Source organism: Streptomyces sp. NPDC020996 (genome assembly GCF_040641355.1).
Classification (GTDB): Bacteria; Actinomycetota; Actinomycetes; order Streptomycetales; family Streptomycetaceae; genus Streptomyces.
Genome location: NZ_JBFADM010000041.1, coordinates 1 through 57,325 on the forward strand (window position 1 = coordinate 1; position 57,325 = coordinate 57,325).

49 protein-coding genes and 4 pseudogenes (1 of these 53 cut by a window edge) are annotated in these 57,325 nt (G+C 71.3%); 29 read left to right on the forward strand and 24 right to left on the reverse strand.

What is annotated here, in order from left to right:
* From AB0G63_RS25330 to AB0G63_RS25345, 4 genes and pseudogenes are all read left to right on the forward strand, one after another.
* A pseudogene (locus AB0G63_RS25330) lies at positions 1–324 on the forward strand (glucose-6-phosphate isomerase); the annotation flags it as partial.
* A gap of 12 nt (positions 325–336) precedes the next feature.
* Positions 337–1,215: a phosphogluconate dehydrogenase (NAD(+)-dependent, decarboxylating) gene (gnd, locus tag AB0G63_RS25335; RefSeq protein WP_360754440.1), complete on the forward strand. Its 879-nt coding sequence runs from the start codon at positions 337–339 to the stop codon at positions 1,213–1,215.
* A 6-nt stretch (positions 1,216–1,221) separates the two neighbouring features.
* Positions 1,222–1,815, forward strand: coding sequence for a histidine phosphatase family protein (locus AB0G63_RS25340; RefSeq protein ID WP_360754307.1), 594 nt, complete (start codon positions 1,222–1,224; stop codon positions 1,813–1,815).
* Between the two features lie 60 nt (positions 1,816–1,875).
* Positions 1,876–3,345 (forward strand): membrane-associated oxidoreductase, encoded by a 1,470-nt coding sequence (locus tag AB0G63_RS25345; protein ID WP_360754310.1) that lies wholly within the window; start codon positions 1,876–1,878, stop codon positions 3,343–3,345.
* Between the two features lie 112 nt (positions 3,346–3,457).
* On the opposite strand, the gene AB0G63_RS25350 is transcribed toward AB0G63_RS25345, so the two are convergent.
* Both AB0G63_RS25350 and AB0G63_RS25355 read right to left on the reverse strand, forming a co-directional pair.
* Entirely contained in the window at positions 3,458–3,868 is a 411-nt protein-coding gene (locus AB0G63_RS25350; protein ID WP_360754313.1) for a VOC family protein, read from the reverse strand.
* 209 nt (positions 3,869–4,077) lie between these two features.
* Positions 4,078–4,665, reverse strand: a complete 588-nt coding sequence (locus AB0G63_RS25355) for a helix-turn-helix domain-containing protein (RefSeq protein ID WP_360754316.1) — start codon at positions 4,663–4,665, stop codon at positions 4,078–4,080.
* Between the two features lie 155 nt (positions 4,666–4,820).
* On the opposite strand from AB0G63_RS25355, the gene AB0G63_RS25360 reads away from it, so the two are divergent.
* On the forward strand, positions 4,821–5,708 hold the full coding sequence (locus AB0G63_RS25360; RefSeq protein WP_360754443.1) for an NAD(P)-dependent oxidoreductase: 888 nt from the start codon (positions 4,821–4,823) through the stop codon (positions 5,706–5,708).
* A gap of 3 nt (positions 5,709–5,711) precedes the next feature.
* Here the strand turns inward: AB0G63_RS25360 and AB0G63_RS25365 are convergent, their stop codons facing one another.
* Complete coding sequence (locus AB0G63_RS25365; RefSeq protein WP_360754319.1) at positions 5,712–6,182, reverse strand: PPOX class F420-dependent oxidoreductase; 471 nt, start codon at positions 6,180–6,182, stop codon at positions 5,712–5,714.
* Between the two features lie 166 nt (positions 6,183–6,348).
* Here AB0G63_RS25365 and AB0G63_RS25370 point away from each other — a divergent pair, with 166 nt between their 5' ends.
* A complete protein-coding gene (locus tag AB0G63_RS25370) occupies positions 6,349–7,578 on the forward strand; it encodes a serine hydrolase domain-containing protein (protein WP_360754322.1) in 1,230 nt (409 codons plus the stop codon).
* Here AB0G63_RS25370 and AB0G63_RS25375 read toward each other — a convergent pair.
* The gene (locus AB0G63_RS25375) at positions 7,568–8,638 is read right to left on the reverse strand and encodes a saccharopine dehydrogenase (RefSeq protein WP_360754325.1); all 1,071 of its coding nucleotides are present in this window, start codon (positions 8,636–8,638) and stop codon (positions 7,568–7,570) included. The two genes, AB0G63_RS25370 and AB0G63_RS25375, sit on opposite strands and share 11 nt — an antisense overlap.
* A 122-nt stretch (positions 8,639–8,760) precedes the next feature.
* Positions 8,761–9,420: a GTP cyclohydrolase II gene (ribA, locus tag AB0G63_RS25380; protein ID WP_324787935.1), complete on the reverse strand. Its 660-nt coding sequence runs from the start codon at positions 9,418–9,420 to the stop codon at positions 8,761–8,763.
* A 38-nt stretch (positions 9,421–9,458) separates the two neighbouring features.
* On the opposite strand from ribA, the gene AB0G63_RS25385 reads away from it, so the two are divergent.
* On the forward strand, positions 9,459–10,223 hold the full coding sequence (locus AB0G63_RS25385) for a creatininase family protein (protein WP_360754329.1): 765 nt from the start codon (positions 9,459–9,461) through the stop codon (positions 10,221–10,223).
* Positions 10,224–10,354: 131 nt separating this feature from the next.
* On the opposite strand, the pseudogene AB0G63_RS25390 reads toward AB0G63_RS25385, so the two are convergent.
* The 5 genes and pseudogenes from AB0G63_RS25390 to AB0G63_RS25410 all read right to left on the reverse strand — a co-directional run.
* Positions 10,355–11,485, reverse strand: a pseudogene (locus tag AB0G63_RS25390) (lysylphosphatidylglycerol synthase transmembrane domain-containing protein); the annotation flags it as partial.
* Positions 11,486–11,499: 14 nt separating this feature from the next.
* Complete coding sequence (locus AB0G63_RS25395) at positions 11,500–12,672, reverse strand: trans-aconitate methyltransferase (RefSeq protein WP_360754332.1); 1,173 nt, start codon at positions 12,670–12,672, stop codon at positions 11,500–11,502.
* Positions 12,669–13,865: a glycosyltransferase family 4 protein gene (locus AB0G63_RS25400; protein WP_360754446.1), complete on the reverse strand. Its 1,197-nt coding sequence runs from the start codon at positions 13,863–13,865 to the stop codon at positions 12,669–12,671. The genes AB0G63_RS25395 and AB0G63_RS25400 overlap by 4 nt, the downstream gene beginning before the upstream one ends.
* 32 nt (positions 13,866–13,897) lie before the next feature.
* Positions 13,898–14,296, reverse strand: a complete 399-nt coding sequence (locus AB0G63_RS25405) for a 6-carboxytetrahydropterin synthase (RefSeq protein ID WP_324787939.1) — start codon at positions 14,294–14,296, stop codon at positions 13,898–13,900.
* Positions 14,297–14,520: 224 nt separating this feature from the next.
* Complete coding sequence (locus AB0G63_RS25410) at positions 14,521–15,504, reverse strand: dehydrogenase (RefSeq protein WP_360754336.1); 984 nt, start codon at positions 15,502–15,504, stop codon at positions 14,521–14,523.
* 108 nt (positions 15,505–15,612) lie between these two features.
* Here AB0G63_RS25410 and AB0G63_RS25415 point away from each other — a divergent pair, with 108 nt between their 5' ends.
* The gene (locus tag AB0G63_RS25415) at positions 15,613–16,383 is read left to right on the forward strand and encodes a CDP-alcohol phosphatidyltransferase family protein (protein WP_360754448.1); all 771 of its coding nucleotides are present in this window, start codon (positions 15,613–15,615) and stop codon (positions 16,381–16,383) included.
* Between the two features lie 13 nt (positions 16,384–16,396).
* On the opposite strand, the gene AB0G63_RS25420 is transcribed toward AB0G63_RS25415, so the two are convergent.
* On the reverse strand, positions 16,397–17,014 hold the full coding sequence (locus tag AB0G63_RS25420) for a TOPRIM nucleotidyl transferase/hydrolase domain-containing protein (RefSeq protein WP_360754340.1): 618 nt from the start codon (positions 17,012–17,014) through the stop codon (positions 16,397–16,399).
* A gap of 158 nt (positions 17,015–17,172) precedes the next feature.
* Between AB0G63_RS25420 and AB0G63_RS25425 the strand changes: the two genes are divergently transcribed.
* Positions 17,173–18,144, forward strand: a complete 972-nt coding sequence (locus tag AB0G63_RS25425; protein WP_360754343.1) for an ATP-binding protein — start codon at positions 17,173–17,175, stop codon at positions 18,142–18,144.
* A 53-nt stretch (positions 18,145–18,197) separates the two neighbouring features.
* A complete protein-coding gene (locus AB0G63_RS25430) occupies positions 18,198–18,590 on the forward strand; it encodes an SCO5389 family protein (RefSeq protein WP_360754346.1) in 393 nt (130 codons plus the stop codon).
* 447 nt (positions 18,591–19,037) lie between these two features.
* Here AB0G63_RS25430 and AB0G63_RS25435 read toward each other — a convergent pair whose 3' ends face one another.
* The gene (locus tag AB0G63_RS25435; RefSeq protein ID WP_360754450.1) at positions 19,038–19,388 is read right to left on the reverse strand and encodes a nuclease-related domain-containing protein; all 351 of its coding nucleotides are present in this window, start codon (positions 19,386–19,388) and stop codon (positions 19,038–19,040) included.
* Between the two features lie 428 nt (positions 19,389–19,816).
* On the opposite strand from AB0G63_RS25435, the gene AB0G63_RS25440 reads away from it, so the two are divergent.
* Positions 19,817–19,945, forward strand: a complete 129-nt coding sequence (locus AB0G63_RS25440) for a DUF6408 family protein (RefSeq protein WP_360754349.1) — start codon at positions 19,817–19,819, stop codon at positions 19,943–19,945.
* A gap of 57 nt (positions 19,946–20,002) precedes the next feature.
* Here the strand turns inward: AB0G63_RS25440 and AB0G63_RS25445 are convergent, their stop codons facing one another.
* The 5 genes from AB0G63_RS25445 to AB0G63_RS25465 all read right to left on the reverse strand — a co-directional run bounded on the left by AB0G63_RS25445 (position 20,003) and on the right by AB0G63_RS25465 (position 27,645).
* Entirely contained in the window at positions 20,003–22,117 is a 2,115-nt protein-coding gene (locus tag AB0G63_RS25445) for a DUF2075 domain-containing protein (protein WP_360754453.1), read from the reverse strand.
* A gap of 209 nt (positions 22,118–22,326) precedes the next feature.
* Complete coding sequence (locus AB0G63_RS25450; protein WP_360754352.1) at positions 22,327–24,219, reverse strand: DUF2075 domain-containing protein; 1,893 nt, start codon at positions 24,217–24,219, stop codon at positions 22,327–22,329.
* Between the two features lie 490 nt (positions 24,220–24,709).
* A complete protein-coding gene (locus AB0G63_RS25455) occupies positions 24,710–25,582 on the reverse strand; it encodes a nucleoside hydrolase (RefSeq protein WP_360754355.1) in 873 nt (290 codons plus the stop codon).
* Positions 25,583–25,650: 68 nt separating this feature from the next.
* Positions 25,651–26,292 (reverse strand): hypothetical protein, encoded by a 642-nt coding sequence (locus AB0G63_RS25460; RefSeq protein ID WP_360754357.1) that lies wholly within the window; start codon positions 26,290–26,292, stop codon positions 25,651–25,653.
* Positions 26,293–27,096: 804 nt separating this feature from the next.
* Positions 27,097–27,645: a hypothetical protein gene (locus AB0G63_RS25465; protein ID WP_360754359.1), complete on the reverse strand. Its 549-nt coding sequence runs from the start codon at positions 27,643–27,645 to the stop codon at positions 27,097–27,099.
* Between the two features lie 286 nt (positions 27,646–27,931).
* On the opposite strand from AB0G63_RS25465, the gene AB0G63_RS25470 reads away from it, so the two are divergent.
* The 10 genes and pseudogenes from AB0G63_RS25470 (at position 27,932) to AB0G63_RS25515 (ending at position 39,538) form a co-directional block, all read left to right on the forward strand.
* A complete protein-coding gene (locus AB0G63_RS25470; RefSeq protein ID WP_360754361.1) occupies positions 27,932–30,784 on the forward strand; it encodes an ABC transporter substrate-binding protein in 2,853 nt (950 codons plus the stop codon).
* A gap of 144 nt (positions 30,785–30,928) precedes the next feature.
* Positions 30,929–31,471, forward strand: a complete 543-nt coding sequence (locus AB0G63_RS25475) for a PadR family transcriptional regulator (protein WP_360754364.1) — start codon at positions 30,929–30,931, stop codon at positions 31,469–31,471.
* Positions 31,468–32,361: an ABC transporter ATP-binding protein gene (locus tag AB0G63_RS25480; protein WP_360754367.1), complete on the forward strand. Its 894-nt coding sequence runs from the start codon at positions 31,468–31,470 to the stop codon at positions 32,359–32,361. The genes AB0G63_RS25475 and AB0G63_RS25480 overlap by 4 nt, the downstream gene beginning before the upstream one ends.
* Before the next feature lie 71 nt (positions 32,362–32,432).
* Positions 32,433–33,431, forward strand: a pseudogene (locus AB0G63_RS25485) (ABC transporter permease); the annotation flags it as partial.
* A 382-nt stretch (positions 33,432–33,813) separates the two neighbouring features.
* Complete coding sequence (locus tag AB0G63_RS25490) at positions 33,814–34,131, forward strand: FtsX-like permease family protein (protein ID WP_360754455.1); 318 nt, start codon at positions 33,814–33,816, stop codon at positions 34,129–34,131.
* A 113-nt stretch (positions 34,132–34,244) separates the two neighbouring features.
* A complete protein-coding gene (locus AB0G63_RS25495) occupies positions 34,245–34,847 on the forward strand; it encodes an HD domain-containing protein (protein ID WP_360754458.1) in 603 nt (200 codons plus the stop codon).
* A gap of 122 nt (positions 34,848–34,969) precedes the next feature.
* Positions 34,970–36,871, forward strand: a complete 1,902-nt coding sequence (locus AB0G63_RS25500; protein ID WP_360754368.1) for a competence protein CoiA family protein — start codon at positions 34,970–34,972, stop codon at positions 36,869–36,871.
* A 231-nt stretch (positions 36,872–37,102) separates the two neighbouring features.
* Entirely contained in the window at positions 37,103–38,224 is a 1,122-nt protein-coding gene (locus AB0G63_RS25505; RefSeq protein WP_360754370.1) for a hypothetical protein, read from the forward strand.
* A gap of 36 nt (positions 38,225–38,260) precedes the next feature.
* Entirely contained in the window at positions 38,261–39,229 is a 969-nt protein-coding gene (locus AB0G63_RS25510; protein WP_360754372.1) for an SUKH-3 domain-containing protein, read from the forward strand.
* A 165-nt stretch (positions 39,230–39,394) separates the two neighbouring features.
* A complete protein-coding gene (locus AB0G63_RS25515) occupies positions 39,395–39,538 on the forward strand; it encodes a hypothetical protein (protein WP_360754374.1) in 144 nt (47 codons plus the stop codon).
* 533 nt (positions 39,539–40,071) lie between these two features.
* Here AB0G63_RS25515 and AB0G63_RS25520 read toward each other — a convergent pair.
* Entirely contained in the window at positions 40,072–43,752 is a 3,681-nt protein-coding gene (locus AB0G63_RS25520) for a CHAT domain-containing protein (protein ID WP_360754376.1), read from the reverse strand.
* Positions 43,753–43,923: 171 nt separating this feature from the next.
* Between AB0G63_RS25520 and AB0G63_RS25525 the strand changes: the two genes are divergently transcribed.
* The 4 genes from AB0G63_RS25525 to AB0G63_RS25540 all read left to right on the forward strand — a co-directional run bounded on the left by AB0G63_RS25525 (position 43,924) and on the right by AB0G63_RS25540 (position 47,264).
* The gene (locus AB0G63_RS25525) at positions 43,924–44,319 is read left to right on the forward strand and encodes a hypothetical protein (protein ID WP_360754379.1); all 396 of its coding nucleotides are present in this window, start codon (positions 43,924–43,926) and stop codon (positions 44,317–44,319) included.
* 10 nt (positions 44,320–44,329) lie between these two features.
* Entirely contained in the window at positions 44,330–45,256 is a 927-nt protein-coding gene (locus tag AB0G63_RS25530) for a hypothetical protein (RefSeq protein WP_360754381.1), read from the forward strand.
* A gap of 213 nt (positions 45,257–45,469) precedes the next feature.
* Positions 45,470–46,333, forward strand: coding sequence for a thioredoxin domain-containing protein (locus AB0G63_RS25535; protein ID WP_360754383.1), 864 nt, complete (start codon positions 45,470–45,472; stop codon positions 46,331–46,333).
* A 178-nt stretch (positions 46,334–46,511) separates the two neighbouring features.
* Entirely contained in the window at positions 46,512–47,264 is a 753-nt protein-coding gene (locus AB0G63_RS25540) for a YwiC-like family protein (protein WP_360754385.1), read from the forward strand.
* Between the two features lie 103 nt (positions 47,265–47,367).
* Here AB0G63_RS25540 and AB0G63_RS25545 read toward each other — a convergent pair whose 3' ends face one another.
* From AB0G63_RS25545 to AB0G63_RS25560, 4 genes are all read right to left on the reverse strand, one after another.
* Positions 47,368–48,726 (reverse strand): GH1 family beta-glucosidase, encoded by a 1,359-nt coding sequence (locus tag AB0G63_RS25545; RefSeq protein WP_360754387.1) that lies wholly within the window; start codon positions 48,724–48,726, stop codon positions 47,368–47,370.
* 79 nt (positions 48,727–48,805) lie between these two features.
* Positions 48,806–49,660 carry a carbohydrate ABC transporter permease gene (locus AB0G63_RS25550; RefSeq protein ID WP_360754390.1) on the reverse strand — a complete coding sequence of 285 codons (855 nt, stop codon included), beginning with the start codon at positions 49,658–49,660 and terminating at the stop codon, positions 48,806–48,808.
* Positions 49,653–50,636, reverse strand: coding sequence for a sugar ABC transporter permease (locus tag AB0G63_RS25555; RefSeq protein ID WP_360754392.1), 984 nt, complete (start codon positions 50,634–50,636; stop codon positions 49,653–49,655). Before AB0G63_RS25555 ends, AB0G63_RS25550 begins: the two co-directional genes overlap by 8 nt.
* An 11-nt stretch (positions 50,637–50,647) precedes the next feature.
* Complete coding sequence (locus AB0G63_RS25560; RefSeq protein ID WP_360754395.1) at positions 50,648–51,964, reverse strand: sugar ABC transporter substrate-binding protein; 1,317 nt, start codon at positions 51,962–51,964, stop codon at positions 50,648–50,650.
* 308 nt (positions 51,965–52,272) lie between these two features.
* Here AB0G63_RS25560 and AB0G63_RS25565 point away from each other — a divergent pair, with 308 nt between their 5' ends.
* The 4 genes and pseudogenes from AB0G63_RS25565 (at position 52,273) to AB0G63_RS25580 (ending at position 56,241) form a co-directional block, all read left to right on the forward strand.
* Positions 52,273–54,093 (forward strand): coagulation factor 5/8 type domain-containing protein, encoded by a 1,821-nt coding sequence (locus tag AB0G63_RS25565; RefSeq protein WP_360754398.1) that lies wholly within the window; start codon positions 52,273–52,275, stop codon positions 54,091–54,093.
* 216 nt (positions 54,094–54,309) lie between these two features.
* Positions 54,310–54,648 carry a hypothetical protein gene (locus tag AB0G63_RS25570; RefSeq protein ID WP_360754401.1) on the forward strand — a complete coding sequence of 113 codons (339 nt, stop codon included), beginning with the start codon at positions 54,310–54,312 and terminating at the stop codon, positions 54,646–54,648.
* Positions 54,594–55,073 (forward strand): annotated as a pseudogene (locus tag AB0G63_RS25575) (serine/threonine-protein kinase); the annotation flags it as partial. The gene AB0G63_RS25570 and the pseudogene AB0G63_RS25575, both read left to right, overlap by 55 nt.
* A gap of 676 nt (positions 55,074–55,749) precedes the next feature.
* Positions 55,750–56,241 carry a ricin-type beta-trefoil lectin domain protein gene (locus AB0G63_RS25580; protein WP_360754460.1) on the forward strand — a complete coding sequence of 164 codons (492 nt, stop codon included), beginning with the start codon at positions 55,750–55,752 and terminating at the stop codon, positions 56,239–56,241.
* Positions 56,242–56,283: 42 nt separating this feature from the next.
* Here AB0G63_RS25580 and AB0G63_RS25585 read toward each other — a convergent pair whose 3' ends face one another.
* Both AB0G63_RS25585 and katG read right to left on the reverse strand, forming a co-directional pair.
* On the reverse strand, positions 56,284–56,586 hold the full coding sequence (locus AB0G63_RS25585; protein ID WP_360754403.1) for a hypothetical protein: 303 nt from the start codon (positions 56,584–56,586) through the stop codon (positions 56,284–56,286).
* 108 nt (positions 56,587–56,694) lie between these two features.
* On the reverse strand, positions 56,695–57,325 hold the final stretch of the coding sequence (gene katG / locus AB0G63_RS25590; protein WP_360754406.1) for a catalase/peroxidase HPI. It continues 1,601 nt past the right edge of the window; 631 of the gene's 2,232 nt are visible here — the last part of the coding sequence; the start codon falls outside the window, past its right edge; its stop codon occupies positions 56,695–56,697.

A 57,325-nucleotide genomic window follows, 5' to 3' on the forward strand; every position in this document is an offset into this window, starting at 1 on the left:
CCGGACGAGGTCCGCGCGGAGGGCGTGCCGGAGGACCTGGTCGCGCACAAGACGTTCCGGGGCGACCACCCGACGACCACGATCCTGGCGCGGGAACTGACCCCGTCCGTGCTCGGCCAGCTCATCGCCCTCTACGAGCACAAGGTGTTCGTCCAGGGCGCCGTATGGAACATCGGCTCCTTCGACCAGTGGGGCGTCGAGCTCGGCAAGGTGCTCGCCAAGCGCGTCGAACCCGCCCTGACCGAAGGGTCAGACGTCCCCGGCCTCGACCCCTCCACCAGCGCCCTGGTGGCCGCGTACCGCGAGCTCAAGGAAGTGAACTGAACCATGACTTCGATGCAGTTGGGCCTCATAGGCCTCGGGAAGATGGGCGGCAACATGCGCGAGCGGCTGCGCCGCGCGGGCCACACCGTCATCGGCTACGACCGCAACCCCGACCTGTCCGACGCGGCGAGCCTGACCGACCTCGTCGACAAGCTCGCCGCCCCGCGCACGGTCTGGGTGATGGTCCCGGCCGGCTCCCCCACCCAGTCGGTGATCGACGAGCTGGGCACGCTGCTGTCCCCCGGCGACGTCGTCGTCGACGGCGGCAACTCCCGCTGGACCGACGACGAGAAGCACGCCGCCGAACTCGGCGCCAAGGGCATCGGCTTCGTCGACGCCGGCGTCTCCGGCGGCGTGTGGGGCCTCGAGAACGGCTACGCCCTGATGGTCGGCGGCGACAAGGAGCACGTCGACCGGCTGCGGCCGGTCTTCGACGCCCTCAAGCCGGAGGGCCCGTACGGGTTCGTACACGCGGGCAAGGTCGGCGCCGGGCACTTCTCCAAGATGGTCCACAACGGCATCGAGTACGCCATGATGCAGGCGTACGCGGAGGGCTGGGAGCTGCTGGAGAAGGTCGACTCGGTGGACAACGTCCGCGAGGTGTTCCGCTCCTGGCAGGAGGGCACCGTCATCCGCTCCTGGCTGCTCGACCTCGCGGTCGACGCCCTCGACGACGACGAGCACCTCGACAAGCTCCGCGGCTACGCGCAGGACTCCGGCGAGGGCCGCTGGACCGTCGAGGCGGCGATCGACCACGCCGTGCCGCTCCCGGCGATCACCGCGTCGCTGTTCGCCCGGTTCGCCTCCCGGCAGGACGACTCCCCGCAGATGAAGATGGTCGCGGCGCTGCGCAACCAGTTCGGCGGTCACGCCGTCGAGGCGAAGGGCTGACCGTCAGTGGGGGACCTCCTGCTGGTCCGGCACAGCGAGACGGAGTGGAGCGTGTCGGGCCGGCACACCAGCCGGACCGACCTGCCCCTCACCCCGCGCGGTGAGGAGCAGGCCAAGGCGCTCGCTCCGCTGCTGTCGCACCGGACCTACGCCCTGGCCCTGACCAGTCCGCTGCACCGCGCGACCCGCACCGCGGAACTGGCGGGCCTGACGGGGACGACGACCGACCCCGACCTGCACGAGTGGGACTACGGCGGCTACGAGGGCATCACCACCGTCGAGATCCACCGCACCCGGCCCCACTGGGACCTGTGGCTGCACGGCGTGCCGCCCGCGCCGGACGGCGCTCCGGGCGAGTCGCCGGCCGAGGTGGGCCTGCGGGCGGACCGGGTGCTGGCCCGCGTCGACGCCGCGCTGCAGAACGCCGCCGGCGACGTCGTCCTGGTCGCCCACGGCCACTTCCTGCGCGTGCTGACGGCACGCCGGCTGGGGCTGACCCCGGCGGACGGGCGGCTGTTCCAGCTGGCGACGGGGACCGTGTGCCGACTGTCGACCGAACACGGCCGCCCGGTCATCGCCGAGTGGAACACCCGCCCGTAGGACTCGCATTGAGCCACCGGGCCCGAGGCCCCGGCGACCGGCCAGCTAGAGTCCCGGCTGATGGACACAGACGAGCTGACGCCCGCCGAGCGGCGGGTCTGGCGGGCCTACGCGACCGGCACGACGGTGGACTTCGGCGAGGGGGAGGAGGAGCAGGGGCAGGACCCGGCGCACGGCGACGACTGGGGACCGGAACGGACCATACGGGCCCGGGTGTTGCGGGCCCTGCTCCTCAACGGCCCCCAGGAACCGGGTGAGGTGGCGGCCCTGAAGGTGAAGGGGGCGCGGATCACCGGGGTGCTGAACCTGAGGTACGCGACGGTCGGCAGCGTCGTCCACCTGGGCCGCTGCCGCTTCACCGACGTCCCGGACTTCTCCGGCGCGCAGCTGGTCTACCTCAACCTGCGCGACTCCGTGCTGCCCGGCCTCCTGCTCCCGCGGACCCGGGTCGACGGCAGCGTCCGGCTGACCCGCTGCCGGATCGGCGGCCCCGTGCACCTGGGCGGGTCGCAGATATCCGGGGCGCTGATCCTGGAGCAGGCGGAGCTCACCGCGACCGGGCCCGAGCCGGTGCTCAAGCTCAGCCACGTGAGCATCGAGGACGACCTGTGCGCGCCGGGGCTGCGCACGCAGGGCGAGATACGGCTCGACGGGGCCGCGGTCGCCGGCTCCGTCGACCTCAAGGAGGCGCGGCTGCACCATCCGGACAAGGTCGTCCTCGACGCGCAGACCCTCGTCGTGGAGGGCGACCTGCTGATGCGGCAGGTGTCGGCGTCCGGCTGGATCGGGCTGCGCGGCGCCCGCGTCGCCGGCCGCCTCGACCTGTCGTACGCCCGCCTGTCGAACCCCGGCGACACGGCCCTGCGGGCGAGCAGCTGCACCATCGGGGAACTGTGGCTGCGCGGCGGCCCGGCCCTGGACGGACGGCTCAACCTGCGCCGCGCCCAGGTCGACGTCCTCTTCCTGGAGCCGGACGTGGTGCCCCGGGAGGTCCTGCTCAGCAACCTCGTCTACACCACGCTCGCGCCCCATGTGCCCGCCGAGCGCCGTCTCGCCATGCTGGAACGCGACGCGGAGGGCTATGTCCCGCATTCCTACGAGCAGTTGACCGCCGCGTACCGCCGCGTCGGCGACGACCACGCGGCCCGGCTGGTCCAGCTCGCCAAGCAGCGCCGCCTTCGCTCCACCCGCGCCTGGTACGGGCGGCTGTGGGGCTACGTGCAGGACGCCACCGTCGGTTACGGCTTCCGTCCGCTGCGCGCCTGCGCCTGGCTGCTGTCCCTGCTGGCCGTCGGCTCGGTGGCATACGCCCTGCACCATCCCCGCCCGCTCAAGGCGTCGGAGGCCCCGCACTTCGACCCGGTGTTCTACACCCTCGACCTGCTGCTGCCGGTGATCTCCTTCGGCCAGGAGGGCGCGTTCGCGCCGGACGGCTGGTACCAGAGGCTGTCCTACGCGCTGGTCATCACCGGCTGGATCCTGGCCACGACGGTCGTCACCGGCATCACCCGCACCGTCAGCCGCCAGTGAGCCGGTTCGGCGTGTGCTGGGCCGTGTGCTGAGCGGCCAGGCGGACGGGCGTGTTCCGAAGCGCACGGCCGATCCATACGGTGACGGGCTCGAGCCGGCCGCACCACGGGCGTCACGCGTTCGACCAGCCCCGCTCACACAGCACCAGCCGGTAGCCGTCGGGGTCCTCGACGGTGACGCCCCACCGATTCCAGTACGGATTGGGCGAGAGCACGCGCCTGCCGCCGTGCGCCTCCAGCCGGGCGACCAGGTGGTCCGGCACCGGGCCGTCGACGTAGATCACCAGCAAATCCTCCTCGGTGGGCCGGGGCTGCACCGGCCGGGCGGGGTCGCGGACGAGCTCCAGATGCCGGCCTGCGTCCGGCCAACCGAGCATCAGCAGCTCGTGCTCGCCGGACTCAAGGCCGCCCTCGGTCCGCCACACGACGGAGAGCCCGAGGCCGGCCGCCCAGAACCGCTCGGCGGCGGCCAGATCCCGGGAGGGGCGGGCGATGCGGAGATGGCTGCTGCCGTCGACGGGCATCCAAGTCCCTTTCCCAGCACGGAAGTCGTCGCCCCCGCACTCTAGGCACCCGGCGGCGCACCGGACCATCGGCCGTCCGCCCTCCGTCTCCGGCCCCAGACCGGTCGCGGACGCGGACACGGGTGGGGGCGCGGACACGGGTGGGGGCGCGGACACGGTGGGGGCGCGGCCCCCCGCGCCGACGGACCGACGCGTCGCGTCGCGTCGCGTCAGAAAGCTGCCGCGTCGAGAACCGGGGCCAGCTCGCGGACGACGGTCTCCAGCGCCCGTACGTCCTGTTCGGCGCGGGCGATGAGGATGGCGCCCTCCAGGGCGCTGATCATCAGCGTGGCGAGCGGTTCGGCGCGCCCGGCCGGCACCCCCATGCCGGTCAGCGCCTCGGCGACCGGCACGGTCCAGGCGGCGAAGGCCGCGGCCGCCGCCTGCCGGGTGGACTCGGCCGACTCCGCGCACTCCACCGTCGCCGCCGCGACCGGACAGCCGCCGGCGAAACCGGCCTGCCGGTACTCGTCGGTCCACTGCCCCACCATCGCCGCGAACAGACCGCCCGGCGTGGGCCGTTCCAGGCCGGCCAGGAAGCGGGCGATGCGGTTGGCGGCGTAGCGGCCCGCCCAGGCCACCGCCTCGTTGACGAGCTGTTCCTTGCCGCCCGGGAAGTAGTGCTGGAGCGAGCCGCGGGGCGCCTCGGCGTGCGCGGCGACATCGCGCATGCCGGTCGCGGCGACGCCCTGGCGCCGGATGAGCTGGGCCGCGCTGAAGACCATCCGGTCACGCGGACCCCGTTCGGGCACCGCCATCGCCCACCTCCCGTCCCGTCGGCCTTCCGTGACGCGCTGAACCTCGCCCGGCCGCACTCTATGACGGCCGTCATGACACCGGCTACTATGACCGCCGTCATAGACCTATGACCGTCGTCATGAACGGCGGCCACACGGACAGGAGGCGGTGCACCGTGCACGTCGGCTTCGTCGGGCTCGGCGTCATGGGCCGGCCCATGGCGCTACGGCTGGCCCACGCGGGAACGCCCCTGGTCGTGTGGAACCGCACGCCCGCCCGCGCCGAACCGCTCCGCGCGGCCGGGGCCGAGGTGGCGACCGAGGCCGCCGAGGTGTTCGCGCGGGCGGAGGTGGTGATCCTCATGCTGGCCGACGACCTCGCGATGGACGCCGTCCTGGGCCGCGGCACCCCCGGTTTCACCGCCCGCGTCGCCGGGCGCACGGTCGTTCACATGGGCACGACCTCGCCCGAGTACTCGGCGGCGCTCCAGGCCGACGTCCGCGCCGCGGGCGGGAGCTACGTCGAGGCCCCCGTCTCCGGCTCCCGGGTCCCGGCGGAGAACGGGCAACTGGTGGCGATGCTGGCCGGGGAACCGGAGGACGTGCGGACCGTACGGCCGCTGCTGGCCCCCATGTGCCGCGAGACGTTCGTCTGCGGCCCGGCGCCGAACGCCCTGCTGATGAAGCTGGCGGTCAACCTGTTCCTCATCACCCAGGTCACCGGTCTCGTCGAGGCCTTCCACTTCGCCGACCGGCAGGGCCTGGACCGGCGGTTGTTCCTGCAGGTCCTGGACGCGGGCCCGATGGCCAGCGCCGTGTCCCGGATGAAGGCGCCCAAGCTGCTGGACCGGGACTTCGCCGTGCAGGCGGCGGCGCTGGACGTGCTGAAGAACAACCATCTGATCGCCGAGGCGGCCCGCAAGCAGGGCCTCGCCTCGCCCCTCCTCGACGTCTGCCACGCCCTCTTCCGGGAGACGGTCACACTCGGGCACGGCGGCGAGGACATGGCGGCCGTCCTGCACGCCCTGGAGGCGCGCACCGCGGCCGGCGTCACCGGCGGCTGACGGTCATCCCCGGTTGTCGCCCCGGGCGATCCCGTACGCCCGCTCCACCCGCAGCCGCACCACCAGCCGCCGGTCACGGACCATCGCGGCCCGGAAGTCGTCCCAGTCCGGGTGCTCGCCGAGCACGTCGCGGTAGAGCCGGACCAGTTCCTCGACCGTGTCGTCATGCGGGTCCGCGGCGACGGGCGAGAGGTCGGCCGTCCCCTCGACGACCGTGTACGCCCACCGGTCGGCGGTGGTCACGTGGTACGACGCCCGCGGGTCCCGGCGCAGGTTGCGCGTCTTGGCGCGGTCGTCCGTGACGGAGATCCGGACGATCCGCTCGTCCGGGTCGTAATGGTGGCTGACGTTCGAGAGCTGGGGCCGGCCGTCGCGCTTGAGGGTGACCAGCACCCCGCCGCGGACTTCGGAGAGCAAGCTGAGCAACGCGTCCTCGGTCATACCGGGGACAACCGGCGCTGCTGCCTGCCGCATTCCCGTCGACGCCCGCCGCGGGGGCCAGGCGCCACGGTGGCATATGACCGGCGCCCACGGGACCGTATCCGCGTTCCTACGGGATCATGGGGTCTGGGGCCGGCCGGGACGCCTGCCGGGTGGGGTGTGCCGGACCGCGCCTCGGGAAAGTGATCGGAGGAGAGTGATGGGACAGTTGCGACAAGAGGTCGAACCGGGTGAGGCGGGGCTGGACGGGAAGGCGCTCGACCGGCTCGACCAGCACTTCGCCCACTACGTCGACGAAGGACGCCTGCCCGGCTTCCTGGTGGCCGTGGCCCGCGGCGGCCGGGTCGCCCACCTCACCGCGCACGGCCGGCGCGACATCGCGGCCGGGCTGCCCGTCGAGACCGACACGCTGTGGCGCATCTACTCCATGACCAAGCCGGTCACCGCGGTCGCCGCACTGATCCTCACGGAAGAGGGCCGGCTCTCGCTGGACGACCCGGTAGCCCGGTACCTTCCGGCCTTCGCCGATCCCCGGGTCCACGTGAGCGGTTCGGGCGCCGACGTCCGCACCCGCCCGGCCGCCGGACCGATACGGATCCGGCACCTGCTGACCCACACCGCCGGCCTGACCTTCGGCTTCTACCACGCCCACCCCGTCGACGCCCTCTACCGCGCGGCGGGCCTGGAGTCCTCGGTGGTGCCGGGCACGGATCTCGCCCGGACGGTCGACGTGTACGCGAGCCTGCCGCTGCAGTTCGATCCGGGTACGCAGTGGAACTACTCCGTCGCCAGCAACGTGCTCGGCAGGGTCATCGAGGTGGTGTCCGGTCAGCCGCTCGACGCGTTCTTCGCCGAGCGGCTCTTCGGCCCGCTCGGCATGGCCGACGCCGGATTCCACGTCCCGGAGGAACAGGCTCCCAGACTAGCCGAGTTGTACGGCGACACCGGCGACGGCGGCATCGAGCCGATCCCGGGGCTGCCGCTGCGCGGACGGCCCCGCCTGCTGTCCGGCAGCGGCGGCATGGTGGCCTCCGCCTACGACTGGCACCGCTTCATGGAGTTGCTGCGCCGCCGCGGCGAACTCGACGGCGTCCGCCTGCTCGCGCCCGAGACGGTGGACCTGATGACCAGCAACCACCTGCCCGACGGCGCCGACCTGCGCTCCTTCGGCAGCCGCCCCGCCCACGACGTGCCCGGCAACGACGGGGTGGGCTTCGGACTCGGCGTCTCCGTGGTCGTCGACCCGGCCCGCACCGCGGCGCCCGTCGGCCTGGGCACGTACGGCTGGAGCGGGGTCGCCACGACGACGTTCTGGGTGGACCCCGGCCGCGACCTGACGGTGCAGTTCTACACGCAGCTGCGGCCGAAATCGTCCAACGCGTTCTTCCCCGAACTCAAGCGGCTGGTGCACGAGGCCGTCACCGGCTGAGACCGCCCTCCCCGCTGCCGGTGCCGACGCCGAGTTCACGGCAGGCGAGGCGGAAGCGGTCCAGGCAGCGGCCCCACGGCCCGCCCACGCCGAACTCCAGCAACTGGGGCAGCAGCGCGGCCGAGAAGTCGGTGCTGGACTCGCTCGGCAGCAGGGACGGCAGGTTGTCGATGGCGATGAGGTCGAGCGGCGGCTCCTCGCGCAGCCGGCGCGTGGGATCGTCCCAGTCGGTCGTGCGGTCGTAGACCGGCAGCACGTTCAGCGGCGAGCCGACGTCGCAGGTGACGTCGCAGAGGGTACGCAGGCGGCGAGCGGGGTCGTCGAGGTCCTGCTCGCGCAGGAAGGGCGGGACGGGGCTGGTGGCGAGCACCGCGTTGACCATCACGTCGTGCCCCAGCAGGGCCCGGCGGTCGAGGTCCCGGGTCTCGGCGAGATCCCAGCACGTCGGCTCGACGCCGGCCGTCTGGAAGGCGACGCGTGCGCCGCGGCCGCTGCGGCCGAGGGCGCCGATCACCAGGGCGGTGAACTCCCGGTCCCCGGCAACGGGCCGGAGCGTGGCGTCCAGTTCGTCCTTCGCCGTGGGCGTGAGGGGCGCGGCCAGCCGGCCGCGGTGCTGCAGGACGGCGAGCGCGGCGCCCAGGTAGCCGGCCCAGAAGCCGAAGGCCGCGAGGCGGCGGCCGGTGTCGTCGACCAGGTACTCGAGGTCGTAGAGCGCGCCGCCGCCCGCGGCGAACCGGCGCAGCAGGTCCGCGGCCCCGGGCTGCCGCTTGTAGGCGTGCCCGAAGAAGATGTGCCGGTGCGTCAGCTCGCCCGGCTCGTCGGGGAGTTCCTTCAGCCCCAGCACGACCGCTTCCTTCGGGGCCGACACCCAGGAGCCCGCGGGTGCGACATCGCAGCCGGCCGCCACGTACTCCTCGACCGGGAAGATCCGCTGCGGGGACTCCTCGACGGTCACGCGCACGCCGCTGTCGACCAGCCGCCGGGCGTCGGACGGCACGACGGGCGTGCGCCGCTCGGTGCTGCGGACCTCGTGGCGCAGCCACAGGTGGAGCTCTGTCATACCGGTTGGGCCTCCGGGCGCGGGGCGCCGGCCGCGACACGGCCGGCGCTCGAGGGGCTGACGTCCACGAAGGGTACGCGGCCCGGAGCGGAGCCGCGGACCACCCCGCCGGTCCCCGGGCCCTACCGGAGGTGCGCCACCGCGTCCAGGTGCGGCAGGTGGTGGTCCAGCCGCTCCCGCTTCGTGCGCAGGTAGGTGATGTTGCTCTCGCACGGCGGGATCAGCAGCGGCACCGTCTCGGTCACCTGGATGCCGTGCCGCGTCAACGCCTCCCGCTTGCGCGGGTTGTTGGACATCAGCCGTACGGAGTTCACGCCGAGGTCGTGCAGGATCCCGGCGGCGACGCCGTAGTCGCGCGCGTCCACCGGCAGCCCGAGCGCCAGGTTGGCCTCGACGGTGTCCAGGCCCTCCGCCTGCAGCGCCATCGCCCGCAGCTTGGCCAGCAGCCCTATGCCGCGCCCCTCATGGCCTCTCAAGTAGACGACCACGCCGCTGCCTTCGGCGGCGACGGCGCGCAGCGCGGACGCCAGCTGGTCACCGCACTCGCAGTGCTGCGAACCGAACGCGTCACCGGTGAGGCACTCGGAGTGCAGGCGCGTGAGGACGTTCTCGGTGCCGATCTCCCCGTGCACGAGAGCCACTTGCTCGTCACCGCGGTCGTGGTCCAGGTAGCCGACCGCACGGAATTCCCCGTACACCGTGGGCAAGGGGGCATTCACGATCCGCTCCACGCCCGTGCGCTGCGCCGGCTTCTTGCCGAGTACCCCGATTTTTTCTGTCATGATCTGATTCCTAAACAGAGACGAAAGGCCGTGAGGGAATGGATGGTTCGGGCGCGCGTACGGCGGCGTACGGTCTGGTGCCGACGGACACTACGGAGGAGGTACGGACCAGAGGCGCGGGCGTCTCAACGCAGGTGGCCGTCCTTCCGGTCGGCAGCTTCGAACAGCACGGTCCGTTCCTTCCGTTGGCGACGGACACGCTCGTCGCCTGTGCCGTGGCCCGGGAGATCGCCGCGGCGTACCCGGTGCACCTCCTTCCTCCGGTGACGATCTCCTGCTCGCACGAGCACGCGGGCTGGCCGGGGACCGTCAGCATCTCCTCCGTGACCCTGCACGCGGTGGTGCGGGACATCGCCGACTCGCTGCGCCGCTCCGGCGTGGACGCCCTGGTGGTGGTCAACGGGCACGGCGGCAACTACGTACTGGGCAACGTCGTCCAGGAGTCCTCCGCCCGCGGCGAGCTGATGGCGCTCTTCCCGGCCATGGAGGACTGGGAGACGGCCCTGCTGCGCGCGGGGGTGGTCACCTCGCCGCTCACCGACATGCACGCGGGGGAAATCGAGACCTCCATTCTTCTGCACGCTCACCCCGAAATGGTCCGACCCGGTTACGGGAGTGCCGACTTCGTCGCGGACGACCGGCGTCATCTGCTCACCCTCGGTATGTCCGGCTATACCGATTCGGGCGTCATCGGACGCCCTTCGCTGGGTTCCGCGGAAAAGGGCAGGGAGTTGCTGGCGAGCCTGGTGGATTCCTTCGGCGCGTATTTCTCACTGCTCACCTCGCGGGACGGGTCCGCATAGTCTTCCCCGTCGGCCGCCGCCGGGGAAGCCGCACGCAGACCCTCGTACCAGCGGACGACGAGGACGACGGCCCCCGGCAGGCTCGCGACGAAGCTCAGCACCCCGTAGACGACGGCGACCGCCAGGCCACTGCTCGCGCCGAGGCCGGCGGCCCCGAACGCCCAGGCGGTGACGCCCTCGCGGGGGCCGAAGCCGCCGACGTTCAGGGGCAGTCCCATGGCGAGCAGCGCGAGCACCGCGAGCGGCAGCAGGACCGCGGCGGACGCCGCGGCCCCGGCGACCCGCGCGGACAGCACGAACATCGCGACGTGACCGGCCAGGACGAGGACGGACGAGACGACGACGCCCGGCCCGTTGCGGCGTGACAGCAGCGCCTCGCGCGCTTCCCGCCCCTCGGCGAGGGTGGCGCGCAGGACGCGTCCCCGGCGGGAGGACGTCCCGTTCATCCGCAGGGCCACGACGACGGCGAGCGCGCCCGCGGCGGCGAGTGCGGCGAGCGGCGCGAAGTGGCGGGCCTCGCCCAGCACCGGGGACGGCATGGTCAGCAGCACGACCGCGCCGACGACGGCCAGCGCCGCCTGTCCGGCGGCGCGTTCCAGGACGACGGTCCGCACGCCGCGGCCGAGGTCTCCCTCGCTCCGCCCGTGCCGCACGGCCCGGTGCACGTCGCCGAGGACGCCGCCGGGCAGCGCCGCGTTCAGGAACAGGGCGCGGTAGTAGTCGGCGACGGCCGCGCCGAACGGCAGCCGGATCCGCAGTCCCCGGGCCACCAGCGCCCAGCGCCAGGCGCTCAGCACGGTGGTGGCCACGCCGATCCCGAGCGCCGCGAGCAGCGTCGTCACGTCGATCCGCCGCAGCCCGTCCAGGAACACGCCGGTGCCCAGCCGCCACATCAGCACGGCGAGGATGGCGACCCCGGCGACGGTCCCGAAGTGCGTCCGCACGGCACGCGACCCCAGCACGGCCCGCCACCGGGCCACGCGGGGACGGGCCACCGCGTCGGCGGTGGGCTCGGCGAGGCCCGCGGACTCGGCGAAGCCCTGGCCACCCCCGCCCCCGAACTCGGCGAGGCCCTGGCCGCCCCCGCCCCGGAACTCGGCGCGGCCCGGGGCCCCCTGGGCCTGGCATCCGGCGAGGTCCAGGGCGGCCTCAGCGGGCGTGGGCCCGGCGGTCCGCTCGACGGCCGGGTCCTCGTCCGCCCCGGCCCTGCCGGGTGCGGCCCCCCGCGCCGTCACCGTCTTGGTCACCGTCACCGTCTCCATGCTCACGCTCACGCTCACGCCCGCGCACCGCCCGCCGTCGGCCGGGACAGGGCCAACAGGTCGCTGTGGTGGACGACGACGTGCAGTTCGCCGGCCTCGCAGGCGGCCAGCCGCTCGCGCAGATACCGTTCTGCACGCGACTTCAGCTCGGGGCGCTGTTCGACGGCCGCGCCGACCCAGCCGCGCAGCCACTGGACCGTCAGCGCGGCCTCGTCGGGGCCGAGCCGCCAAGGGCTCGGGTGGATGCGTACCGTCGCCCCGCGCTCGGAGAACGCCTCGGCCGCCGCCGTGACCGCGTCGGGTCCCAGCAGCCCGCCCCGGCGCTGGTGGGCGTTGAACGCCTCGGTGATCTCCTGGTCCAGCGGGTCGGACGGGGTGAGTTCGACGCGTCCGGCGACAGACAGGGTGAGCAGCGCCGTGCAGCCCGCCCCGGTGCAGGCGGCGGCCAGCGTCTCGACCTCCTCGCGGTTGAGCACGTCCAGCAGCGCGGAGGCCGTCACCAGCGACGCGCCGGCGAGGGCGTCCGGGGTGAGCCGGGCGACGTCGCCGCGCCGCGCCTCGACGGTGACGCGGCTGCCGTCGGCGGCGGAGCGCGGTCCGGTGACGGCCGCGAAGTGCAGGAGGTAGGGGTCGCGGTCGTGCAGGATCCAGTGCTGGGCACCGTCCAGGTGGGGGGCGAGCCAGCGGCCCATCGAGCCGGTGCCGCACCCGACGTCGTGGACGATCAGCCCGGACCGCCCCGGCAGGTTGGCGAGCCGGATGCGCAGCGGGTCGAGCAGGTCGTGGGCGCGGGCGGCCGCGTCGACGGGCTCGCGCAGCTGGAGCCATTCGGGGGCGTAGCGCGGCGGCTCGGGCTCGTCCTGCGGCCCGTCCTCCCGCAGGCGTAGGGTGGCCCGTTCGCCGGGCCGGAGGGTGGGTCCGGTGGGCCCGGCGCCGGGGATCACGGAGCCGTCGCCGGTGACGACGGAATCGCCGTTCGGGATCACGACGGAATCGCCGTTCGGGATCACGGCACCGTCGCCCGGAACGACGGAATCCCCGCCCGGGATCACCGCGCCCTCGTCGGAGATCACGGCGCCCTCCGTCCCGTCGGCGTCCGTGGAACGGGCCGCCGCCCGCGCACCCTCGGCGCCCCTCGGCCCCGGCTGGGCCGGGATCGTCCCGCTCACCTGCGCCGTCCTGTTCATGCCGCCCTCCTGGGTTCGTTCGGCAGCTTGCCCAGCACTCCGGCGAGGCTGCGGGCCGTGGTCGGCCAGCCGTCCAGCGCCGCCCGCCGGCTCCGGGCGGCGGCCTTCAGCCGGCGCCGTACGTCGGCCTCGCCGAACCAGCCGCGCAGTTCGGCGGCGAGGGCGGCCGGGTCCTCCGGCGGGACGAGGATGCCGGGCACCCCGCCGTCGGGGGCGCGGCCGACCGCCTCGGGCAGGCCGCCGACGTCGGTCGCGAGCACCGGGATGCCGCGGGCGAGGGCCTCGGTCACCGCCATGCCGTACGTCTCCGCATAGGAGGTGAGGACCATCAGGTCGGCGGCGGCGTAGCTGGCGTCGAGTGCGGCGCCGGACCGCGGTCCCGCGAGGTGGATGCGGTCCCCGAGGCCGTGCCGGCGGATCAGCGCCCGCAGTCGGGCGACGTACTCCGGGTCCTGGCCGAGTCCGCCGACGCACACGCAGTTCCACGGCAGGTCGGCCGCCGCGGCCAGCGCCTCCACCAGCCGGTGCTGGCCCTTGCGAGGCGTCACCGCGGCGACGCACAGCAACTGGGAGACGCCGTCGGTGCCGGAGGCGAGCGGCGCGATGTCGGCGCCGGGAGCGGCGACGTGCACCCGCTCGGGGGCGAGGCCGTGGTGGGAGACGAGGCGGCGGACCGCCCAGTCGCTGGTGGCGACGACGGCGGGCACCGCCCGCAGGACCGCGCGTTCCCGGGCGTCCAGTTCGGCGGCCGCCGCCGGTTCCAGGCCCGTCTCGTCGCCGAGCGGGAGGTGCACGAGGACCGCGAGCCGCAGCCGTTGCGTCTCGGGGACGACGATCTCGGGGACGCCGCAGGCGACCAGGCCGTCCAGCAGGACGACCGAGCCGTCCGGCAACGCGCGCAGCACGCGGGCGAGTTCGGCGCGGGCGGCGGCGTCCGGCCGGGGCCAGCCGCCGCTCACGGCGTGCTTGTGCACCTGCCAGCCGAAGCCGGGCAGGTCCAGGCTGACGCGCCGGTCGTAGGCGTTGCCGCCGCTCGGCGCGGCCGGGTCGTCGACGCCGCCCGGCATGACGAAGTGCACGGAGCGCAGGGACATGGGGATGATCTCGGCGTTCTTGACGGCGGAGTGCTGCACGGGGACGTAGTCGAGCCGCGCCCGGTCCGCGTGCTGGACGGCCGTGTCCGAGTGGCGCATGGTCGTGTCCGAGTGGCGGATGGTCGTGTCGGTCACAGCGCACGCTCGTAACTCGCCCAGGCGACGTGCGACTCGTGCAGGGTGACGGCGATCCCAGCGATGCCCTTGGCGCCCTCCCCGAGGGCGCCCTTGTGGATGCGCTCGGCGAGCCGGTCGGCGATGACCTTGGCCAGGAACTCCGTCGAGGTGTTGACTCCGGCGAAGTCGGGCTCGTCGTCGAGGTTGCGGTAGTTCAGCTCGCTGACGACCGCACCGAGTTCCTGGGTGGCCAGCCCGATGTCGACGACGATGTTGTCGTCGTCCAGCTGCTCGCGCCGGAAGGTGGCGTCCACGAGGAACGTCGCTCCGTGCAGGCGCTGCGCCGGTCCGAAGACCTCGCCACGGAAGCTGTGGGCGATCATGATGTGATCGCGGACGGTGACACTGAACAACGGACGACCCTCCAGGTGCGGCGCGTCGGGTCCCCAGGCTGATTGCCGCCCGGGGGTACCGAGTACTACGGCTCTCGACTTCCCCGCGTTCAGCCGCCTCTCACCCTTTTCTCAGGTCAGGCGCCCGTACCGTGCCGGATCCACCGGATCCACCGGTCCACGGGATCCACGGGATCCACCGGTCCACCGGTCCACCGGTCCACCGGATCGAACGAACGGGACGGTCAGACGACGTGATCGCCGTAGCGCACGCGGTGGCACAGCGCCGGGATCCGCCCGGAGGCCAGGCCAGGCATCACGTCGGGCAGCTCCTCGAAGTGGCTCTCCCCGGTGACGAGGGCGTCCAGGGCAGAGTCGGCGAGCAGGTCGAGGGCGAGGGCGAGCCGGTCGCCGTAGGAACGGTTCGCGCGGGCCGGGGAGACGGTGCCGACCTGGCTGGAGCGGATGGTCAGGCGCCGGGAGTGGAACGCCTCGCCCAGCGGGAGGCTCACGCGCCGGTCGCCGTACCAGCTCAGCTCGACGACGGTGCCCTCGGCGGCGAGGAGTTCCAGGCTGCGGGCGAGGCCCTGCTCGGTGGCGCTGGCATGCACCACGAGGTCGCAGTCGCCGAGGGCGTCCCCGGGCAGCGCGAAGCCGACGCCGAGGGCGTCGGCGGTCTCGGCGCGGGCCGGGTCGGCGTCGACCAGCTGGACGCGCACGCCCGGGAAGCGGGCGAGCAGGGCGGCGACCGAGCAGCCGACCATGCCGCCGCCGACGACGGCGATCCGGTCGCCGACCAGGGGCGCGGCGTCCCAGAGCGCGTTGACGGCGGTCTCGACGGTGCCGGCGAGCACGGCCCGCCCGGCCGGCACGGTGTCCGGTACGACGGTGACGGCGCCGGCCGGGACGACGTACCGCGTCTGGTGCGGGAAGAGGCAGAAGACGGTACGGCCGGTCAGCTCGGCGGGCCCCTCCTCCACGACGCCGACGCTGAGGTAGCCGTACTTCACGGGGGCGGGGAAGTCGCCCTCCTGGAACGGCGCGCGCATGGCCGCGTGCTGGCTCTCGGGGACGCCGCCGCGGAAGACGAGCGTCTCCGTGCCGCGGCTCACCCCGGAGTAGAGCGCGCGCACCAGCACCTCGCCCTCGCCGGGCTCCGGCAGCTCCACCTCCCGGATCTCGCCTTCACCCGGACGACTGAGCCAGAAGGCGCGTGCGCTGCGTCCCATCGAGCATCCTCCTGAACGATCGGCAAGTTGTTCACGTACCGAGGTGTGCACAGGCCGCGCACAGTACGCGGCGTTGATCGACTCTGTCATATGGCCGGAGGACGTGCGGTGGCCCTGAACAACACTTACGACGCGAGGCCGGTCCAGCAGGAGACCGCTGTGGGAGCGGGCGTGCAGATCCTGTTGCTGGCCCTGCTCGGCACGGCGATCGGCATGGGGCCGGCGGGCTGGCTGACCGGCCTCGCCTTCGCCGTCGCCACCTGGGCGGTGCTCTCCCGGGCGCTGCACCGGACCCGCCCGGCCTCCTTCGGCCCGGCCAACCGGGTCACCCTCGGCCGTTCCATCCTGGTCGGCGGCGTGACGGCGCTGGTCGCGGACTCCTTCGAAAGCTCCCCGCCGGTGACGGTCTTCGTCGGCCTGACGGCCGTCGCGCTGATCCTCGACGGCGTCGACGGCAAGGTCGCCCGCGCCACCGGCACCTCGACCCCGCTCGGCGCCCGGTTCGACATGGAGGTCGACGCGTTCCTGATCCTGGTGCTCAGCGTGTACGTCTCCATGTCCCTGGGCCCCTGGGTCCTGCTGATCGGCGGCATGCGCTACGTCTTCGTCGCCGCGGCCCGCGTCCGGCCGTGGCTCAACGCCCCGCTGCCCCCGAGCACGGCCCGCAAGACGGTCGCCGCGGTCCAGGGCGTGTTTCTCCTCCTGGCCGCCTCGGGCCTGCTGCCGTACCTCGCGTCGTTCGGGGTGGTGGCGACGGCCCTGGGCCTGCTGGTGTGGTCCTTCGGCCGGGACGTGGCTTGGCTGTGGCGGACGTCGCGGACAGCCGCGCCGGAGGGCCCCGCAGTGCACCGCGCGGAACTTGAGCTGGCGTCACGCTGAGGCACGGGGCTCGTCACAGACTTGTGAGGAGCCCGTCCAGCGGGGCCGGGACCCGTCCGGGGTCGAGTGCCTCCACGAGAAGGCGGCCGTAACGGATCTTGCGCCCCTTCCTCGTGCCGAGGAAGCGCCGCAACTGCTGCTGCCGGGGCCGTCCTTGCTGAGCGGGCCGGTGCGGGAAGGTCTGCCAGGCGCGGAGGTCACCCTCGGCCCGGACGACCTCCTCGACCCCGGCCGTGCCCAGCGCGCGGATGAGCTCGTCCTCCAGATCCGTCACGCACACGAAGAAGCCCCGGCGCGGTGCCCCGGCGCGCCGCAGACCGCGGTCGTAGAAGGGCTGCTCGCGCTCGTCGCCCAGTCCCGCGAGGCGCAGACCGAGACCGGGCGGCCCGAGAAGGCCGGCGTAGCGGCCGACGTTCATCGCCCCGCCCATCGGCAGGACGCACACCCCCTCGGCGGCCAGGTCACGGCCGCGGCGAGCGGCCAGCGCCTCGACGGCCGCAAGGTCGCTGAGTCCCTCCAGCAGCACCGCCGTCCGCAGCCCCAACCGCACGGCCAGATCATGCGCCGGCCCGCCGGAACCACCGGCCGCCCAGCCGCAGACGGCGTCCCGGAACGCCCGCATCTCCGCCATGCCACGAGTCTGCCCCTCCGCCGACATCAGGGCACGAAGTTCTTCGACGGCTCGACTCCACGTGATCGGCCTCCTCGCACATCGGGATTTGACAGCGCTGCTCGCCACCCCCTACAACCTAGCGACATGACATTCATTTTCAAAAAGACGGAGCGGTAGTGCGGATCGCGTTCGTCGGCAAGGGCGGCAGCGGCAAGACCACCCTGTCGGCCCTCTTCACACGGCACTTGGCCCGATCCGGCGCACCCGTGCTCGCCGTCGACGGCGACATCAACCAGCACCTCGCCGAGGCGCTGGGCCACGACGGACCACTGGACGCGCCACCCATGGGCGCCCATCTGACCGAGATCAAGGACCTGTTACGCGGCGAGAACCCCCGTATCCCGTCCGCCGAGTCGATGATCAAGACCACCCCACCCGGACGCGGCTCCCGTCTCCTGCGCCTGCTCGGCGACGACGACCTGCACGCACGTCACGTCCGGCGCGCTGGCGGCGTACCGCTGATGGTGACGGGCGAGTTCGACGAGAGCGACCTGGGAGTGGCCTGCTACCACTCCAAGCTCGGCGCGGTGGAGCTCTACCTCGGCCACCTGGCCGACGGCCCCGGCGAGTACGTCGTCGTCGACATGACGGCCGGCGCGGACGCCTTCGCGTCGGGCCTGTTCACCCGCTTCGACCTCACGTTCCTGGTGGCCGAACCGACCCGCAAGGGCGTCTCGGTCTACCGCCAGTACCGGGACCACGCACGGGAGTTCGGGATCCGGATCGCCGTCGTCGGCAACAAGGTGACCGGCGAGGACGACCTCCTCTTCCTCAAGGAGCAGGTCGGCGACGACCTGCTGACATACCTGGTCCACTCCCCCTGGGTACGCGCGGCCGAACAGGGCCGCGGTGAGAGCGACCCGGACCCGCTGAAGGCCCTGGACGCCCTGGAACCGCACAACCGCCACGCCCTGGACGTCCTGCGGGAGACCGTCGACTCCCACGTCCGGGACTGGCCGAGCCTGCACCGTCACGCCGTCGACTTCCACCTGCGCAACGCCCGCGCATGGGCGGACAAGGCGACCGGCCTGGACCTGGCCCGCCAGGTGGACCCGGACTTCGTCCCGGGCCCCGCAGCACTTGCCTGACCGCACCACCGCACGACACCACCGCACCGACGACCAGACAGGACACCCTTCCCATGTCTCTCGACGTCTCCCCGAAGCTCCTCGCCGAAGCCGAGCAGGGCGACATCCGCGAGGAGGACTTCGTGGACACCGTCCGCACCTCCCTCCCGTACGCCTACGACCTCATCGCCTCCCTCGCCACCGAACTCAACGACGGAACGGCCGAGTTCACCGACAACCAGACCCCGCCCCCGTCCGAGCGGGAGCGCGGCCAGCTCCTGCGCGCCCTCGCCAGCGACGCGATCCGGGGCGCCCTGGAACGCCACTTCGGCGTGACCCTCGCCTTCCAGAACTGCCACCGCGTGGCGGCGTTCCGGCCGGGCGCGCAGGACGGAGAGATGTACACCCGCTTCACCTCGGTACGGTCCCAGGTCCTGAACCAGTCGCCGGAGTTCAGGGACTGCTGAGCCCCGGAGCGCGGGGGCCGCGAACGCACTGGATCGCGGCCCCCGACGCTGGACAGGCGCTGTCCGGGCCGGTAGGCGGTGGCGACCTGCACCAGCTCGTCCACGTCCTCCGACAGCCCGTCCACCAGGGAACTGGGGCGCAGGCCCTCCCCCGCCTCCAGGCGGGCCAGCAGTTCGGCCTGGCTGGCGGCCGGGGCCTTGCCGGTGACCAGCAGGTAGGTGAGGACGCCGAGCCCGTAGACGTCGAGGTAGACGGGTCGGGGTTGAGGGCGGTGAGTTCGGGCGCGAGGTAGGCGTCGGCGTCGTCGGCCGGGTGCATTGCGGACAGGGCGGTCGGCGCGAAGCGGGTCATGCCCTGGCCCTGGGAGGAGTCACCGCTGCGCTGGGTGGCGATCTGCCAGTCGGCGGCCCTGCAGAACATCGGCATCCGCAAGCCGCGATCTCGCGCTAGCCGATCGCCGTGATGCGGCGCCGCTCGTCGCGCGGAGGCTGCTTGAGCATCTCGACCAGTTCGTCGCCGGTGTAGACGCCGTTCTGGTCGTGGGCGGGCAGCCGTACCCGGAGGCTGTTGTCCGTGAAGCAGACGGCCTCGGCGACCCAGACCCGCTTGCCGCCGGGCTGCGCGAGCAGGTCGGCCAGCTCCTTGGCCTTGCGGTTGACCAGGTGCAGCGGGTTGCCGTGGGCACGGCGGCGGCCAGCGGGAGTGGTCTGCACCCCGGTGCCGTTCTCGGACGTGACCGAGCCGTGCCAGTCCTTCCGCTCGATCATGCAGAGGCCGCCGGGAGCGACGACCAGCAGGTCGACCTCGCGGACATGGCCGGTGTTCGCGGTGAAGGTGAAGTCTGACGATGCTCATGGCGACTGCCGGACGATTCGAGTGTGCTGCTGTTCGCCACGGACGACGCCCCCCTTGTCGCGCTTGTGGCGCACGTTCCAGCCGTACAACGGCTCCGCGGCCGGGCCCGGTTACGTGCCTGGCCCGGCGGGAGCCCGTACAGGCCGACGTGTGCGAGCGGACGACCGAAAACGAATCGCGGCAACTCGGCCGTGCAGTAACGTGGTTCACCGCTGCGCACCTTCCCGGAGGGTACGTCGGCGGTGTTCATGCGCCGGTCCTCGGCCGTGACCGGCGAGTGGTTTCCGCCGCGTGACGCACGCGGCGTGAGTGCGGATGCCCGGTAGGGCGATCCCTGCCATTCCCAGCTCACGCCAAGGAGTGGATGTCCGTGAACCCCGTTGAGTGCAACCCTGCACGTCGCCACCGGCTTCGCAAGATGCTGGTCGACGTCGCCACGGGTGTCGCCACCCAGCTCGTGGTGGCCGCCCTGACGGCGGCAGCTCGCCTGCTCTTCTGACGCAGGCCAGTGGCGGGCCCGGAGAGCCCGCCACTCCCCGTCGTCCGGCCGTGCGCCTCAGAACAGATACAGATCGGGCGACTGCGGGCCCGAGTTCTGGCGCCTTCTGCGGGAGCGCCGCCCCCGGCGGGGCCGGGGCAGGTGCGGCACGCGCGCCTCCTCCGGCAGGTTCTCCCAGGTGGGACGCAGCCCGTGCACCTGGACTTCCCCGACCAGGTCCTTCAGGTAGCTCCGGGTCTCCTCGTCCGTGGAGTACAGGACCGTCGCGCGGCTCGCCCGCGTCATCAGCACGTGGTAGGCGTGGCGGATCAACCGGGCGAACTCCTCGTCGTCGACGCTGCCGGCTTTCACCTTGGGGTCGAAGGAGCCGGGGACGGCCACCCGCTTGACACCGGTCTCCGGGTCCTTCCGTTCCTTGCCTCGGCGGAACACCCACTGGCCGTCCCGGCGGACCATGTCCTGGCCCATGATCACGCCGCACCAGTCCCATTCGAGTCCCTGGGCCGTGTACACGCAGCCGATCTGGTCAAGTCCCTTCTCGTGTACGCCCCAGATCTTGCACGGTGGCGCTCCGTTCTGGCAGAAGGCGCCACTGTCCGCGTTCCACGGTCTGTGCCAGTTCCCGATGCGTACGTCGGTCTCCAGGCGTCTCTCCTTGCCGAGCGGCTTCGTCCACGGCCAGCAGTAACCTGCGACGATGCGGGCGGAGGCTCCGGCGAGCGCTTCGGTACGGATGATCCGTTCGAGTTCGTCCGGACTGTCGGCCACCTCGACGTGCATCAGTCCGTCCGGCGTCCACGGCCGCGGCTCCTCGTCGGTGAGCCCGAGCAGCGCGCGCACCCAGCGGATGTAGGCGTCGCTGCCGCCGCAGCGGAACTGCTCACGGAGTTCGTACCGCAGGAGGCTGGCGCCGTACCGTCGTGCCGCGTCCTCGACCAGCCCGACGGTGCCGACCTCCTTCGGTCGCACGCACTGGGCCTCGTCGAGGAAGAACACGGTCAGGCGTGAGGCGTCGAGCAGCTCGTCCACCTGGGGCTTGGTGCCCTGCTGCTCGGGCTTCCAGAACCTGTTGGTCGTGCGTTCCCGCAAGCGGTGCGCCTCGTCGCAGATCAGCACGTCCAGGGGTGGGTCCGGCGGGGTGACATAGTTGCTGAAGTAGGTGAAGGTCTCCTTGAACTCCCGATCCCCGTAACCGACATGTTCCTGAATCGCGCCGTTGAAGGCTCTGCTGCCGGTTGCGAAATTGACCGTGTGCCCCTTGGCCTCCAACTCGGCTTTGAGCTGGAGACCGATGGCACTCTTGCCGGTACCGGCGCCTCCTGTGACCAGGAAGACAGCGCGCTGCTCGTCCGGTACGAGGGCAGGGTGTCGTGAATCCGGGAGGATCTTGGAGGCGGTGTCCATGATTTGGTCCGCGACGGTCTTCTGGCGGCCGCGCAGGGTGAAGACCGTGTCCTCTCCTCGGGAGCGGATCATGGCGTCCAGCAGAGGTGTGTTGCGTAAGCCCATGCTCTGCAGCAGTATCTCGGCCGCGGAGGCGCCGCCTTCGTCGGTGAAGTGCTTCCGGAGGTCCGAGATGAGCTGCTCGCGCCGGTCGTTCGTGTAGACGTGAGCGTAGGCGCCGGTCGGCGCCTGCACGTCGATCAGGGGCCGGACAGATTCCTCGTTGGCGTTGTGCAGGTAGGCGAATCCGCCGCATTCGAAGTCCAGTCCGTGCAGCGGTCCCCGGCCGCCCGTGAAAGCCTCGTAGTGCTCGCGTAATTGGAGAGCGGGGTGTTTCTTCCTTCCCATTCCCGGTACGTGCACCATGTCCGCGGTGGCTTGTTCCACCCTGGTCACCATGGACCAGCGCTTCAACTCGACGAGCTGAACGGACAGCGTCTTCTCTTCCGGGTGCCGGCCCACGAGAACGACATCGATGAGCCTGGGGTCACCCGCGCGCTCTGCCTCGTCGAGGGTGGCGGCGCACTCGACGATCATCTCCACGTTGCCCCGACCGGCGGCGACGAGATCCCGGGCGAGGTGCACGAGGCTCTCGGCCCACGCGGAGCGTTCCGTCAGCGAAGCGTCGGCACCTCGGAAGTGCCGCCATCTCGCCGCCAGGTGCGGCACCATGCGGCGTCGCGAGTTCAGGGTCAGCAGATCCTGCGCTGCCAGCCGCAGCAGGAGCATGGACACGAGGTGGGTCCCCCAGGGCACGAGTGACTCGTGCGGGTGGGGGCATGTCCTCGTGGGGAAGCCCGTCGGGCCGCGATCAGTACCGACGATCTTAGGGAGAGGTGCGTCCGACCGGCGACGACGCCGCCGTGGTCGGCCCGAAGCGCCGCCATCTTGGCTGGATCACGTGCCCCCGGCGGGGAAGCGCCCGGCCAGGTCTCCGGTCAGACGGCGGAGGGCTGCCGTTCCTGCCGACGGCCGCCCGCCAGTTCGTGCAGTTTCTCCCTCGTCTCCGGGTCCGTCGAGTACACGATCGTGCCTACCATGCCCCGGGTCAGCAGCACCTTGTACGTGTTGCGGATCAGGCGGTCCACGTCCGTGTCCGGGGTGGACTTCTTGAAGACCGGGTCCTTGGACGCCGTGCGGTCCGTGATCCAGCGGTCTCCGCGCCAGACGAGGTCGGGGCCGATGATGACGCCGGACCAGTCGTACTCGAAGCCCTGCGCGGTGTAGACGCAGCCGACCTGCCCGGAGCCCGCAGGGTCCGTGGCCCACAGCGCGGCCGGGGGCGCGCCGGAGACGGAGCGGTCGCCGCGCAGGTTCCAGGGGCGGGCCCAGTCACCGATGACGACGTCTGGCGGCAGCGGGTCGCCGGGCTTGGGTTCCGGGGACCAGCGCCAGCAGTAGCCGGCGGACATACGGGCGCCGTAGCTCTGGGCTCGGCGGGCCTCGAGGAACGCCTCCATCTCCTGCGGGCTGTCGGCGACCAGGAGCTGCATGCGGCCGTCGGGCTCCCAGACCACGGGGCCGCCCGGCTCCAGGCCGAGGAGCCGGACCACCCAGCGCAGGTAGGCGTCGCTGCCGCCGCAGCGGAACTGGCTGTCCAGCGGGACGACGTGGCACGGGATGTCCCGTTTCGCCGCCGCGGCCTTGATCTCGGCCACGGTGCCCATCTCGCCGGGGCGCACGACCTGGTGCTCGTCGAGGAAGAAGACGGGGACGTAGGCCACGTCGATGAGTTCGTCGATCTGCGCCCGGCCGGTCCGCAGCGCGGCACGTGTGTAGCGGTTGGCCGAGGTCTCCCGGATGCGGTGGGCCTCGTCGCAGATCAGCGCGCCGAGACTGTTCTTCTCGGCGGTCATGAAGCTGTTGAAGTACTTGAAGAGATCCTGCACTTCCCGCTTGCGGGACCCGGCGACCTTCCGCATCGTCTTGGTGAACGACTGCGAGCCGGTGGCGTGCAACGCCGGGATCCCGCGCCGGTACAACTCGCCGAGCAGTTGCAGGGCGATGACGCTCTTGCCGGTGCCGGGACCGCCGGTGACGATCACGACCTCCTTGCGGTCGGCGTGCTTCGCCTTCTGCACCGCGTTGAGCACCAAACGGTACGCGACCTGCTGCTCGTCGAGGAGGACGAACTGCTGCCGCTCGCGCACCTCCTCGGCGGCCACGGACATCAACTGCTTGGAAGGCACCTTGGCGCCTGCGCACAGTTCGTCCGCCGCTGCTGCTCCCGGATGCTTGTCGCTGAGCCTGGCGCGGAGGTGGTCGACGAAGGCGCCCCTGCGTTCGGCGGTGAAGAGCAGCCCGTGGCCGTCACGCTCGATCTCCCGCAGGCCGGTCACACCGAACTCGGTGGCGTTGTGCAGGAACGCCACTCCGTTGACACGATGACCGTGGTCGGACACCGCCCCGTTGAAGTTGACGAGGTACTCACAGTACCGGCGCACCTGCTCGATAGGGTTGAGAACCGGGTGTGCGTAAGTGTCGACGTTGCACAGCGTGGCGTCTTCTTCGTGCGGGAGCGCCTGGCTCCACTGCTTCAGCTCCACCACGACGTACGACGGCTCGCCCGTGACCGGATGCACTCCGGCGAGGACGGCGTCGGCGCGCTTGCTGTTGAGCGGGAGCGCGTACTCCAGCATGACCTCCACGTCACCCAGGCCGGCGTCGTTGAGCGCGGCGGCCAGAACGGGGATGCTCCGCTCCCAGGAACGCACCTCTGATGCGCCGGGCCGGTAACCATGCATATGGACGAACCGGTCTGTGAGGTGATGGAACAGCGAACCATCGAGCGCCATGACGGCGACCGTCTTCGCGGACGCGCGGAACAGCAAGGACTTCCCCCAGGCAGCACGAAGCGACTCGTGCGGATGGGGGCATGTCCTTCATGACTCCACCAAGGTGGAGCGGAAGCCCGTCGGACCGCGATGACAATGTGATCAAGCGTACCCGGGTGAACCGCGAGCGGCAGGGGCTTGGTCATTCCGAATCGGACACCCGTCATTCGCACCCACATCGCGGACGTCTCGACCGTCACCCATAACCACCCATACTGCAATGGCAGTTGCTCGATCAGCATCGCGTTCACTATCGCGAATTGCTCGTTGTTCCGGTGCGGCGGGGCCTGATGTGACGTTGGTGATGGCGACGGCGACCGTCCGGGGTGTGCTGCAACTGTTCGCCGTTTCCTGGCCGACGCGATCCGTGCGCCTGTCAACGGTGCTGCTGAGGGGCGGCGCTGGGAGCCGGGTTCGGGTTGCTGGAGGCAGTGCTGCTGCTTCGCACGTGGCGCGCAGCGTCACAGCACTCCGGGCTGCCGGGTCCTCACTCGGTAGCGGTGAGGACGTCGAGAAACCTTGTGCGGTCAACAGAGACGGAGATCCGCGTTCGGGTGTTTGCCGCAAGACGCGCTCCCCATGCGCCGCGCTCGCGATAGACCTCGACCTCGCGGAACGTGCAGATGGATTCATCGAGCGCGACGGCCGCGGCGAGTGGATCATGGAAGGCCTTGCCGCCACCGCGCTTGGCCAGGTAGACCTCCATACCCTCTCGGACGAGTGCCATGCCTGGAGTGAGCCGACGAGCGGACAGCAGGGCGTGCATCTCGGCATCGTAGACAACATCGTGGCAGACGTTCTTCGAGACGAGAATCCGCTCACGAACGTGAGGAGACTCCAACAGCTTCAGCGCGGCTGCGGGAGCGCCATTGAAGTTGAACGTCGGACACGTCTCACGGCCCTCGAACTTGGGGAGACGATGTTCGGGCGGCACCACGGAGTCGCCCGCAAAGCCGCCCTGCGCCACCCAACGAGCGATGTGGATGTCGGGCTTCGCCTCCAGAAGCGCGCCGGGATTCTTCAGGGGCGCCCCCGTAAGCAGCGTCGTACCCTCCTCTGCGAACGCGTCCAGAAGGAGCTGCCAAGCTTCGGCTTCGGGCCCCCTGGAAGGCACCTTCCCAAGCCATTTCCAGTGGAAGCCCGACACCACCTTCATGTCCCTGCCTGGCCGGTAAGCGCCGACCGGCACGGTCACACCAAGGCGCCCCAGGATGTGTCTGACGATGCCTATCTGCTCGTCCGAGCCGGGCATGACCGTCACGCCTACCAGCCGCGCCCATGGGTGCGTCGCGAGAACGCACAGCGTGAAGACGTCGTCGGGGTCGTTGGTTTCCATGTCGAACACTATCGGGATCACCATGACAGCGACCGTACAGAGCCAATGAGTTCGACTTCAACAGAATTAAGATGTTTTCCGTTGAGGAAACCTCACTGAATCCGAAGCTCAGGGAATATGTCATCACGGTAGTTCTTGGACACTCCCGCTCCCTCTCCGACCTTCGGCCGGTACTTCCACCAATTGAACTGAACGCTCAGACGAGTCCCTGAAGGTTGCGCCGCCGGCTCCCCCATGACCTCCTCTCGACTCGAAACCGTATGCCACAGATTTCCGGCGAACATGACGAAAGAATTCTCCGCAGGGAAGTAAGCTTCCCAGTCCTTCGCCTCAATATCGGGCTGCCCGCTGAACACGACGAGTGGCCCGTCGTTGTTTGTGGTCAGGTAATAGACGGAGCTGATCGAGGGATGTTCCCTGTCCAGCGTGACCGGGTTCGTCCCGACATCCTGATGCGCTTTGAACGGAAAATTCGCATGGTACGGGAACTCCAGCCGACCCAGCCACCATTCGAAACCTACCACGTCCTTCTTAGCTTCGGTGGGCAGGTAGTCGAGGAGATCCATTGCCACCTGCTCGACGTAATTGGTGGGATTCGCGTCGAGATCGTGCCAGAAAGCGAAGTGATACAACTTGCCCACGTCCATCGACGCGGTCGCCTTGTGGACAACACTCCGAAAGTCGAGAAAAGCGTCCGGGGGTATCGCCCTCTCGACCGTTTTCAGATTACCCATGATCGATCAACCTTCGAGCTGCCGAGCGCCGTGAGGCGAAGAATCCTGGAATGACCCTCCAGTATCGACCATCATGACGAGCCACCTCTCCCGAGAACATGAGTAACCGCGACTCCAATCAGGTCCTGAGGCGTCGTCCCTTACCGCGACGCCAGTCGTCCAAGGGGAACGGCGGCGCCTCCAGGTGGCTCTTACGCCCCGAGCATCAGCTCCGCGTTGACGGCATCGACCTGCTCGTACAGGGGTCGCCCCGTCACGATGTCCTATCCCGTGCCCCGGCGCCAAGGGTCTACGTCGATCACGGTGACGAGCGCGTTACCCAGGCCGATCACCACCCACCAGTACCGCGTGTCGGCCCGCACCCGCCAGGTCGCCTTCACCCACTTACCGGTGTCCGTGCGGACCTCGGCCGAGATCAGCTCCCAGCTCTCCGGATCGAAGCGGGTAATGCGTCCAGCGGTGCGCCCCGTTGCGACAGCCGTTCGGTGACGTGCGCGCCGTGGGCCTTCAGTTGCAGTGGTTCGCTCAGGATGTGCCGGATCCGGGTGAAGAGAGAGTCGGGACCTGACTCGACGTGAAAGCGGGCAGTGTCGAAACGGGGTGGCACGGTGAGCTCCTCGGGGAGGGGCTGCGGATCACGTCGATGGGCCGTGACGGGCGACGCCCAGCGGTCCGGCCGCCTGCAGCATTCTTCCCGGCGTGGGGAACGGAGGATTCACTGATCCGACGATGAACGATGCTGGAGATCAGCTTGCCGGGTCGGCACGCCCACCCCTCCCTCACCGCGTGCGTCCCGTACGCCGGCTACTCGATGCCCGTCGCGTCGAGCAGGCGGACCAGGTCCTTGCGCCCGTACCCGAGCAGGCGGGCACGGTGGGCGCACATCAGCATCAGATGGGCGACGGTCTCCGCCGCGCAGCCGTTCTTCGTGCGTGCGTCGTACCACTCCTCGGGTTTCTCGACTCCCAGGCTGTTGATCACCAGCCCGTGCTCGCGGCGGACCTCCGCCACCGTGCCGGCGATCGCGTCGAGCAGCGTCTTCCCCGGCCGCTCGCACCGCAGGGTGAAGCCGTAGCCGTCCCCGCCGTCCGGTAGGCAGCCCTCCGGTGGACGCGCCCGCAGGCCTGCGTACCGCTCGTCCCCGCCGCATCCCGACAGCAACTCGTCGTGCACCAGCGTGAACCGATGGAAACCGGGCGGAACCGGGGGCGGTGGAGGCGTGTACTCCCACCCGGCGTCTTCGTACAGCTGCCGCTTGACCTCCTCTTCTTCGGCGTGCGTCACCGTGAAGCCATTGGCGTCGTTCCGCCCGGTCGTCGTGCCGTCGGGGTTGCGGTGGAGATACAGGCCCATGTGTAGTCCCTCGGTCGTGGTGGGTAGGGGCGAGAAGCCCCGTCGTCGGATCAAACGGGCGACGGCACCGGCCCGTGCCCGATCCTCGAAGCATCACCCGATCGCGTGACGGCGCGGGCTCGATGGACCGGGCCCGATGGACCGGCGTTCAACCACAAGCGGTTGTCGGCGGCAGGGGCTATCCTCGCAAAGCGCTTGTGACACATGTGTCTTCAGACCACGGGGGGTGTCCATGCACGGCGGTGATCGCGATTTACTCCAGGACTGTCCGGGTGGTCACCCGGGCATGTCGACCGAGGCCGGTATCGATGTGCAGCGGCAGCTGGAGTCGCTGATCCAGGACTTCCGGACCAGCGACTCCCCGATGCCGGTCATCGTGCTGCACGCCGAGGACCCCGACGACGACGACCGCGTCACCGCACTGCTCGAGGAGCTGCGCGAAGGGCAGCAGCGCCACGGGACACGCCTGGCCGTCGCCCCGACCGAGCCGCAGGCGGGGGACGCCGGCCCCACGGCGAGAGCCACGCGGCTCCTGTGGGACCTCGGGGACTCCAAGAAGTGGGGCGACCGGTCCGCCACCTACCGGCCCTACAACTTCCCCCGCCTCAACCTCGTCCGCGCCCTCCAAGAGGCCACCGACGACCCGGAGATGCGCGAGCACTGGCCGACCGCACCCGACGGCACACCGGACGGCAGCGCGCAGCGGGAGCTGGCCCAGACCCAGCTGCTGCGCATCCTGGCCCGGCAGCGCTGGCGGCCCCGCAGACCCGCACGCCGGAACCGGCAGATGCTGATCACCGACGTGCAGCAGTTCCTGCCCATGGGCATCCTGGGCGCCTTCACCGCACTGCTCACCCGCCCCGAGTGGTACGTCGCCGCCCTGGCCGGCATCGGACTGATGATCCTGCTCGCCGTCCTGAACCACGTCCCGGGGCGCGCTCCGCTTTTCCTGTGGCTGCGCAGGGAGAGCCGGTGGTTCCTGACCACGACGTTCCTCCAGTCCGCCGCCCGCCGTCAGTCGACCAGCGTGCGGCTGCTGCGGCCCGTCAGCTCCTGGCGGGCGATAGCGGCCCGCGCGTACGACGTGGCCGAGGCGATGCGGGAGGGCGGGCCCTTTCCGCTCCAGCTGTACGTGCTGGCGCTGTTCGAGGACTTGCGGGACAGCCACCGGCGCCGCAGCTGGGATCTGCGGGGATTCAAGCGGACGCGCCCGCCGGTGCTGTTCCTGCGCCGCATAAGCCAGGAGAACGGCGGCGTCGAACTGATCAAGGCGGTCAGCGACGTCCGCAGCCGGCGCAGTGAGCTGGACCCGCTGCTGATCGTGGCGGGCGTGGCGGCGGACGACGCGGCGCTGCTGGACCGCGGCACGGACGGCGAACCGCCGGCCAACCGGCCGGAGCCGCCGTCCCAGCCCGGGCGCCTGCAGCAGCGGTTGCGGCACTGGTACGACGAATGGGCCGGAAACCTCCGGGCCGACCAGTCGCCGAGCCGGACGAACGCCCTGCCCTGGGTGCTCAGAGTGCCTCTGCCCCGCGCGGAGTTGGTGGAGCTGCGGCAGTCGGACTGGGCATGCGTCCGGGCCAGGCACCGGCCGCCGCTCGTCCGCGTGGTGTGGTCGACGTACAGCCTGCTCCTCGTCCTCGTCCTCGCCGTGAGCGCGGGAGTCGTGCACGCCCGCGACATGCACCACACGTACTGCTCGGCGGGGATGCTGAGCGCCAACCGCGACACCGTACGGCGGCCCGCGTCCGGCGGCGGCACGGAGTGCGTCGGCATAGCCACCGGAGACGTCCGGTTCGGCACGTACCTCCAGGGCGGAGCCGGCGGGCAGGGACAGCGGCTGCGCGAGGTGGAGGGCCTGGTGCGCGCCGAGAACACCGACGTGCTGCGCCATCATCCCGGCAAGTACGTCACCGTGGTGTACGCGGGACCCCTGAGTTCCTCGGCCGCGGACTCCTCGCTGGTCAAGGGCGCCGAGGAACTGACCGGCGTGTACCTGGCCCAGCGCGTGGTCAACGAGAACTACACGGTCAAGCTCCGGGTGCTGCTCGCCAACGGGGGCGTGGACATGGACCAGCAGCGCGTGACGGCGGACGAGATCGCCGAGTACGCCGAACACGACCCGACCGTCGTCGGTGTCGTCGGCTTCGGGCGTGACCTGCAGAGCAGCCCCGATGTCACGCGCCGTCTGCACGCGGTGGGGCTGCCGATCGTCTCCGGCACCAACTCGGCGACCTACCTGCCGAAGCAGTTCTCCAACTGGTTCAGCCTCGCGGCTCCGGACGAGGACCAGGCGAAGGCACTCGGTCTCGTCGTCCGGCAGCTGCGCGCCCGGACCAAGAACCCGTACGCACTGGTGCTGGCCCGCAACACCAAGCAGTCGCAGGACCGCTACACCAGCGAACAGGCCCGCTACGGCGGGCAGATGCTGCAGCGGGAGGGTTTCCAGCTGCTGCGCGGGCAGCGGTACGACGTGGCCAACGGCAACCCCGAGCTGCGGCTGCACGCGGAGAGCATCTGCCGGGGCAAGAACGTCCCGTCGGTGATCTACTTCGCCGGCCGGGTCGAGGACATCGGACCGCTGATGACCCAGCTCAGCACCGTACCGGGCTGCGCGAGCCGGGAGATCTCCATCCTCACCGGCGACGACCTGAGCAAGGCCAGGTTCTCCGGCACGGGCGGCCGTGACGGCGTGGCCCCGCGGATCACCCTGTACCACGCGGCCCTCGCCGAGCTGAAGGAAGCCTCGTCCACGACCGCCTTCTACGAGGAGGCCCTCCAGTACCTGCCCTGGCTGAAGGGCAAGCAGGCCACGTACGACAGCCCCGACTTCGCCAGCGGCCAGACAGCCCTCGCCCACGACGCCACGCGCGCGCTGTACTGGGCGGCCAGCCTCGACGACGTACCCCAGAGCCGCGCGGCGACCTGGGTCAACCTCAGAGGCGTGAAGCTCGACGGGATGGCGACCGGGACGATCGACTTCACCCATGCGCCGCTGTACGGCGAACGGCACGGCCACAGCATCGTGCTCAAGCGGGTCACCAGAACCCCGCAGGGCCTCTCCGAGGCGGAAGTCCTGTGCAGCAGACCGGCCGGCAGCACCAAGCCGCTCAGCGTGAAGGAATGCTCGATCGGCTGACCGGAACCGGCCGTGCGGGCTTCTGCCCGCCGGCCGGCATCCGCGCGCACTCGGGGTAATCGGGCTCAGGGTCGGGTTCAGGTGGTGGTTCGACGCTCTTTTGGCTAACCGCTATCTATTGAGGGTCGCAGAGGAGGGTGGCCCGTGCAGGACGTGGTGCTTGCCCTGCTGGCCAAGGAGCCGTCGCACGGGTACGACCTGCGCAGGCGGCTGGCAGCGGCGCTCGGACCGTTGGGCGACACGCTGAACGCGGGGCAGATCTATGTGACGCTCACCCGGCTCGAAAAGGCGGGCCTGGTCGTCCAGGACCGCGAGGAAGCGCCGGTGCGCGGTCCGCGGCGCAGGGTGTACGCGCTGACCGCGGCCGGGCAGGAGCGGGTGGCCGCGTGGATGGCCGAGAGCGCCGGACTCAAAGCGGACGTGACGGAGTTCCATCTGAAGCTGGTGGCCGCCGCCGAGTCGGGCCTGGCCGATCCGCTCGCGCTCGTGGACGCGCGGCGGCGGGAGCTGCTACGCGGCCTCGCCGAGGCCCAGCACGCCGCCCTCGCTCACGGCACGGACTCGGAGGCCGGGCTGCTCCTGGAGGGCATCGCGCTCCGGTTGCAGGCCGATCTTCGCTGGTTGGAGGCATGCGGCCGGACCTGGTCCGCCCGTGCCCCGCGTGGAAGAGGCGAAGAAAACGGATGACGAGAGACGGTCAGCGGGTCGGCTGCCGGTCGCGGCGGAGGGGCACGGACCGCAGCCCGGGCAGGGTCGGCGGCCCGGGCGCGGGACCGGCAGGCCGCGGGCCCGGTGAGGCGGCCGGGCCAGCCCTGCGGACGGTCGACCTGACGCGCACGTACGGGGAGGACGAGAGTCTGGTGTGGGCCGTCGACGGGGTCGACCTCGAGGTTCCCGCCGGGCAGACGCTCGCCGTGACAGGGCCCAGCGGCTGCGGCAAGTCCACGCTGCTGCAGCTCCTCGGCGGTCTCGACCGGCCCACGGAGGGCGAGGTCTGGCTCGGCGGGCGGCGTATCGACGACCTCGGCGAGCGGGCGCTGGCCCGGCTGCGGCGCCGCGCTGTGGGATTCGTCTTCCAGGCCTACCACCTGATGGACGAGCTGAGCGCGGCGCAGAACGTCGAAGTGCCCGCGCTGCTCGCCGGCGCCCCGCCGCGCACCGCCCGCGCCCGTGCCGCCGGACTCCTCGATCAGGTCGGGCTCGCCGACCGCGCCCGGCATCTGCCCTCCGAGCTCTCCGGCGGGCAGCGGCAGCGAGTCGCCATCGCCCGCGCCCTGGTCAACGAGCCGCTGGTCGTCCTTGCCGACGAGCCCACCGGAAACCTCGACAGCGCCGCCACCCACGACGTCCTCCGGCTCTTCGACGAACTGCGCGCCGCCGGCCAGACCCTGGTCATGGTCACCCATGACGAGCGCGTCGCCGCCACAGCCGACCGCGTCGTCTCCCTGCGCGACGGGACGTTGGCCGACGACACCCGTCTGGACGGCCACGGCGCCGGCACAGGCCCCGGCGCCGACACACACCACGGCCACGGCAGCGGCCCGGGGCTCGGCGCGCTGCTGAGCTGGGAGAACTGACCATGGGACACCTGGTGCTGATGTGGCGTCTGATCTGTCAGGACCTGCGCCGCCGTCCCGGCGAGGCCCTCATGTTCCTGCTCGCCGTCACCGTCGCCGCCTCCGCCCTGACCCTCGGACTCGCGACCGGCGACGCTGTGGCCACCGGGTACGCGAAGACCCGCGCGGCCACCGCCGGTCCCGACGTGATGGCCACGACGACGGACCCGGATCCCTCCGGCCTCGCCTCGCGCCTCGCCCGACTGCCCGAGGTGACCGGGATCGGCGGCCCGTTCTTCGCGTTCGACACCACCATCCGGGCGCACGGCCGTTCCGCGCACTCCGCGGTCGTGGGACGCGGTGACGCACGGGCCACCGTGGACCGTCCGCTGGTGACCTCGGGCGCCTGGGTGCGGCCGGGCGGGGCGGTGGTCGAGCGCGGCTTCGCGCAGGCACTCGGCCTGCGCGTCGGCGACCGCGTCACCGTCAGCGGGCGCAGCATCACGGTCGTCGGCACCGCGATCAGCGCGGCCACCGCGGTGTATCCCTGGGGCGACCCGGCGCAGATCGGACCGTCCGACGCCGGCGGCCTGGTCTGGCTCACCACCGCCGACGCCCACGCGGCGGCGGGCGACGATTCCGGCGTCCACCTGATCTACCTGAAGCTGTCCGACCCCGCCGCGACCGGCAGGTTCGGCGAGTCCGCGGCCGTCCGGGCCGCCAGTCCCGAAGGATGGCTCACCTACCACTACTGGCAGGACGTGCTCCAGACGGACACGGCGATGATCGAGTTCACTCAGCCCGCCCTGGTGATCGGCGGCTGGCTGCTGGCCGTCGCCGCGATCGTCACCCTCGCCGCGCTCGCCACCGTACGCGCCGTCCGCGACCACCGGCGTGCCGCACTGCTCAAGGCCGTCGGCGCCGGCCCCGGCACCGTCGTACTGCTGGCGCAGTACCTGCTGCTGACCTTCCTGGCCACCGTGCTCGGGCTGGCCGCCGGGGCCGTGGCCGCGCCCCACCTGGTCGATCCCAGCGACGGGCTGCTCGAAACCGTCAGTCCTCCGGACTCCGGCACCGTCACCGCCGCGGTCTTCCTCGCCGTCGTGGTCGCCGCGACCGGTGCGCTCGGCCCCGCCCTGCGTGCCGCCCGCACCAGCACCGTCCACGCCCTGTCCGACCCCGCTCACCTGCTCACGCACCACCCGCGCCTGAACGCCGTGACGGCGTATCTGCCCACGCCGCTGCTGCTCGGCATCCGACTGCTCGCCCGTCGGCCCGGCCGCGCCGCCCTCGCCTCCGCCGGCACGGCCGGCCACCACCCTCATGGTCACCGCGGTGCTCACCTTCCGCGCCGAACTCGACGCGGCCCCCGCCTTCAAGCGGTTCGGGCCCATCGAAGTGCGCACCGACCAGACCGGCCGGGTGCTGCTCGCCGTCACGCTCGCGCTGGTGGCACTGTCCACGCTCAACACCATGCTCCTCGGCTGGAGCACCGCCGTGCAGGCCCGGCGTGCCCTGACCATCGCCCGTACCCCCGGCGCCACCCCCGGCCAGGTCGTCACGGCGCTCTGCACCGCGCAACTCCTGCCCGCCGTGCCCGGAGTGGCGGCGGGTGCTCCGGCCGGGCTCGGCCTGTACTGGCTCTTCGGCACACAGATCACGCCCCCGGGATCGTGGCTGCTCACCGCCGCACTCGTCATCCTGCTGGCAGTCGGAGCGCTGACCGCCCTGCCCGCGTGGGCCCACACCCGCGGCCCCGCCGGACGCGCCCTCCACGCCGAACCCGCCTGACGGACCCTGGACCGGGGCCGCCGATCAGGTTGCCCCGGTCGCGTCGGGCACCGGACCAGACTCTTTGCGCCCAGCCGGGCGGACGACTCCGCGACCGTTGTTACGCTCGCCGGATGAGCATTCCGGGACCCGACGAGATCCGTGCCCTGCACGAGAAGTACGCGCCCACCGCCGAGGCGTTCGCCCTCGTCCACACGCACTGCGAGATCGTCTGGAGCGTCGCCGAGCAGCTCCTGTCCGCCCCGCACCTGCGCCACCTCGACGCCGAACTGGTCCGCGCCGGCTGCCTCCTGCACGACATCGGCGTGTACCGCCTCTACGGCGACGACGGGCGGCTGGACCACGCGAACTACATCCGGCACGGACTGCTCGGCCACGAGATCCTGGAACAGGAGGGCTTCCCCGAGCCGCTGCGCCGGTTCTGCTCTCACCACACCGGGGTCGGCCTCACCCGGCACGACGTCCTGAGCCAGGGCCTTCCGCTGCCTCCCGCCGACTACCTGGCCGTGACGGAGGAGGAGCGGCTGGTGATGTACGCGGACAAGTTCCACACCAAGTCCCGGCCGTCGGTGTTCCTCTCCCCCGACGAGTACGCCGCCCACGTCCGCCGCTTCGGCGAGGACAAGGTCACGGCCTTCCATGCCTTGCGCGCGGAGTTCGGCGACCCTGACCTCACCCGGCCGGTGCCGTGCGGCGGTGCGTCCGTCGGCCCGTGACGGCCGCTCGTCTGCGATTGCAGCCTGGAGAATCCTTTGACGTGCGGCAAGAGCTGTACCTCTGCACTCACCCCGCCCCGGGCTTCGGCCCACGACACCCGGCCTGACCACTCGGAAACTCGATGCCTCCCTACGAAGACACCCGCAAGGTCCAGACGGCGGTCATCGGCACTCCCGGATCGGACTGGCCGGTGTTCCTGCCGTTCGACCATGACGATTTCGACCGGTTCATGCGCGGCCGGAGCCGAGACGACTTCTACTGCGGCACCCTGCTGGGCGGTTGCGGCAAGAAGTTGACCGCGAAGCGGTACCTCCACAAGAAGTGCCACTTCGCGCACCGCCCCCCGGTTCACTGCCTCCGCACGCAGACCGGCGAGGACAGCGCCGACCATCTCTACATCGGTCAGGCAATCCAGCGCTGGCTCCGCGCACAGGGATGCCAGAAAATAAGGGTGTCGTACCCGAGCCCCGGCTCAGAGCCTGGCGGAGTCGTCGAGGTCCGTTTCGGCCCCGGAGCCCGACTCATCCGGGTACAGAGGGACCGGATGTCCCTCGACCAGTGGGAGGCGACGCGCGCTCGGCTCGCCGACAGCTACGGGCACGTCCAGTGGGCATACGGACCGAACAGCGGAATTGCGCACAACGAAGCCGAGGCCATGGGCCACGCCATCAGCTTCACCTGCCGTACCGAGGGGGAGGCGCGACGTGTATACGTCGGCACCCAGCGCCCTGGCCGCGGCATCGAACTGGCCACTCTGGACGACTGCAGGCTGACGGATGAGGGGATCATCACCCCCCACATCCCCGACGAACCGCCCATGACCGCTGAGGCGGACACAAACGCGGACACGGACACGACGGCCCTGCTTGCGTTCCCGCTCGCCGCAGGCCGGATCGCGTTCACCGCAGCGGCCCTCGCCGACGACCAGAACGTGGCCGCGCGCTGCGTCTATGAGGCGGACGTCCAGCCCGTCGGGTCAGCGATGACCCACATGCGCATCGCGCTACCGCGCTACGCTTCGCCGCCGTCCCCTCACAGGATCAACGTCATCGAAAGCGTGGCCCGCCTCATCCCCCTTACCGGCCCGGAGGCAACCAGACCAAGCTGGCTCATCGAAGCTGTCGGCTTCTCTCCGCTCCCGGCGCAGACCGATCCCCGCTGGCCCGATCTGCGTCCGGCACCCGGCTCCCCGGAATCGGTCGAGCGTTCGGCGTCCCGCACCGAGGCCGCTCCCATGAACGGGAAGCAGATCCTGCTGGTCGCATTCCTCCGCGTCAAACTCCCGGAGATCGCTCGCTCACGTGGTCTCATCAACTGGGAAACTCTCCTGCGTTACAAGGGATATACGCCTGATGACTTCACCCTGGAGGAGCGCGTCCGCACCCTGGTCGCCGTGGATCTTCCGCGATCGAGCGACAAGCCAGTGCTCTCCTCCGTGGTGAAGATGGCCCACGAAAAACCTGGACCTCCCTCGCATTTCCGCCAGGTTCTCGCTGGTCTCGGCTGGAAATCCGATCTGTCAGCAGAAGCGGTCAAGGAGATATGGGCCCAGCAGCGTGAGGCCGCATACACCTTCACCCACAGGGGCAAAGCCGCCAATAACACCCAAAGCACCAAACCGGCAGGCGAGAAGAAGCCCGTTTTCTGGACCAAACTCGGTGTGGAGAGGAACACCGTGGTGAAGGCCGTCAGAGAGGCACTCGTCTCGGCGGCGCAGCGACGGGTCAGCGTCGGCTGGCACACGCTGGCGGCTGCGGCCGGCCTCAAGGCGGACCATCTGCCTGATCCAGTGCGCGCTTCGATCCTGGTGGAGGTCGACCAGGCATCCGGCGCTGACGGAGTGCTTTTGTCATCGCTCGTGACCTCCTCCGAGAACAGGCCGGTCCCGTACTTCGCCGAGATTCTCGAACGGCTGGGCCAGCCACGTCCATCGCTCCCCATCGAACTCGGTCGCATCTGCAAGGTGGAACAAGCCCGCGTCTTCGCTGCCTACGACCGCTCACCGAAGGGCAACGGTGTGTAGTCAGCCATGCGGTCCGTGCTGCAGCCCCAGTTGCACGTCAACGCCTGCCGCCTTGACTGACGGAGGTCCGAACGCTGGCACCAGCCGCATGATGGGGCGCTAGGGTTGCAGGCTAACGGGACATCCGTCGGCCATTGTGCCGCTCACTGAGTCACCGTTTTGAGACGTCAGCGGGGTTCTCAAAACCTCGCAACCTGGCTATTCGCTAAGCCGCCTGGGGGGAAACTCGCCATGACCGAAGCTCCGATAGACGCTGCCGACATCGACGGGGACGACGAGGCCGACCGGAAGGTCGTCGAGCAGGAGCGGGACGAGCTCAAGAAGTTCGTCAAAGGGCTGAGCGCGGACGACATCAAGTCGGGCAACTGGTTCACCAAGCTCAGCGCCCAGGCCATGAGTTCCTACACCGAGAAGGTCGACTGGCGGTATTTCCAGGAGCGGTACGCGGGCGTACCCGCGGACGCCATCGTCGATCAGCGGATCAAGATGGCGGCCCGGTACGCCGCGCTCGAAGGCGGACTCTCCGCCGGGGCCTACTCGGCGGCAGTCGTCGCTACCCTCGGGAGCCTCGGTGGTGCTTCGCCGGCGACTTTCCCGGCCGCCGTCGCGACCCTGATGGTCGACGTCGCGTTCATCACCCGGCTCCAACTCCGCCTGACCTACGACATCGCAGTCCTCTACCGGGTCCCGCTCGACCTTTCCGACCCCGAGGACATGTGGAAGCTGATCCGGGTGGCCTTCACGATCAAGAGCGGGGAAGCGGTCCGGGAAGGTGTGACCAAGGCTGTCCCGGCCATGGTGCGGCCACTGATCAAGCGCTTCTACTCCGGAGGGGCACTGAGCGCCACGAGGGGGCTCCCAGTCGTCGGGAAGTATCTCCTGCAGAGGAACGTCATCAAGATCGGTATCCCCTTGGTGGGCGTTCCTCTAGCGGTGGTGCTGAACCGCTATTCGACGCTGCTCGCAGGGCGGCACGCACTGGCCGTCTTCCGGAACGAGGCGCGGGTGATCGAACTCGCCGAGAACCTGAGCAAGCGGAGTCGACACCCGCAGTTGATGTTGTGGGTCGCATGGCTCGTGATCAAGGCGAACCGCAAGATCGCCGACGACGAGGCGCTCTTGATGCGGCACCTGGTGCGGGTGGTGCGGGAACGGCATCAGGTTGTCGACGAACAACTCGCCCACCTTGTCGATATCGACCCTGCCGAGGTGTGGGGGCGTGTAGCGGCCGAGCCAGGGGATCTGAGCGACCTCCTCGACGTGGCCGACCGCGTGGCCACTGTGGACGGTGAGGTCAACGCACGGGAGAAGGCCGTCATCTCCGAGCTTCGACACCGCTGCCGCCGAGCCTGACGCCGTCATGCGCTACCTCTACGGGCGGTGGTGTGAGTGACGGGGATTCCGGGTCGAGGCTGGTCTCCGCGGACTGAAGGCTTGCTGCGCAGGGTGGGTTGGTGTCCCGGCCGTTCGGTGCCGACAGCGACCTGGGAGGCGGTTCTGAGCGAACGCGGATCCTTCGTGGCCCACGACGCGGCGCGCCGGTTCCTGTCCGAGTACGGTGGTCTGGTGACCTACGGCTGGCCCGCCGATACGACGGTGACCTCGTCGGCCGTCCGGTTCGATCCCCTCGCGGCCGCGTGGCAGGACGAGCGGTTCGTGTGGGCGAGCCGGGAGGCGGGGGCGTCTCTCTATCCCGTGGGCACGGCGGACGAGGGGGCCAGCTTCCTGGGCATCACCGAGGATGAGTCGCTGTGCCTTGTGCGGGACCGGGTGGAACCTGTCGGGAGCGGCTTCGACCAGGCACTGGACCGACTGGTGGCGCTGCAGAGCGCGCACTCGGCCCTGTGGAAGCCCGACGCGCCGGTGGTCTCCTCCCCGTTCTGGCGGCGGCTCGACATGGTGGAGACGGGGGCGGACGCCGGGCGGCGCTGGCCTGAGGAGACGGACCGGGTGCTGCGGGCGGGAGGCTGGTACCCGGGCCGGTCGATCCCCACGGAGACCTGGGAGAGCCTGCTCCTCCAGACCGGCGAGTTCGAGATGCACGACGCGGCACGCCGCTTCCTGGCGGAGTTCGGCGCGGTGAGCATGCCCTACCGCGACGTGTCGGCCCCCATGCGGTGGGCGGAGTTCCAACTGGATCCGCTGCTGGCGCTGTTCGACGCGGAGATCATCGACGACCTCGCCGAGCAGGCGGGCGACGACAGTCTCTATCCCCTCGGCATGCGCGACCGCGGGAACCAGTACCTGGCCATGGCGGCGGACGGCACGGTCTACGCCGGCATGGACAGCGTCTGGGTTCTGGCACCCACACCTGACGAAGCGGTGCGGAAGCTGGTACGCCCGCTGGGCGACCACTGACGACTTGCCGTCGTGCGGGTCACGACGCCTGGCGTTTTCAGCAGCGCCAGCCCGGCGGCTCCTGCGGGAGCCACCAGGCCGGGTATCCCGCCATTGGTCGAAAACGCCCGGTCAGCGACCCGTGAGCCAGTCCACCAAGTCGTAGACGGCGTGACGGTAGGGGTCGTGGGCGTCCTTCCGCATTCGCTCCAACTCCCCTGTTTCGAGGAGGACCGGAAGTGCGGCGTCTGCTCCCGTCACGCCGACGTCGACAGAGCCATGCTCGTCTCGAAGAGCAAGGTCGACACCGAACGGCGGCGCGTCCTGTGATGTGGGTGTGTCCAGGTAGAGACGGCACGTCTCCTGGTCGAGAAGCAGGAAGCCACGCAGGCGCAGCTCCGCAGGCTCGTCAGGTTCTGCCGGTGCGGCGAAGGCTGCCGCTGCGGCCCGCAGCGCGCTCCATGCACGCCGAGCAGGGCCGCGGCCAGCGCCAGCGGGGCAAGCCATCTGGCCCACCGTCGTGAGCGGGTGGAAGTCACGGGCATGGATCTTCTCCTGGGGACGAGGGGACTCGACGGCGTCCCACCGTCGAGGGGCCGGACACACTAAAATGTCAGGAGCATGTCATTCCTGTCATGCCATTCCGCTTCTTCGGGGTGGGTGATGGAACTGCCGCTGTGCGCGCCCGGAGCCTTCGCAGCGACGACCGGGGCGACGAAGTACGAAGTGTCGAAGTTTCGAACAGCGGTCGCAGTGACGGACGAACATTGATGACAGGAAGCCTCCGAGGAGTGTCAACGTCCTGCGCACGTCCGACACTTCGGCCAGCGAAAGCCGACGTCGCATGCATTTCTCGCTCGCGTTCAGGGACCCGCGTGCACCTGGCAGGCCCACAGGCTCGGGGTCTGCGGGTACGTGTCGCGCAGGTTGCGTACGGCCCGGTGCAGGGCCTCGGCCGTACGGGCGACGTCGAGTGCGCCGTCGCCCGTCCTCAGGGCTTCGTACACGCTGAGCGCGACCTCGGCGCCGATCACGTCGTCGACGTGCCACAGTGAGCCGACCACATGAGGGAAGCCCGCCATCTGGAAGGCGCTGACGATGTGGACGGCCTCGTCGGCGAGTTCGGGGCTGGTGCGCAAGGTGGAACAGGCGGAGAGGTAGGCGAGCCGGACCGACGGCAGCCGGAGTTGGGCCAGGTCGCGGACGGTCAGCGGGCGTTCGGTGTGGTCGTGCAGGACGAGCCGGCTGCCGGACGGGTGCTCCAGGTCGCCCAGGGCGTGGCAGGCGAAATGCGCGTAGGCGTGGCGGTGCAGGGCGGAGACGACCGCGGCGTGTGTGGCGGACGCGTCCGCCAGCAGTGCGGCCCCGGGAAGCATGCGGACCAGGTGCTCGGCTTCGCGGCGTGCGCCCGGGAGTGGGGCCTGTCCGGTGGCCTGGGCGACGCTGACGACGAGCGTTCCGGTGCCCGCCCGGCGGGCGGCGCGCCGACGGGCGTGGTGCAGCGCCCGCAGTGTCGGCGTGTACGAGGAGACCACCCGGTCCAGTGCGCCGGGGGCACCGCCGGTGGGGGCTGCCGCGTGCAGGGGCAGCGTGCCCAGCAGGCCGCCGGGCGACCACCACACGCGGGTCGCCGCGGCGAGGCGGTCGAGGACCGGGCCGGTGACCGCCTGCCACAGCCAGGTGAGGGTTTCCCGTACGTCCCGCTGGGCGCGCTGTGACTGCTTGCGGGTGGTTCCGGGCGTCTCGATGCGCACCAAGGCGTCCTCGAAGGTCCGCCGGCGCTTCGCCGTCGTCCGTAGGTCGAGACCCGGGAGCGGTACGGCGTCGATGGAGTGCTCGGTGACGACCAGGGCGTCGCTGCCGTGCGGGGAGACGTTGACCAGGACCACCGGGCCCGCCGCGGCCGTCGCGCGCAGCTCGCGTTCGTCCCACTCCCGCATCGGACGCAGCAGGCCCAGTTCGGGGTGCTCGGCGCGGATCCGGTCGGTGAGGTCCCGCCACTCGGCAGCCAGCCGCTGGCGCAGATCGGCGCGGGCGTCGGAGCCGGGCGGCCCGTCTTCAGGGAGTTCCCCGCTGTAGGTCGCCGTGTCGAGGGCATCCCGGAGTTCCTCGAAGCGAGCGGCGAGGCCGGGGGCGGTCTCCCGGAGCCGGGTCAGATCGCTGTCGGCGTCGAAGGCGTGGGAGAGGAGCACGCCTCTGGCCTGTTCGAGCAGACCGACCGCGAGCCCGGGCCGACCGCAGCGCACCGCGCACGCAGCGGCGGCGGCGCCCAGACCGACGGTACGGCTCAGCAGCAGCTCCTGGTCGTCGCGGAGGAGCTGGCGGGGGGCCACGGAGTGCAGCAGGTCGACCGCCACCACGTAGCCGTCCAGTGCGCCGTCCCAGTCACCCAGCTCCGCCCGGACGTCGCCCCAGGCCCGTGCCGCGTCCAGCCGCTCGGAGGGTGCGCACTGCTGTTCCAGGGCCGCTTCCCGGAAGGCTTCGGCGGCCGCGACCAGACTGGTGCGACGGCCGTGCCGGTCCGGGCCCAGGTGGTGCAGGACGTCGCCGAGGCCTGCCAGGCGGAGCGTGCGCTTGTGGTGGCCGGGCGGAGTGGCCTCGACCGCCCGGCGGTACAGCGCGACCACCTCGCGCCGGGCGGCCGACGACATCAGGGCGCGCGCGCTCATCATCCGGGCGCCCGCGGCCGCCACCAGGGCGCCCGGCAGGTCGGGCGAGTTCGCGGGCAGCGCCGCGATCACCGCGTCGGCCAACTCGCGCGCCTCGCGGGCGTCGCCGCTCCGTTGCGTGTGAGCACTGCGGTTGATCAGGGCGAGGGCGAGGCGGTGCCGTCGGCGGGGCAACTGGGGGTCACCCTCCGGAGTAAGAGCCAGGGCTTCCCTGAAGAGTTCCACGGCCTGGTCGAGTTCGGGGACCGGCTCCGCGGCACGCTCCGCACCCGCCAACAGACTGTTCCCCACCGAGCTCAGCAGTGCCGCGTGGTGGGCGCGGCCGAGGCCGGGCAGGGTCGCGGCCCGGTGCCGGCACTCCTGGGTCTCCCGCAGGTCGTCGCCGTCCCCGGTCAGTTGGTGTCGCCGGCTCAACGCGGCGCTGAGGTTGAGCAGCCGCACTCCGAGCACCGCATGTCCTTCGGGGGTGAGTGCGACCGCCTCACGATGGGCCGCCACTGCTTGGTTCAACTCTTCGAGGTTGCCTGACCGTTCATAGGAGGCGGTCAGCACCAGGCCGAGATAGTTGAGCGCCGTGAGCCGGTCCGGGTGGTCCGACGGCATCGACGCTTCGGCCTCCCGGAGACGTCGCAGCGCCTCGTCCAGGTCGCTGCTGTTCGTCCCCGGATCCCGTAAGTAGCGGCTGTACAGGGCCAACGCGGTTGCCAGGAAACGTGGTTGCGGGCCGTCCGTGGATTCCGTGGACGCGGTGGTGGGGCCGATGAGGTCGAGCGCCGCGTCCAGATCGGCCGAAGCTCCGGTCGCGAGGGAGCGGCTGCGCAGGGCGTTGCCCAGGGCGTTGCGCAGGGCTGCCCCCTCGTACAGATTCCGCGCCGCACGGAGCGCCTCGTCCAGCACCTGGACCGCCTGGTTCAGGTTCTCCACCCGGTCGGTGTACTGCGCCCTCAGGGTCAGCGCCGTGCCCAGGTCGAGGCCCGCCGCCGCAGGCCCCTCCGGATGGCCGGCGAAGCCCCGCCGGCACAGGTCCACCACTTCGTCGCACTCCTCCGCCGTCGCCCCCTCCGTCTGCCGCAACAGAAGGAGAGCGCTCCCCAACGCACCGCAGCAGCGGGCCAGGTGCGGGCTTCCGGGCGGCAGTTGGGCCAACACGTCACGTGCGATGCCGACCGCCTCGTGCAGGTCCTCGGCATCGCGCGACTCCAGGTAGCGCTCCCCGAGCCGGCGGCTCAGACCCTCCAGGGCGAGGAGCCGTGCGGGGGAGTCTGCCGGGGTGCGTTTGACGGCAGCGTGGACGAACCGGACCGGATCCCCGTCCGCCAGGTCCCCGAACGGCCAGGTCGTCCCGGTGAGGGTCACGGCCCGGGTCACTTCTTCGAGCCGGTCCGCGAAACTGGAGTCGTATTCCCAGGTCGCGAGGACGGCCAGGCTGCCGCATCCGATCGCGGTGACGAGCCGGATCTCGGGGGAGGGGATCTTCGCGGCCACCAGCGCGGCCGCCTCGTGGAGCCGGAGGATGTCCTCGGGGGCGTCCGGCGGCGGTTTGTGCTGCCGTCCCTCCACCGAGATCGCCAAGGCGGCACACGACGCCGACCACTCGGCGGGACCGTCCGCGTTCGCCGGGTCGGGGTGTTCGGCGGGGTCGATGGACGCGTAGTAAGCCGCCAGTTGCGGCGGCACCAGCCCTGGATCGGCGACCCACACCGGGAAGAGCAGCGTTCCGGCCATGGCGCCGTGTACGGCGCCGTGCTCGCCCGGGTCGGTCATCGCACGGGCGGCGCAGAGCCAGCCGGCCGCGTGTCGGGCCTCCATATCGGTCTTCGGGTCGGCGGTCCGCAGCAGTCCCGCGAGTTCGGTGTCCGCTTCGGGTCCGAACACCGCGCCCGTGGCCCCTCCGTCCGGAGCGCCTGCCCGGTCGAGGCGAGCGCGAATCGCGTGCAGGAACCAGTCCCGGTCATACCTCACCCCGTTGCTCCCCTCCCCCGCCGCCGATTCGGGCGGCACGTCGACTCACGCCCAACTCCATTCGGTGCGCTGCATACTTGGACCATGACCGCATCTCCCTACTTACCCCGACCCGACCACAGGGCGACAGCGGCGCTGTGCGCCCTGCTCGGCTCGCCGGAGGACTTGCGGCAGCCCGGGGTCCGGGAGGCGGCCGAGCGCGCGCGTGACCTGCTGCGGTCGGGCGCGGACGCCGACGAACTCTCGGCCTGCTTCCGCGTCCTGGACACCGCCTTGCGCCAGAACGGGGACGCACGCGGGCTGGTCAACGAATCCCGCGGCGGAACGGCCCCCGGCATCACGCCCCACATCAAGGTGGCCGTATGCCCCGGATCGGCCCTCTGCACCCGCGTCGAACGGGCCCGCGACCTGCTCCCCGCCCCGTACTGCGCCGTCAACGGCACCCGCATGCGCAAGGGCCGACTGGGCTCCGCACAGTGAGCCCGCCCCCATGAACCCCCTCCTCGCCACCCTGGGCGGCAAACTCACCGAACGTTGGCTGAACTCGCTGGTCCTGCCCGGCGCCCTGTTCCTCGCCGCCGCTGCCGTCGGCACCACCCTGGGTCACCGCCACTGGCACGACGTCGACCGGCTGCGCACCACCCTGGACGACCTGGCCACCCGCCCCGCCCTGGACCGCACCGGCACCGCCGCGCTCCTGGTCGCCCTCGTCCTGCTCACCGCGACCGCGGCGTCACTCGCCGCGCAGTTCCTCGGCGGCGTGATCGAGCGGTGCCGGCTGCGCTTCGGCCGGGACCCGCTCTCGCGTGCCAGGACCGCACGCCGGGCCCGCCGGTGGCGGGAAAGAGACGCGAAGCTCGACGAGGCCATCGGCCGCGCCCAGCAAACCGGCGCCGGTCCCGACGGTGTGGTGATGATACCGAGCAGCGTTCTGGCACGGATCCAGGCCCTCGGCGAGGCCCGCGACCGCATCGCGCTGCGCGAACCGGCCCGCCCCACCTGGTACGGCGACCGCATGCAGGCGACGGCCGACCGCGTCGAGGCCGCCTACGGGGTGGACCTCGCCGTCCTCTGGCCGCGGCTGTGGCTGATCCTCCCCGAACCCGCTGTACGCCAGATCCAGTCGGCCCACGACTCCTTCGAGGCCGCCGCCCGCCTGGCCGCCTGGGCCGTCGGCTACGCCCTGCTCGCCTGCTGGTGGTGGCCGGCCGCGCCGGTCGCCGTCGGCTGCGCGGCGGTCGCCCGGTCGCGCGCCCGCACCGCCCTGGACGCACTCGCGGGTCTCATCGAGGCCGCCGTCGACGTTCACGGCCGCGAGCTGGCCACCCGGGTCGGCCTGATCTCGCCGGAGGCGCCGGGACGACTGGCCCGTGACACGGGGGACGGGATGTCGGCGGTGTTCAGGAAGGCCGAGTGACGGTCGGGTACGTACAGGGGGCCGCGGGCGTCGGTGGGCGCGAGCGCGGACGCCGGCGCGCCGTCGGCATCAGTCCTCCCCTGCGGGTCGGAGACCTGGGCCACATCCCGCGGACGGCGCCGAAGGTCCCGGCTCCCTCGGGACCGACAGCCCTCCGCGGCGCCCCCTTGGGGCCGTACCGGGCCCGGCTGCCGCGCCCCTAGCGTCGGGGCCATGGCCGCGAAGAAGACCGTTTCCGTCAAGAAGACCGCTCCCGTCCGGAACGCCACCCCGCATGACGAGCGCCGGCATGAGCATGTGGCCGCTCTGCGGCAGAGCGAGGCGCGGCAGCGGGCGTTCCGGCGGCGGGCCCTCGTCGGCGGCGGCGTCGCCGTGGTACTCGCCATGGCCGCCGGCATCGGCATCGGGCTCGCCGCCGGCGACGGGTCAGGGGCCGGGTCCGGGTCGGGGGCAGCGGCGAGCGAGGTCGGCGGGAAGCTCGTCACGCCCGCTCACACCAGCGGGGCCGGCGGCACCGTGATCACCTGGGGGAAGGCCGGCGCTCCGACCACCGTCCAGGTGTACGAGGATCTGCGCTGCCCCTACTGCGCCGCGTTCGAGAAGGATCTGGGCGCCACGCTGAACTCGATGGTGGCCTCGGGGAAGGTCAAGGTGGAGTTCCACATGGCCGCGTTCCTCGACAAGCGGCTCGGCGGACAGGGGTCGCAGACCGGGCTGGCGGCGCTGGGGGCTGCGCTCGACGGAAGCGTCGGCAAGTTCAAGGCGTTCCACGACGCGCTGTACGCGGCCCAGCCGAAGGACGAGAGCACGGACACCTTCGGCAGCAGTGCCAAGCTGCTGGAGATCGCCGGCAAGGTGCCGGGGCTGCGGACGCCCGCCTTCAACAAGGCCGTCAAGGAGGGCACTTACCTGCCCTGGGCCGCGAAGGTGGCGGACGCGTTCTACGACAGCGACGCCACCGGCACCCCGACGGTCAAGGTCGACGGGCGCACCGTCAACGTCCTCGACAGCACCGGCAAGCCGGTCAGCGCGGCGGCCTTCACCCAGGCGGTGGAGCGGGCGGCGGCTGCGGGCTGACTCGGCTCGCCCGCCCGGCGGAAGGGGCGGCGAAGGTCCCGGTGATCCAGGACCAATGGCCTGGTCCGCCGTGCCCTGCCGAATGCCAGGCTGAGCACGCCGGGTCCGCCGTGACATCGCGGACACCCGGCTGAGGAAGCCACGTCCGTACAGCCCCGGAGGAGGATGGACAGCACAGATGTCTTCGCGTGCCGTACGGCGCTGGCTTCCGAACCAGCACGGGGCCTGGGCGATGCTGGTCGTGCCGTTCCTGGCGGGGATGCTGCTGGGCGACCCCACACCCTGGCACGCCCTGCTGCTGCTCGCCTGGCTCCTCGGCTACCTCGCCGTCTTCCATGTCCAGCAGTGGCTGCGGCTCCGGCACAACTCCCGCAATCCCAGAGCCGCCGCCCGTCACACGCGCCCCGTGCGGCTGTTCACGGCGGCGCTGGTGCCGTGCGGCGTCGCCCTCGTCGTGCACGCGCCATGGCTGCTGCTCGCCGCCGTCTGCGCCACGCCGTTCCTCGCCGTCAACTGCTGGTACGCCTGGCGCAACCGGGAGCGGGCCCTGGTCAACGGGCTGGCCGCCGTCGTCCCGGCGTGCGGCATGCTGCCGGTCGCGCTGCTGCTCGGCGGGGGCGGGATCGCGGACGCCTGGAAGCCGGCGCTGGCCTGTCTGCTGTACTTCGCGGGCACCGTCCTCTACGTCAAGACCATGATCCGTGAGCGGGGCAGCACTGCCTACCGGTGGGCCTCGGGCGGCTACCACGCCGTGGCGCTCGGCGTCGCGGGCGCCGTTCTCGGCCCCTGGCTCGCCGGGTTCTTCGCGGTGTGCCTGGGGCGGGCGCTGGCCGTGCCGGCGCTCGGCCGGGTGCGGGTGGGCGTGGTCGGGGCCGGGGAGGCGGTGCTGTCCGTGCTGCTCCTCACCGCGCTGCTGCTGTCCTTCGGGTGACGACGCGCCTCTACGACGCCCCTACGACGCCCTTCCGACGCCCTTCCGACGCCCCTACGAGGGTCCTACGAGGGTCCCCTCACGCCCATCATCCGCCCTCGCCTCACGCCGCCCGGCGTCCCCGTTCCCGATGCGCCCGCACGATCTCCGCGTACCGGTGTCCGCTGCCCTTGATGGTGCGCGCCTGGGTGCGGTAGTCGACGTGGACCAGGCCGAAGCGCTTGTCGTAGCCGTAGGCCCACTCGAAGTTGTCGAGCAGCGACCAGGCGAAGTAGCCGGCCAGCGGGGCGCCCTTGCGGGCGGCGGACGCGCAGGCGGCGAGGTGGCGTTCCAGGTACTCCTGGCGCTCGGGGTCGTGGACGGTGCCGTCCGGGCGTACGACGTCGGGGTAGGCGGAGCCGTTCTCCGTGACGAAGATCCTGCGCGGTCCGTACTCCTCGGTGAGGCGCAGCAGCAGCGTCTCGATGCCGCTCGCGTCGACCTCCCAGTCCATGCCGGTGCGCGGGACGCCGAGACGGCGGACCGTACGGACGCGGGGCGCCGGGGCGGAGGGGTCGTCGGCGACGGTTACCGGGAAGTAGTAGTTCAGGCCGAGCCAGTCCAGGGGCGCGGCGATCACCGCCATGTCGCCCTCCCGCTCTGGGAGTTCGACGCCGTACACCTCGCGCATGTCCGCCGGGAAGCCGCGGCCGTGGACGGGGTCCAGCCACCAGCGGTTGACGTGGCCGTCCAGCCGGCGTGCGGCCCGGACGTCCTCGTCGCGGTCGGTCGCGGCGTGCACGGTGGAGAGGTTGTTGACGATGCCGACCTCGGCGCCCGGGGCGGCGGCGCGGATCGCCTGTACCGCCAGGCCGTGGCCGAGCAGCAGGTGGTAGGAGGCGCGGACGGCGGCCGTCAGGTCGGTCCAGCCGGGGGCCATCGTGCCTTCCAGATGGCCGATCCACGCCGAGCAGGACGGCTCGTTGAGGGTCGCCCAGTGGGTGACGCGGTCGCCCAGGCGTTCGGCGACGACGGAGGCGTACTCGGCGAACGCCAGCGCCGTGTCCCGCTCGGGCCAGCCGCCGCGGTCCTGCAGCACCTGGGGCAGGTCCCAGTGGTAGAGGGTGACGGACGGGGTGATGCCCGCCTGGAGCAGGCCGTCGGTCAACTCGTCGTAGAACGCGAGGCCCTTGGGGTTGACCGGGCCGTCGCCGCCGGGCAGGACGCGCGGCCAGGCGATCGACAACCGGTAGGCGTCGACGCCCAGTCGGCGCATGAGGGCGATGTCCTCGCGCCAGCGGTGGTAGTGGTCGCAGGCGATGTCTCCGTTGTCGTTGCCCGCGATCTTTCCGGGGGTGTGCGAGAAGGTGTCCCAGATCGACGGGGAGCGGCCGTCCTCCGCGACGGCTCCCTCGATCTGGTACGCCGATGTGGCCGTCCCCCACAGGAAGTCGGGCGGGAGCGCGGCGAGGTCGATGGTCACGGAAGTCCCTTCACACACGGGTACGGGTCACTGGTACGGGTCACTGGTACGGGTCACTGGTACGGGTCACTGGTACGGGTCACTTCACGGCCCCGGCCGTCAGGCCGGCGACGAGGTAGCGCTGGAGCAGCAGGAAGCCGGCGACCACGGGCACACTGACGACCAGCGAGGCGGCCATGATCTGGTTCCAGTAGACGTCGTTGAGGGTGGAGTAGCCCTGGAGGCCGACGGCGAGGGTGCGGGTGGTGTCGTTGGTCATCACCGAGGCGAACAACACCTCGCCCCAGGCGGTCATGAAGGCGTAGACGGCGACGGCGACGATGCCGGGGACCGCGGCCGGCACGACCACGCGGAACAGCGCGCCGAGCGGGCCGCAGCCGTCCACCAGGGCCGCCTCGTCCAGGTCGCGCGGCACCGAGTCGAAGTACCCGATCAGCATCCAGATCGAGAACGGCAGGGAGAAGGTCAGGTACGTCAGGATCAGGCCGCCGCGGGAGCCGAACAGGGCGATGCCGGTGGCGTTGCCGATGTTGACGTAGATCAGGAACAGCGGGAGCAGGAAGAGGATGCCGGGGAACATCTGCGTGGACAGCACGGTGACCGTGAAGACGCGCCTGCCGCGGAAGGAGTGGCGGCTGACCGCGTAGGCGGCGAACACCGCGATCACCACCGAGCAGACGGTCGCCGTGCCCGCCACGACGAGGGAGTTCGCGAAGTAGCGCGCGAGCGGGACGGTCGACCAGATGTCGATGTACGGCCGGACGGTCAGGCCGCTGGGCAACCAGCGGAACTCGCCGGAGACGTCCGCGAGCGGCTTCAGCGAGCTGGAGACCATGACGTACACCGGCAGCAGGACGAAGCCGGTGAGCAGGCTGAGGAAGATCCGCCGCGACCACAGGAAGGAGCGGGGCGGGGCCGTCGGGGAGTCAGGCACGGCCGGTCCTCCGTTCGCGCGAGGTGACGGCCAGGTAGGCGCCGGTGACCAGGAGCAGGAAGAGCAGCAGCAGGACGGACATCGCCGAGCCGGTGCCGAAGTTCCAGGTGACGAAGGACGCCTGGTAGATGTGCACGGAGATCAGGTCGGCGGCCTGCGGAGCGGCCTTGCCGAACAGGACGTAGGGCGTGTTGAAGTCGTTGAACGTCCACAGGAACAGCACCAGGACGAGGACCTGGTTGACCGGGCGCAGGGACGGCAGGGTGATGCGGCGGATCCGCTGCCACATCCCGGCGCCGTCCAGGGCGGCCGCCTCGTACAGTTCCCGGGGGATGTTCTGCAGGCCGGCCGTCACGATGAGGAAGGCGAACGGCCAGCCCTTCCACACCGAGACGGTGAGCAGGGCATAGAAGCTGTTGTCGCCGATGAGCCAGAAGGACGGGCGGCCGGTGAGGTGCAGCTGGTCGTGCAGGACGTGGTTCACCAGGCCGTTGTCGTGCTGGAACATGAACACCCAGGTGATGACGGCGGCGTAGACCGGCAGGGCGTACGGCACCAGGAACAGGGCCCTGAGCAGTCCGCGGCCGCGGAAGGCGTCCTGCATGAAGACCGCCGCCGCCGTGCCGATGACCCAGCACAGGGCGACCGACAGCAGGGTGAAGGCGACGGTGACGAGGAAGGAGTGCAGCAGCGCCTCGCCGACCGGGGCGTCGACGTCCACGGAGACGCGGTAGTTGTCGAATCCGGACCAGGGGGCGGCGCCCCAGTCGCGGAGGGTGAACTGGGTGAGTTCCTTGAAGCTCATCACGATGCCGATGACCATCGGCAGCAGGTGGACGAGGAGTTCGAGGAGCAGGGCGGGCAGGAGCAGCAGGTAGGGCAGTCCGGCGCGGCGCAGCCTCCCGGTGCGGCGGGGGCTTCGCGCCGCACCGGGGGAGGCCTTGCGTACGGTCCGGCCGGTGGCGGTGATCGTCATCGGGCTCCGGTTCACTTCGCGGGCATCTGCTGCTGGGCCCTGGTGAGTTTGGCCTTCACCGACGCGGTGGTGACCGGGCGTCCGGCGGCCGCGTCGGCGAACAGTTCCTTGACCGCGGTGCCGACGGCGGTCTCGAACTGGGACTCGTCGGCGACCTGGGGCAGGGCGGCGGCGCTCGTCGCGAGGGTGTCCTTCAGCACGGTGGTGGCGGGGGCGCTGAACGCGGCGTCGGCCTGGGCGGCCCTGACCGGCGGGATGGAGCTGTACGCCTTGTTGAGGATCCGCTGCTCCTCGTCGCCGGTCATGAACTTCACGAACCGGGTGGCGCCGTCGAGGTTGTCGGTGTTCTTGAAGACGGCGAGGTTGATGCCGGCCACCATGGAGTTGACCTGGGTGCCGGTGCCGGGGGTGCCGGACCGGACGGGGACGGGCGCGATGCCGTAGTCGGCCGCGTCCATGCCCTGGGACGCGAGGTTGGCGGCGGCGGACTGCCACAGCAGCATGGCCGTGCGGCCCTTGGCGAAGTCGCTGACGGACTGGTTCTGCGCGTACTCGGCGTTGCCGGGCGGGATGACCTTGTCCTTGGCCATCAGGTCGACGTACTGCTTGACCGCGGCGACCACCTTGTCACCGGTGAAGTCGGCCTTGCCGTCGGGGGTGAAGAAGTCGGCGCCGTGCTGCTTGGCGAAGACGAAGACGTGGTGGATGTTCTCCGAGACGTTGGAGCCCTCCGCGCCGAGCGCCTGCTTGCCCGTCGCTTGGATCTTCTTGCCGTCGGCGATCAACTCGTCCCAGGTGGCGGGCGGTTGCTCGATCCCTGCGTCGGCGAAGATCTTCTTGTTGTAGTAGAGCGCGTAGGCCATCGAGTACAGCGGCACGGCGGCCGGGTCCTTTCCGGTCACGCCGGTCGAGCCGAGGGCGGAGTCGACGAAGCGGTCCTTGCCGCCGATCTTCGCGAAGTTCTTCGCGTCCCAGGGCAACAGCGCGCCCGTGGCCTGCAGGGAGGCGCTCCAGGTGTTGCCGATGTTGAGGACGTCGGGGCCCTGGCCGGAGGTGGTCGCGGTGAGGATCCGGTTGAGCAGGTCGGACCAGGGCACGACCTCCAGCTTCACCTTGATGCCGGTCTGTCTCTCGAACTTGTCGAGCTCGGGCCGGAGCACCTTCTTGTCGACGGCGATGCTCGCGCCCTGGTTGGACGCCCAGTAGGTGAGCGTCTTGGGCGAGTCGTTCGACCCGCCGCCCGTGGCCGAACCGCCTCCGCAGGCCGTGGCCGCGAGGGCGAGTGAGAGGGTGACGGCGCCTACGGCCGCGGCTCGGATGCTGCGCATGGCTCCCGGTGTCCCTTCGGGGTGGCAACTCATGACGTGGTGCAGTCAGGGCTGCCATGACTGCCGTGGCCGTCATGGCTTAATTTAGGACGTGAGTTAAACCTCAAGAGATGGCTCCGTCAAGGGGTCCGGCAGTCCGCGGTCCGCGCGGAACTGCGGTCGCGGTCAGCGCGGAACTCCGGTCACGGTCCGCGTGGAACTCCGGTCACGACTCTTGACGCGCCCGTTCTGGCGGTTGAAGCATTCACCGGCGAGAGAGCGCTCCCAAACCGACGCCGTGTTCACTTCATGAACAGGAGAGCCGCCCCATGCCCGAGAGCCGCCCCACGCCCGACCCAGGTCCCACGCCCACTCCCGTCATCGGCCGCGTCATCGGCCGCAGAGCCGTCCTCGGCGCCGCGGCCGCCTCGGCCCCCGCGGTGCTGGGGCTGTCCACGGCCGCGGCCGCCTCACCGGGCGGGCGGAGGAAACCGCGCCGCCTCCCCGGCGGCGGCGACCTCGGGCCGAACGTCCTGGTCTTCGACCCGTTCATGCCGGACATCCAGGCCAGGCTGGACGAGGTGTTCCGGCAGCAGGAGTCGGCCCAGTTCGGCACCGGCCGCTACGCGCTGCTGTTCAAGCCCGGCACCTACCAGGGTCTCAACGCCCAACTCGGCTTCTACACCTCCATCGCCGGGCTCGGCCTCTCCCCCGACGACACGACGATCAACGGCGACGTCACGGTCGACGCCGGCTGGTTCGGCGGCAACGCCACGCAGAACTTCTGGCGTTCAGCGGAGAACCTCGCCCTGGTCCCGGCGAACGGCACCAACCGGTGGGCGGTGGCGCAGGCGGCCCCCTTCCGCCGCATGCACGTACGCGGCGGCCTCAACCTCGCTCCGTCCGGCTACGGTTGGGCGAGCGGCGGCTACATCGCCGACAGCCGCATCGAGGGCCAGGTCGCCCCGTACTCGCAGCAGCAGTGGTACACCCGCGACAGCGCGATCGGCAGCTGGCTCAACGGCGTCTGGAACATGGTCTTCTCGGGTGTCGAGGGCGCCCCCGCGCAGAGCTTCCCGAACCCGCCGTACACCACGCTCGACACCACCCCCGTCTCCCGGGAGAAGCCCTTCCTCCACGTGGACGGCAGCGGCAGGTTCCGCGTCTTCCTGCCCGCCAAGCGGACCGACGCGCGCGGCGTCAGCTGGGGCAACGGCACGCCGCGCGGCACCTCGATGCCGCTGTCGCGCTTCTACGTCGCCAGGCCGGGCGACTCGGCCGCCACCCTCAACCAGGCGCTCGCCCAGGGCCTCCACCTCCTGCTCACCCCGGGCATCTACCACGTCGACCGCCCGGTGCAGGTGAACCGCCCCGGCACGGTCGTCCTCGGCCTCGGCTACGCGACGATCGTCCCCGACAACGGCGTCACGGCGATGCGGGTCGCCGACGTCGACGGGGTCCGGCTGGCCGGGTTCCTCATCGACGCGGGCCCGGTCAACTCCCGGACGCTGCTGGAGATCGGCCCGCGGGGCGCGTCGCGGGACCACTCGGCCGACCCCACCACCGTGCAGGACGTGTTCGTCCGGATCGGCGGCGCGGGCGCCGGCAAGGCCACCACCAGCATCGTCGTCAACAGCCGGCACACCATCGTCGACCACACCTGGATCTGGCGCGCCGACCACGGCACCGGCGTCGGCTGGGAGACCAACCGGGCCGACTACGGACTCGTCGTCAACGGCGACGACGTGCTGTGCACCGGCCTGTTCGTGGAGCACTTCAACAAGTACGACGTCCAGTGGTACGGCCGGCGCGGCCGCACGATCTTCTTCCAGAACGAGAAGGCGTACGACGCCCCGGACCAGGCCGCGATCCAGAACGGCTCCGTCAAGGGCTACGCCGCCTACAAGGTCGGCGAAGACGTGACCGAGCACGAGGGCTGGGGCCTGGGCAGCTACTGCTACTACAACGTCGACCCGACGATCACGCAGCACCACGGCTTCTCCGCCCCGGACCGGCCGGGGGTGCGCTTCCACGACCTGCTCGTCGTCTCCCTCGGCGGCAACGGCCAGTACGAGCACGTGATCAACGAGACCGGGGCGCCGACGTCGGGCACGTCGACGGTGCCGTCCACGGTGGTGTCGTACCCGTGAGCTTGGGCGGCCCGGCACGCGCGTGGACGCCGGCGGCGCATCCCGCGCGCGGGCGGGGCCGCCGTGCCGGTGCCCGAGTGAAGACGCCCTGATCGTGCTGCCCGACGGTCCATACTGATCCCTGCCGAGCGAGCGCGCCGGCCCGTGCGCGGAAGACCGGGCGGCCGCCGTCGGCGTGTGACGACGCAGGCGAGTCGACGGGGAGAACGGGGAAACGTGTCTGAGCTGGCCGGAAGCGGTGCCGAGCCGCTGACCGAAGAAGATCCGCGGTGCATCGGGCCCATCCCCCTCCTCGGGCGGCTCGGCGCCGGCGGGATGGGGCGGGTCTATCTCGGCGTCCACGAAGGGCCGTACGCCGCCGTCAAGCAGGTCCGGGACTCGATCTCCGGGGAGGACCGGAAGTTCCTGCGCCGGTTCGGACAGGAGCTGGACAACCTGGCGGCGCTGCCCGCCGAAGCCACCGCTCCGTTGCTGGCGAGCGACCCGGCCGCACGGCCGCCGTGTTCGCCACCGCCTACGTCCCCGGCCTCACCCTCGGCGACGCCGTCGGACTGAACGGTGGCCCGCTGCCCGCCGACGCCCTGTGGCGGCTGCTGAGGGAGGCGGCGAAGGGTCTGGCGGCGGTGCACGCGCTGGACATGGTGCACCGGGACCTCAAGCCGTCCAACGTCATGCTGACCCTCGACGGCCTCACCCTCATCGACTTCGGCGTGGCCCGCGCCGCCGAGCAGAGCCAGCTCACCAGTACCGGCCTCGTCGTCGGCACCCCCGCCTACATGTCGCCCGAACAGGCCTCGGGCAGAAGGCGGTTGACCGGCGCCGTCGACATCTTCGCGCTGGGCTCGGTGGTCGCGTACGCGGGGTGCGGGCGTCCGCCCTTCGGCGAGGAGTCCGGGCACGGCGTGCTGTACCGCATCGTGCACGAGCAGCCCGACCTGGAGCCCCTGCGCGAACTGGACCCGGATCTCGCCGAGGTCGTCGCCCGCTGCCTCGACAAGGACCCCGAGGGCCGGCCGACGGCCGCCGAACTGCTGGAGCAGTTCGAAGGGAAGTCCGTCGCCTCGGCGTGGCCGGCGCCGATCGCCGAACGGCTGGCGGAGCGGGCCGCGTTCGCGGCGAACGTGCCGGCGGTGGCCGCGCCGCCGGCGCGGGTGCCGACCTTATCCGACCCTGAGCCGGCCCCCGAGCCGGCGGCTCCCGCAGCGCCCGCCCCGCCCGCATCGCCCTCATCGCCCGCATCGCCCGCATCGCCCGCAGAGGAGCGGCGCGAGCGCCGCCGCACCCGCGTCCTTCTCGCCGTCGTCCCCGTCGTCGTGGTGGTGACCGGCACGACCCTCGCCATCCAGTACCTCCCGCACACCTCCTCACCACAGGACCAGGCGCGGGCCACCTCCTCCGCCTCCGTGTCGGTGGCCGCCACTCCGCATCCCTCGACGTCGGGCGGGAGCCCGTCGGCCACGGCGTCGCCGAGCGGCTCCTCCTCCCCGGGCAAGGGCGGGCAGGACGCGGGCAAGGGCGCGGGCGCCGACGCGGGGGCCGGAGGCGCCCAGGTGTCGGACGGCAGCGCCTCCGGTTCCGGCGCACAGGGCGGCTCGGACGGCACGGGCGGTTCCGTCGGCGGTGCCGGCAGTACCAGCGGTGGCGGCAGCGGCAGCAGTGGCGGCAGCAGCAGCTCGGGCGGAAGTTCCGGTTCCGGCGGCACCGGCGGTTCCGGCGGCACCGGCGGTTCCGGCACGTCCGGCGCCACCTCGACCGGCGGCACGTCGGACTCGCCCCCCCTCCTCCGGCTACTTCCACCTGAAGAACGGCGAGAACGGCAAGTGCCTGGTCCAGGTCTACGGTTCCACCGCCCTCGGGGACTGCTCGGGTTCGTCCGCCTCGTGGATCTTCAAGAGCGCGTCCGGCGGCGGTGTCAAGGTGATCAACCAGTCGAGCGGCAGCTGCCTGAGCGCCAACTTCAACGGCCAGGCCGTCGTCGTCGGCGACTGCGGCGGCCAGGCCGGCTCCGCCCTGCGCTGGTCCACCGGGTCCGGCAACTCCCTCAAGAGCGCCTTCAACGACGGCTGCCTCGACCTGGGCTTCGGAGGCGGGGTGACTACGGGGACGTGCCAGTCCGGAACGTCCTCGCAGAGCTGGGCGCACGTGTGAGGCCGAGCTGACCTCGGCGTGGCCCCCAGAAGGCGGCGCCGCCTACGCCGCGCCGCCTTCGCCTTCACGTTCGCCGTCGGGGTGCCGTACGGCCTTCTTCACGTCGGCCTCGACGTCGCTGCGGGACACATCCTCGGCCTTGGCGTACTCGGTCACCGAGGCCTGTACGTCGCGGGCGAGGTCGCGCCAGGCCCGCCATGCCGTCTCATAGGTGTCGGACTGCTGCTGCGTCCAGCCGCCCTCCAGGGTCGGCGGCCCGTAGGTCTCCCGCAGCTCCTCGACGCGGTTGTGCGCCTGGTCGGCGGCCCGCTGCTTCTCCACCAGCTCTTCGAAGGTGTGTGCCACACAAAGGGAGCTTAGGTCGACAAATGCCACACCGCGCGCCGACGGCGTCGACGCGCGGTGTGGACGGTGCGGATCAGGCCAGGTCGAGCATCAGGCCAGTTCGAAGCATCAGGCCAGGTCGAACCGGTCCAGGTTCATGACCTTGTCCCAGGCGGCGACGAAGTCCTTGACGAACTTCTCCTTCGCGTCGTCGCTGGCGTACACCTCGGCGACCGCGCGCAGCTCGGAGTTCGAGCCGAAGACCAGGTCGACTCGGCTGCCGGACCACTTCAGCTCGCCCGTGGCACGGTCCCGGCCCTCGAAGGTCTCCGCGTCCTCCGACGTCGGCTTCCACTCGATGCCCATGTCGAGCAGGTTGACGAAGAAGTCGTTCGTCAACGACTCGGGCGTCGAGGTGAGCACGCCGAGCTGGGAACCCTGGTGGTTGGCACCCAGCACGCGCAGGCCGCCCACCAGGACCGTCGTCTCGGGCGCGGTCAGCGTGAGCAGGTTCGCGCGGTCGAGCAGGAGGTACTCCGACGGCAGTCGGTTGCCCTTGCCGCGGTAGTTGCGGAAGCCGTCCGCGGTGGGCTCCATCTGCGCGAAGGACTCGACGTCCGTCTGCTCCTGCGAGGCGTCCGTGCGGCCCGGGGTGAACGGGACCTGGATGTCGAAGCCGGCGCTCTTCGCGGCCCGCTCCACGCCCGCGCAGCCGGCGAGGACGATCAGGTCGGCGAGCGAGATCTTCTTGCCGCCGGTC

Coding starts and splice junctions, on each gene's coding strand:
- AB0G63_RS25540 (WP_360754385.1), top strand. CDS start 46,512: ATGTCTTCGCGTGCCGTACGGCGCTGGCTTCCGAACCAGCACGGGGCC.
- AB0G63_RS25445 (WP_360754453.1), bottom strand. CDS start 22,117: ATGCTCCTGCTGCGGCTGGCAGCGCAGGATCTGCTGACCCTGAACTCG.
- AB0G63_RS25565 (WP_360754398.1), top strand. CDS start 52,273: ATGCCCGAGAGCCGCCCCACGCCCGACCCAGGTCCCACGCCCACTCCC.
- AB0G63_RS25430 (WP_360754346.1), top strand. CDS start 18,198: ATGTCTCTCGACGTCTCCCCGAAGCTCCTCGCCGAAGCCGAGCAGGGC.
- AB0G63_RS25375 (WP_360754325.1), bottom strand. CDS start 8,638: ATGACAGAGCTCCACCTGTGGCTGCGCCACGAGGTCCGCAGCACCGAG.
- AB0G63_RS25370 (WP_360754322.1), top strand. CDS start 6,349: ATGGGACAGTTGCGACAAGAGGTCGAACCGGGTGAGGCGGGGCTGGAC.
- ribA (WP_324787935.1), bottom strand. CDS start 9,420: ATGACAGAAAAAATCGGGGTACTCGGCAAGAAGCCGGCGCAGCGCACG.
- gnd (WP_360754440.1), top strand. CDS start 337: ATGCAGTTGGGCCTCATAGGCCTCGGGAAGATGGGCGGCAACATGCGC.
- AB0G63_RS25455 (WP_360754355.1), bottom strand. CDS start 25,582: ATGGTGATCCCGATAGTGTTCGACATGGAAACCAACGACCCCGACGAC.
- AB0G63_RS25465 (WP_360754359.1), bottom strand. CDS start 27,645: ATGGGCCTGTATCTCCACCGCAACCCCGACGGCACGACGACCGGGCGG.
- AB0G63_RS25500 (WP_360754368.1), top strand. CDS start 34,970: ATGCCTCCCTACGAAGACACCCGCAAGGTCCAGACGGCGGTCATCGGC.
- AB0G63_RS25560 (WP_360754395.1), bottom strand. CDS start 51,964: ATGCGCAGCATCCGAGCCGCGGCCGTAGGCGCCGTCACCCTCTCACTC.
- AB0G63_RS25535 (WP_360754383.1), top strand. CDS start 45,470: ATGGCCGCGAAGAAGACCGTTTCCGTCAAGAAGACCGCTCCCGTCCGG.
- AB0G63_RS25400 (WP_360754446.1), bottom strand. CDS start 13,865: ATGCGCCACTCGGACACGGCCGTCCAGCACGCGGACCGGGCGCGGCTC.
- AB0G63_RS25350 (WP_360754313.1), bottom strand. CDS start 3,868: ATGCCCGTCGACGGCAGCAGCCATCTCCGCATCGCCCGCCCCTCCCGG.
- AB0G63_RS25505 (WP_360754370.1), top strand. CDS start 37,103: ATGACCGAAGCTCCGATAGACGCTGCCGACATCGACGGGGACGACGAG.
- AB0G63_RS25525 (WP_360754379.1), top strand. CDS start 43,924: ATGACCGCATCTCCCTACTTACCCCGACCCGACCACAGGGCGACAGCG.
- AB0G63_RS25555 (WP_360754392.1), bottom strand. CDS start 50,636: ATGACGATCACCGCCACCGGCCGGACCGTACGCAAGGCCTCCCCCGGT.
- AB0G63_RS25410 (WP_360754336.1), bottom strand. CDS start 15,504: ATGGGACGCAGCGCACGCGCCTTCTGGCTCAGTCGTCCGGGTGAAGGC.
- AB0G63_RS25460 (WP_360754357.1), bottom strand. CDS start 26,292: ATGGGTAATCTGAAAACGGTCGAGAGGGCGATACCCCCGGACGCTTTT.
- AB0G63_RS25395 (WP_360754332.1), bottom strand. CDS start 12,672: ATGAACAGGACGGCGCAGGTGAGCGGGACGATCCCGGCCCAGCCGGGG.
- AB0G63_RS25365 (WP_360754319.1), bottom strand. CDS start 6,182: ATGCGGCAGGCAGCAGCGCCGGTTGTCCCCGGTATGACCGAGGACGCG.
- AB0G63_RS25345 (WP_360754310.1), top strand. CDS start 1,876: ATGGACACAGACGAGCTGACGCCCGCCGAGCGGCGGGTCTGGCGGGCC.
- AB0G63_RS25355 (WP_360754316.1), bottom strand. CDS start 4,665: ATGGCGGTGCCCGAACGGGGTCCGCGTGACCGGATGGTCTTCAGCGCG.
- AB0G63_RS25470 (WP_360754361.1), top strand. CDS start 27,932: ATGTCGACCGAGGCCGGTATCGATGTGCAGCGGCAGCTGGAGTCGCTG.
- AB0G63_RS25530 (WP_360754381.1), top strand. CDS start 44,330: ATGAACCCCCTCCTCGCCACCCTGGGCGGCAAACTCACCGAACGTTGG.
- AB0G63_RS25490 (WP_360754455.1), top strand. CDS start 33,814: ATGCTCCTCGGCTGGAGCACCGCCGTGCAGGCCCGGCGTGCCCTGACC.
- AB0G63_RS25420 (WP_360754340.1), bottom strand. CDS start 17,014: ATGGCGGAGATGCGGGCGTTCCGGGACGCCGTCTGCGGCTGGGCGGCC.
- AB0G63_RS25480 (WP_360754367.1), top strand. CDS start 31,468: ATGACGAGAGACGGTCAGCGGGTCGGCTGCCGGTCGCGGCGGAGGGGC.
- AB0G63_RS25385 (WP_360754329.1), top strand. CDS start 9,459: ATGGATGGTTCGGGCGCGCGTACGGCGGCGTACGGTCTGGTGCCGACG.
- AB0G63_RS25495 (WP_360754458.1), top strand. CDS start 34,245: ATGAGCATTCCGGGACCCGACGAGATCCGTGCCCTGCACGAGAAGTAC.